Source organism: Microbacterium rhizophilum, from assembly GCF_039605615.1.
Lineage (GTDB): Bacteria > Actinomycetota > Actinomycetes > Actinomycetales > Microbacteriaceae > Microbacterium > Microbacterium rhizophilus.
This window is the reverse complement of sequence record NZ_JBCNUN010000004.1, coordinates 27,634-83,565: the sequence shown is the minus strand read 5'-3', so window position 1 is coordinate 83,565 and position 55,932 is coordinate 27,634. Positions and strand designations below refer to the sequence as shown.

Here is a 55,932-nt window from a genome sequence, read left to right as displayed (position 1 = left end):
CGCGGCGGGTCGTCGCGAGCGTCGAGAAGACCGTGACCTCCCGTGCGGGCGACGAGCCGAGGCCCGCACTGACGCTGCGCGAGAGCCAGGTGCTGCGCCTGATCGGCGAGGGCTTCACCAACCGGCAGATCGGCGAGCGGCTCGATCTCGCGGAGAAGACCGTGAAGAACTACGTCTCGGCGCTGCTCGCCAAGCTCGGGATGGAGCGCCGCACGCAGGCCGCCGTCTACGCCACGTCGCACGCCCGCCGCTGACGGAACGACGAAGGCCCCGGCTTCCGCCGGGGCCTTCGTGTCGCTGTGTGCGCGAGGGGGGAGTTGAACCCCCACGCCCTTTCGGGCACTGGCACCTGAAGCCAGCGCGTCTGCCTATTCCGCCACTCGCGCGAGACCGGATCGCTCCGGACTCAACTTTCCGAGGATATCACGGGCTCGGATCGCACGCGAACCGAGGCGGCCCGCCGCCGCGCCCCTTTCCGGCGCCGAGCCGCGGCCGGAAGGGCGCCGCCCAGTCTTGCTGGCTACGATGTGCCTACCGGTCGGCCGGACTGAGGAGACCCGTGGGACTACTGGACAGCTTCGAGCAGGGCCTCGAGCGCGCCGTCAACCGCGCGTTCGCGAAGACCTTCCGCAGCGGCATTCAGCCGGTCGAGATCGCCTCAGCGCTGCGTCGTGAGCTCGACACGAAGGCCGCCGTCGTGGCGCGCGACCGCATCCTGGTCCCCAACGAGCTGACCGTGCGGCTGAGCCCCGCCGACGAGGAGCGGATGCGCTCGCTCGGCGGCGCGCTCATCACCGAGCTCGACACGATGCTGCGCAGCCACGCGTCCGCGCAGGGCTACAGCCTCGCCGGCCCGCTGCGCATCGCGCTGCGCGCCGACGAGTCCATCACGACGGGCACGGTCGCGGTCGACTCGAACACGGCGGAGGGCCGCGTCGAGTGGCGTGCCGTCGTGGACGTGAACGGCCGCCGCCACCCGCTGGTCAAGGCGCGCACGGTGCTCGGGCGCGGCAGCGACGCCGACATCACGGTCGACGACCCCGGCACCAGCCGCGCGCACGTAGAGATCCTCTGGGACGGCGCGCGCGCGATGGTGCGCGACCTCGGCTCGACCAACGGCTCCAAGCTCGACGGCCGGCCCGTGAAGCAGTCCGGCCTGAACGACGGTCAGACCGTCACGATCGGCCGCACCGACATCGTGTTCCACGTCGTGCCGCTCGCGGCGCCCCAGACCCCGCCGTCGCGCGACGAGCGCACGACGTCGACCCGGATCCTGCCGCAGAACGGGGACTGGTCGTGACGGAGCTGAGCTCGCTGACGCTGCTGCTGCTGCAGGTCGGCTTCCTGCTGCTGATGTGGCTGTTCGTCTTCGCCGTGGTCTTCGCGCTGCGCTCCGACGTGTTCGGCGTGCGCGTGCGCCGGATGCCCGAGGCCGCCGGGCGCGCCTCCTCCAAGGCCGCGCCGGCCAAGGCGTCCCCGCAGCGTCCGGCCCCCGCGCCGAGCGCCGCGCCGGCCGGCCCCGCGACGACGACCACCGCCTCGCGCATCGTCATCACGTCGGGTCCCAAGGCCGGCCTGGAGCTGCCCCTCGGCACCGACCCGCTCACGATCGGCCGCTCGAGCGAGGCGGGCCTGGTGATCCGCGACGACTACACCTCGAGCCAGCACGCGCGTCTCGTGCTGTGGGGCGAGCAGTGGATGCTGCAGGATCTCGAGTCGACCAACGGCACGTTCCACGGCGGCGAGCGCGTCTCGCCGAACTCGCCCGTGCCGGTGCAGACGTCCACCCCCATCAAGGTCGGCGCCACGACCTTCGAGCTGCGGAAGTAAGCCCCCGCCGCCATGTTCGTGGGATCGAGTGCCGCCCTCTCTCATACGGGAAAGGTGCGATCGAACAACCAGGATTCGGGATACGCCGGATCCAACCTGTTCGTCGTGGCCGACGGCATGGGCGGCCACGCGGGAGGCGACGTCGCCTCGAGCGTCGCGGTCGGCGCGCTGCAGGAGCTCGACCACATCTTCGCCACGCCCGAGGAGGCCGAGGTCGCGTTGCGCGAGACCATCGGCGCCACGGCGGGCGACCTGATCCACCTCGTGGCCCGCCGTCCCGAGCTCGCGGGCCTCGGCACGACCGTCAGCGCCGTCGCGATGGTCGACGAGTACGCGGTCATCGCGCACATCGGCGACTCGCGCATCTACCTGTGGCGCGACGAGGCGCTCACGCAGATCACGACGGACCACACCTTCGTGCAGCGCCTGGTCGACTCCGGCCGAATCACGCCCGAGGAGGCCCGGTACCACCCGCGGCGCTCGGTGCTGATGCGCGTGCTGGGCGACATGGATCCGGACCCCGAGGTCGACACCTTCATCATGCCGACGCGTCCAGGGGACCGCTGGCTGCTGTGCTCGGACGGACTGAGCGGCGTGGTCGACGAGGCGCACATCCAGAAGGCGCTGCGCCTCGGGCTGCCGCCCGGCCGCACGGCCGACATGCTGCTGAAGTACGCGCTCGACGGCGGCGCGCCCGACAACGTCACCATCGTGATGGTGGACGTGGGCGGTCAGCACCCGCTCGTCAGCGGCACCGCGACCATCGTCGGATCCGCCTCGAACCCGCAGGGCGTCGCGGTCCCCGCGATCATCGCGCGTCCCCTGCTCCCCGCGAGCTGGCTGCACCCGAACCGCCAGGCCGCGAACGAGCCCACGCACTTCGAGCCCGAGCCCGAGTACCTCGAGGAGCTCATCGAGGAGGACCGGCGCCGCGCCCGGCGCCGTCGCGTGGGCGTGGTCGTGGTGCTCGTGCTGATCGCCGCGGCGATCGCCGGCGGATTCGCGGTCTTCTACAGCTGGACGCAGACGCGCTACTACGTCGGCGCCGATGACGACTCGGTCGTGATCTACCGCGGCATCCAGCAGTCGATCGGCCCGATCCCGTTCTCCTCACCGTCCGAGGACACGGAGATCCTGCTCGCCGACCTGTCGCCGTACCAGCGCGCCCGCGTCGAGTTCACGATCAGCGCGCGGTCGCGCGCTGACGCGGAGGCGATCGTCGACCGGCTGCGCGACTCGGTGGTCGTCGAGCCGCCCGAGCCCGCGCCCAGCGGGTCGCCCCAGCCCTCGCCGACCCCGACGGGGACGCCGACCCCGGGAGGCGACGGATGACCGGGATCACCGCCGACACCACCGTGCTGAAGGCGCTCCGCAAGGTGCGCCAGCCGCAGCCGCAGCGCAACCGCGAGCTGTTCCTGCTGCTGTTCGCGATCGCGCTGAGCCTCGGCGCCACTGCCCTGTCGCAGCTCGGCGAGCTCGGGCGCATCGAGTCGGGTGTGCTGGTCGCCGAGGGCCTGCTCGCGCTGCTGGTGCTCGCGCTGCACGTCGTGCTGCGCCTGCGCGCGCCGCAGGCCGATCCGTTCGTGGTGCCGATCGCGACGCTGCTGACCGGGCTCGGCATCGCGATGATCTACCGACTCGGGATCTCCGGGGTACAGGGCGTCGACGAGGGCGCGGCGACCAAGCAGCTGATCTTCGCCGCGGTCTCGATCCTCGCGGCCGGCGCCCTGGTGTGGGCCCTCGGCAACTACCGCGTGCTGTTCCGCTACACCTTCGTGTTCGGGCTGACCGGTCTGATCCTGCTGATCCTCCCGTTCATCCCGTTCATCAACGGCGGCGGCAACGCGACCGTCTGGGTCTCGATCGCGGGCGTGAACTTCCAGCCGGGCGAGATCGCCAAGATCTGCCTCGCGATCTTCTTCGCGGGCTACCTGGTGCGCACGCGCGAGAGCCTGACGTCGACCGGCCGGCGCGTGCTGGGCTTCACGTTCCCCCGCGCCCGCGAGTTCGGCCCGCTGCTCGTGATCTGGCTCGTGTCGATGGTCATCATCGTCGCGCAGCGCGACCTCGGCACGGGTCTTCTCATCTTCGGCATGTTCGTCGCGACGCTGTACGTCGCGACCGGCAAGACCGGATGGGTGCTGATCGGCGTCATCCTCGCCGTGGGCGGCGCGGTCGCCGCGTCCTACGTCCTGCCCTATGTGCGCGGGCGCTTCGACGCGTGGCTCGGCGCGTTCGATCCGGCGCTCTACGAGGCGGACGGCGGCAGCTTCCAGCTCGTGAACGGCATCTTCGGTCTCGCACACGGCGGCCTGCTCGGCACGGGACTCGGCCTCGGCCGGCCGTACCTCACCCCCGTGTCGCAGAGCGACTACATCATCCCGAGCCTCGGCGAGGAGCTGGGCCTCGTGGGCCTGTTCGCGATCCTCTGCCTGTACCTCGTGTTCGTCGCGCGCGGCCTGCGGATCGGCGTGGCGGGACAGGACGACTTCGGCAAGCTGCTCGCGGTGGCCCTGTCGTTCACGCTCGCGCTGCAGGTGTTCATCATGGTCGGCGGCGTGACGCGGCTCATCCCGCTGACGGGCCTGACCACGCCCTTCCTCGCGGCGGGCGGGTCGTCACTGCTCGCCAACTGGCTGATCGTGGGCATCGTCCTGCGCATCAGCGACGCCGTGCGCCAGCAGCCCAGGGCGGTGATCGGTTGATGACCAAGGAGCTCCGCAGGCTCAGCATCATCGTGCTGGTGATGTTCCTCGCGCTGTTCGGCTCGACCAGCGCGATCCAGGTGTTCCAGGCGAACGCGCTGGCCGACGAGCCGAGCAACCGCCGCACGCTGTTCGACAGCTTCGAGACGCAGCGCGGCGCGCTCATCGCCGGCGGTCGCGAGATCGCGACCTCGGTGCCGAGCGGCGACGTCTACGTGTGGCAGCGGCAGTACGCCGACTCGGCCATGTGGTCGCACCTCACGGGCTTCCTGAACCCGACGCTCGACTCGGCCACCGGCCTCGAGCAGGTGATGAGCCAGGAGCTGTCGGGAACGGCCGGATCGGCGTTCTTCTCCCGCATCGACCAGATCGTCACGGGCCAGCCGCCCCGCGGATCCAGCGTGCTGCTCACGCTCGACCCCGACGTGCAGCGCACCGCCTACGAGGCGCTCGGCGGCCTCACGGGCGCCGTGGTCGCGATCGAGCCGGACACCGGCAGGATCCTCGCGATGGTCTCGACGCCCGGCTTCGATGCCAACTCGCTCGCCGCGCACGATCCGGACGCCACGAACGCCGCCTACGCGGACCTCGAGGGCGACCCGCTGCGACCGCTGGAGAATCGCGCGCTCGCAGGCGACGTCAATCCCCCCGGATCGACCTTCAAGCTGGTCGTCGCGGCCGCCGCCTTCGAGTCCGGCGACTTCGACGCCGACTCCGAGCTGCCCAACCCCGAGACGTACACGCTCCCGCAGTCGACCAACACCGTGCACAACGCCAGCGGCACGACGTGCGGTCCGGGCAAGACGACCACGATCGCGACGGCGATCCGGCTCAGCTGCAACGTGCCCATGGCCGAGCTGGCCGCGAAGCTGGGCGCGGACGCGATCCGCGAGACCGCCGAGCGCTTCGGTTTCAACCACGAGTTCACGACGCCCCTGCGCGCCGCGACGTCGACCTATCCGGCGGGCATCTCGGACGACGCCCAGACCGCCCTGAGCGGCTTCGGCCAGGGCCAGGTGCAGGCGACGCCGCTGCAGATCGCGATGGTCGCGGCCGGCATCGCGAACGGCGGCGAGGTCATGAACCCGTACGCGGTCGACGAGGTCGTCGGCGCCGACCTGTCGGTGCAGCAGTCGTTCTCGCCGTCGCCCTTCGGGGACGCCATGGACCGGGAGACGGCCGATCTGATCACGGCCGCCATGGTCTCGAGTGTCCAGGACGGCGCGGCGACGGGTGCAAGAATAGACGGCGTCGACGTGGCCGGGAAGACGGGAACCGCGGAGATGGGCGGGGACAACCCGTACACCCTCTGGTTCACGGGATTCGCGCCGGCCGACGACCCCGAGGTCGCGGTGGCCGTGCTGGTCGAAGACGGCGGCGGACAGGGTCAGTCGGGCAGCGGGAACACGATCGCGGCGCCGATCGCGAAGAAGGTCATGGAGGCGGTGCTGAGCAGATGAGGCCAACACAGGGCGTGTCCTTCGGCGGACGGTACGAGCTGAACTCGCGGATCGCGATCGGCGGCATGGGCGAGGTCTGGGAGGCCACCGACCACGTGATCGGCCGCACGGTCGCCATCAAGATCCTCAAGGACGAGTACATGGGCGACCCGGGCTTCCTCGAGCGCTTCCGCGCCGAGGCCCGCCACGCCGCCCTCGTCAACCACGAGGGCATCGCGAGCGTCTTCGACTACGGCGAGGAGAACGGATCCGCGTTCCTCGTGATGGAGCTCGTGCCCGGCGAGGCGCTGTCCACCGTGCTCGAGCGCGAGACGAAGCTGCCGCCCGAGCGCACGCTCGACTTCGTGGCGCAGACCGCCTCGGCGCTGCAGGCCGCGCACGCGGCCGGCCTCGTGCACCGCGACATCAAGCCCGGCAACCTGCTCATCACACCCGACGGCCGCGTCAAGATCACCGACTTCGGCATCGCCCGGATCGCCGACCAGGTGCCGCTCACGGCGACCGGCCAGGTCATGGGCACCGTGCAGTACCTGTCGCCCGAGCAGGCGTCGGGCCACCCCGCCTCGCCCGCGACCGACATCTACTCGCTCGGCATCGTCGCTTACGAGTCGATGGCCGGACGCCGCCCCTTCACGGGCGAGTCGCAGGTCGCGATCGCGATGGCGCAGATCAACGAGCAGCCCCCGCCGCTGCCCGACGACATCCCGGAGCCGGTCCGCAACCTCGTGCTCGCGATGATCGCGAAGAAGCCCGAGGACCGTCCGGCCTCCGCCGCCGTGGTCGCGCGCGCCTCGAACGCGCTGCGCCGCGGAGACGTCGCAGCGGCGGCCGCGGCCGTGCCGGCCATCGCCGCGGGCGCCGCGCTGTCCCGCGGCGGCGACGACGCCTTCACGCAGCTGCTCTCGCCCGGCGACGACAGCGCCACGCGCATGATGCCGCGCACCACGCCGGTGCCGGTGGGCGGCGACGAGCCGCCCGCGCCCGAGCGTCGGAAGAAGAAGCGCAGCCCGTGGACGTGGCCGCTGGTGGCGCTCATCCTGCTGCTGCTCGTCGTGCTCGGCGGCGCGGTCTACGCGCTGTTCGGCGATGATCTGTTCGGCGCGACCGAGCAGACGCCTTCTCCGAAGCCGACCGTGTCGGAGCCGTCCGAGGCGCCGACGCCGTCGGACACCCCGACGCCCACGCCCGAGCTCGTGGACATCAGCGCGCTGCCGCTCGAGGGCGCCACATGCGCCGACGGCGAGGGCATCCTCGCCGAGGCCGGCCAGTTCGGCTGGTCGTGCGAGGAGGACACCCCCGCGCCGTCGACCGACCTGGAGCACACGATCTACGACTGGTCGCCGCGCGGCTTCCAGGCCCCCGGTGCGAACATCACCGCACGCGCCTACGGGCCGATGGCGGCGGTCGGCAAGCCCTCCGCCGCGCCGACGTTCGAGCAGAACGGCGCCACGGCGACCGAGGTGGTCGTGGGCGAGGAGGCCACCGTCCGCTGGGGCGTCTTCAACTGCCCGAGCGGCACCGGCACGGTCACGGGCTACACCGTGACGCTGGAGGGCCCCGCGCGATTCGCCCAGGGCCTGCAGGAGCGCGACTTCCCCGCGGATCGCCTCTCCTCCGGCATCAACGTCCAGCAGCCGGGCGACATCACTGCGACGTACCTCGCGCACTGCTCCGGTCCCGAGGGCGGATCCGCTCGGGACTCGGATCGATCCGACGTCGGGCAGGCCCGCGCGGTGCCGGCGCCGGACCCGGGCACGGATGAGAACGACACCAGCACCGAGGCGCCGAACGACGGCGCGGGAGCGAACGGCTGAGGCCGCCGGGAGCACAGCGGCTCCCGGGAAGCGAACCATGTCAGATCCGGGGGGATCCATGACCGACGAGCAGCGCTCCACGCGGGAGCGTCTGGGTGGCGAGCACGCCGACGACTCCCGGGTCCTCGGCGGCCGCTACCGCGTCGGCGAGCTGATCGGCCGCGGCGGCATGGCGAGCGTCTACCGCGGCTACGACCAGACCCTCGGCCGCGATGTCGCGATCAAGATCCTCAAGCGCGATCTGGCGAGCGACAGCGCGTTCCGCACGCGTTTCCGCCTGGAGGCCCAGGCGGCCTCGCGCATGGCGAACCAGGCCATCGTGCGCGTGTTCGACGCCGGCGAGGACGTCGCCGCCGATGCCAATGGCGAGCGGCCGATCCCGTTCATCGTGATGGAGCTCGTCCACGGCACGCTGCTCAAGGACATCGTCGCCCAGGGTCCCGTGCCGGCGGACGACGCCGCCCGCTACGTCGACGGCATCCTCGAGGCGCTCGAGTACTCGCACCGGGCGGGCGTCGTGCACCGCGACATCAAGCCGGGCAACGTCATGATCACCGACGCCGGCCAGGTGAAGGTGATGGACTTCGGCATCGCCCGCGCGGTGTCGGACAGCTCCTCCACGGTCGCCGAGACCACGACCATCCTCGGCACGGCCGCGTACTTCTCCCCGGAGCAGGCCAAGGGCGATCCGGTCGACGCCCGTGCCGACGTGTACTCCACGGGGATCGTGCTGTACGAGCTGCTGACGGGTCGGCCGCCGTTCCGCGGCGACTCGCCCGTCGCGGTGGCGTACCAGCACGTGAGCGAGACACCGACGACGCCGTCGCAGGTCAATCCCGACTCGCCCAAGGCCTTCGATCCGGTCGTGCTGCGCGCGCTCGCGAAGGATCCGTTCCAGCGCTTCCCGGATGCCGCGACGTTCCGCGAGGCATTGGATGCCGCATCCGACGGCCGGGCGCCGTCCAAGCGCGAGCTCGGCGCGCTGACGAACGAGCTCTACGGGCCGAACCCGCGGCAGGCGGCGGAGACCGCCCGTTCGCTGCGGCAGCTGTCGACCGACAACACCATGACCCGCACGCAGTCGGGTCCGCCCGTCGCGTGGATCTGGGCGGGCGTCGCCCTGCTGGCGGTGCTCGTCGCGTCCGTGCTGTTCTGGGTGGTCACCACCCGCCCCCTGACGGAGGTGCCGGCCAACGCGCGGATCATCCCGGACGTCACGGGCACGACGCTCGAGCGCGCCACCGAGGATCTCGCCGCGGAGGATCTCACCGCGATCCCCGAGACCGAGCCGAGCGACACCGTCAACGAGGGCGTCGTGATCCGCACGGATCCGACCGCCGGCGAATCCGTGACGCCCGGGACCGAGATCACGGTCGTGGTCTCCGAGGGCGTGAAGATGGCCGCCATGCCCGCGCTCGACGGTCTCACCGAGCAGGAGGCGCGCGACGCGATCACCGACGCCGGGCTGACCGTCGGATCGATCAGCCCGGAGAACGATCCGGGCCTGAAGGAGGGCATGGTCATCTCCGCCTCGGCGAGCGGTCGCGAGGTGCTCGAGGGAGACGAGCTCACCGAGGGAGCGACGGTGGATCTCGTCGTGGCCTCCGGACGCGTCACCATCCGGAACTACGCCGGGTTCGCGCTCGACGCGGCGAAGAGCGAACTCGAGGATCTGGGGCTGACGGTCAACACCTTCCCCCTCGACACGTGCCCCGCGTCTGCCGGTGACGAGGTGCAGACCCAGTCCGCCCCGCCCGGCGACGTGCCGGTGGGATCGACGGTGCAGCTGCGGTACTGCGCCGCGGAGGGCGACTCCGGCGAGGGCGACTCCGGCGGGGAGTGACGCTCCCGCCGGGAGCTATCCGACCGTGACCTCGTCGGGGACGAAGGTCATCGCGATCCACGGGTACAGGTGGAAGAACAGCCCGTAGAGCACGGCGCCCAGCAGCACGAGCAGGATCAGCACCCGGATCCACCAGGGACCGGGGAGCAGGCGCCACAGCGCGGCGTACATCAGATGAGCTCCTCGGTCAGCGCGGGCGGCGTCTCGCCGGTCGAGCGCGGCAGATACGACTCGAACACGCCGTATCCCACGAGGCGCTCGGTCATGGCGTACTTCGGCGAGCAGCTCGTGAGGGTGATGTAGCGCTCGCCCCTCGGCACGTCCGGCGCCTGCGGCACGTCCGCGAGCACCTCGTAGGCCGACGGATGCACGTACTCGAGCGTGCGGAACCGGTACGTGTACCAGCCGTCCTTCGTCTCGACCACGATCGGATCGCCGACCCGCAGCGTCTGCAGGCTCGCGAACGGCGCGCCGAAGGTCGTGCGGTGCGCCGCGAGGCCGAAGTTTCCGACCTCGCCCGGCATCTCGGTGTCGAGGTAGTGCCCGATGCCGATGTGGTCGAGCGTGCCGGAGCGCGTCACGCCGCCCGCGATGTTCACGGCGTAGTCGTCGCCCCACCGCGGCACCCGCATGACGGCGAACTTCTCGGTGTCGGCGGCCTGCGGCATCTCGGGCGGCTCGTACCAGGGCGTGCCCGCCTCGGGGTCCACCGTCGGCGTGGGGGCTGGCCCGGCCGGCTCGACCTGCGCCCACTCGCGCGACTGCTCGGCCGCCTGCGCGTTGTGCTGGGACGAGTAGATGACGTCGCCGATCCAGATCTGCCACAGGACGTACATCAGGATCACGATGCCGAGCGTGACGAGGATCTCGCCGAGGACGCTCGCGAACGTCGCGTTGCCGCGCGGGCGCCGGGCGCGCCGGGTCTGCGCGGTGGACGTCACGGGATCAGCTTAACCGGCCCGGTAGGATGTCTCCCATGGCACGATCCGAGAAGCCCGCCCGCCGATCCGGCGACGACGAGCTCGTCGAGCGCCCCGGCGCCGACGCCTCCCCGAACCCCGTCTGGTTCAAGCCCGTGATGATCGGCTTCATGCTGCTGGGCCTGGTCTGGATCCTGGTGTTCTACCTGTCGGGCATGCAGTTCCCGATCCCCGGCATCGAGGGCTGGAACCTCGTGATCGGATTCGGCATCGCCTTCATCGGCTTCCTGATGACCACGCGCTGGCGGTAGCCTCCGCTCTTCCAACGCGGAAGCGCCCGACGACTCCGGTCGCCGGGCGCTTCCGCGTTCCGGGGTGCCGCTACAGGAATTACACCGGTGTGATTCATCCCCAGCGGGGGATAACCCTGTGGATAACTCCGTCAGAGGTAGAGGGCGCCGGCGAGGACGAGCAGGCCGATGAGCGCCACGACGACCGCGCCCAGCAGCACGAGCTGCCGCCGCGTCTGGTCGGCACGCCGCGTCGTCGCGAACACGAAGCCCACCGCCGTGCCCGCGACCAGACCGCCGACGTGGGCCTGCCACGAGATGCCGCCGAACAGGAATCCGGCGACCAGGTTGATGCCGAGGATGATCAGGATCCCCGTGACGTTGCCGCCCAGGTGGCGGCCGATCACCACGAGCGCCCCGAGAAGGCCGAACAGCGCTGCCGAGGCGCCGACGACCGGCGTCCCGAACGCGAGCAGCGCCGCGGCGGCCGCGCCCCCGAGGCCCGAGATCAGATACAGCGCGAGGTATCGCCACCGCCCGAGCATCGGCTCGAGCAGCCGGCCGATCATCCACACCGACAGCAGGTTGAGGCCGACGTGGATGAAGGTGCTGTGCACGACGAGCCACGTCACCACGCGCCACGGCTCGAACACGCCGAGCTGCGGGTAGAGCCGCGGCGCCCAGAACGCGAGCCACGGCTGGATCTGGATGCCCATCAGCCGCAGCAGCTGGTCGAGCAGGAACATGGCGGCGGTGACGCCGACGATCCAGTTGGTGACGGGGGCGGCGCCCGCCCGCGCCGCGACGGCGCCGCCGCGACCCCACCGGCGCTGGGCGCGCTTCTGCGCGGGCGTCCGCGAGCGCTGCTGATCGCGCAGGCACTCGGGGCAGATGACCCCGACGGCGGCCTGCGTCTGGCACTCCGGGCAGATGGTGCGCTGGCATCGCTGGCACAGCGCGAAGCTCATCCGGTCCGGATGCCGGTAGCAGAAGTTCGCGGGATCGCGCGAGAAGTCGGTGGTGGTCACGGCGGCGGAGGCGGCGTGATCGGGACGCGTCGGGCGGTCGTCAGACCGCCGCGATCTCGACCGACTGCAGGACGACCGGCTCGACCGGGCGATCCTGCGCCCCCGTCGGGACCTGGGCGATCGCGTCCACCACGGCCTTCGAGGCGTCGTCGACGACCTCGCCGAAGATGGTGTGCTTGCCCATCAGCCACGGCGTCGGGTCGGTCGTGATGAAGAACTGCGAGCCGTTCGTGCCGCTCATGCGGCCGGTGATGGCGTTGGGGCGCTTGCCGGCGTTCGCCATCGCGAGCTTGTAGGGGGCGTTGAAGTCGAGCTCGGGGCTGATCTCGTCGTCGAACGTGTAGCCGGGACCCCCGATGCCCTGACCGAGCGGGTCGCCGCCCTGGATCATGAAGCCCGGGATGATCCGGTGGAAGATCACGTCCTTGTAGAGCGCGCCTTCGCCGGGCTTGCCCGTGGCGGGGTCGGTCCAGGATCCGGATCCGTCGGCGAGGCCGATGAAGTTCTGGACGGTCTTCGGCGCGTGGTCGCCGAAGAGGTTGACGAGGATGTCGCCGTGGTTGGTGTGCAACGTGGCGACGGCAGTGTGCTGAGGCATTTCCCCATTCTCTCAGAGGAGCGGCGCACGCGCCCGCTCGACGGTGCCTACCTCAGCCTGATGGAATACGGCAACCCTCTGCCGCTGAACGGGCGATCTGGCAGGATGGGGGAACACCACATCCCCAGCGACAGGGAGGGCAACCAACATGAGCCTCAGCAAGAAGCGCAAGAAGGAACTCCGCAAGCTGCAGGAGTCCGCCGCCCACCTGTGGGAGGCCCAGCAGGTCGTGCTCGCCGGAGCGGGGGACGTCGCGCGCCAGGCCGGCCGCCAGGTCGGCCACCTCAACCGCGAGCAGATCGCGCCGGTCATCGATCGGAAGTACCACGAGTACCTCGAGCCGGTCGTCGACCGCGTCGCGCCGCACGTGGACTCCAGCCGCAAGGCCTCGAAGGCGTTCATCGACAAGCGCGTCGTGCCGGTCGTCGGCGGTGCCGTCGGCAAGGCCCTCTCCGCGTGGGACGTCGCGAACGAGACGCGCCTGAAGCTCTCCGGTCATGCGCCGGTCGTGCAGCCCAAGAAGCGCAGTGCCGGGCCGATCATCGCCCTGGTGCTGGGCATCGCCGCCGCGGCCGCCGTGCTCTATGCGGCGTGGCAGACGCTCCGCGCGGACGACGAGCTGTGGGTCGCGGACGACCCGCTCGCCTCTCCCGACGCGTGAGCTCAGACGACATCGACGTGGCGGCATCCTCTGCGGAGGACGCCGCCACGCGTCGCGTGCGGGACGCGGCCGCCGAGCGCGGCCTCGCGATCGAGGTGCAGGCGTCGCCGCGCGCATCCTCCCTCGAGGAGGCTGCCGCGCTGCGGGGCATCACGCCCGCCGACATCGTCAAGACCCTCGTGGTCAAGGGACGCGGCGACGACGCCTACCTGTTCGCCCTGATCCCCGGCGACCGCTCGATCTCGTGGCCGAAGCTGCGGGCGCTGCTCGGGGCCAACAGGCTGCGCCTTCCCGAGCCCGAGCTCGCGCTGCAGGCGACCGGCTACGAGCGCGGCACCATCACGCCGCTCGGCAGCTCGACCGACTGGCCCGTGTACGCGGACGAGCGCATCGTGGGTCGCCGCGTCTCGATGGGCGCCGGCGCGCACGGCTGGACGCTGTACGTCGACGCGGATGCCCTCATCGAGGCCTATGCCGCGACGGTCGCCGACCTCAGCGATCCGGTGGAGACGATCAGGCGCTGAGGATCGTCGCGAGGCGACGGATCGCGAATTCGTAGCCCTGCACACCCGCACCGACGATCACGCAGCTGGCGACGTCCGACAGGTACGAGTGGTGGCGGAACGGCTCGCGCGCGTGCACGTTCGAGATGTGCACCTCGGCGAACGGCAGCGCGACGCCTGTGAGCGCGTCGCGCAGGGCGACGGACGTGTGCGTGAACGCACCGGGATTGATCACGATGCCGTCGCAGTCGGCCTTCGCCTCATGGATCGCGTCGATCAGGGCGCCCTCGTGGTTGCTCTGGAACCCGCGCAGATCGAGGCCGACCTCGGTCGCGATCGCCGTGGCGCGCGCGAAGACGTCCTCGAGCGTGTCGGATCCGTAGATCTCGGGCTCGCGGGTGCCGAGCAGGTTGAGGTTCGGCCCGTTCACGAGCAGCAGTCGCTGGGTCACGTCGCTCCTTCAGTTCTGGATGCCGGCCATGCGCAGCGCGATGTCGACCAGGCTGGTGCGCTCGATGCCGCGCACCTTCGTCAGCGGGATCCACTCCGCCATGTCGCTGGACCCGTCCACCTCGTGAGTCAGAGTGCCGCCCGTGACGGTGGCGCGGTAGACGATGCGGAGGGCGTGGAGGGGGACGGATGCGCCCTGCGCCAGGCGCTTCCTGGCGGGCACGACGTGGGAGTCGACGCCGAGCAGACCGTCGAGGCGCACCTGGTAGCCGCTCTCCTCCCACACCTCGCGTCGGGCGGCGTCCGCCGGGTCCTCTCCCGGCTCGAGGCCGCCGCCGGGCAGCGACCACGCCGGCACGCGGCCCTCGATCCAGCGCGTCAGCAGCACCCGGTCCTCGTCGTCGACGATGACGCAGTAGGCGGCGACGCGCATGTCCATGGGGTCAGCCTAGCGAGGCCCCGGACGCGCACCCGCGCGGTGACCGGCGATCGCTACAGCGCCGCGAGGGCCGGGAGCACCTCATCGGCGACCCGCGCGGCGCCGCCCACGGCGTCCTGCGGGCGGTTGCCCAGCACGACCTGCGTGATGCCGAGGCCCGCCAGGCGCTCCATCTGCGGCAGGAAGCCCGCGTCGAAGGGGTCCGCCGACGAGGCGATCACGGTCTTCTCGATCGCGTCGTAGTCGGTGCCGAGTCGGTCGCAGTGACCGCGGAGCACGTCCAGCAGGTGCGAGACCTCGTCGGGATCCGCAGACGTGAGGTTCACGATCTGCGCGTACTGGGCCGCGATGCGCAGCGTCTTGCGCTCGCCCTTCCCGCCGATCATGATCGGCGGGTGCGGCCGCTGCACGGCCTGCGGGCTGTTCAGCGTCTCGGCCAGCGCGTAGTGCGCGCCCTCGTGGGGCCCGTCGTCCTCGCTCCACATCTGGAGGACGATCTGCAGGGCCTCCTCGAGCCGCTCGAAGCGCTCCGCGATCGGCGGATACGGCACGCCCAGCGCGTGATGCTCGCGGTCGTACCAGGCGGCGCCGATCCCGAGCATCGCGCGCCCGCCGCTCAGGACGTCGAGCGTCGTGACGGTCTTCGCGAGGAGACCCGGATGGCGGTACGTGACACCCGTCACGAGGGTTCCGAGACGCATGGTCGAGGTCTGCGCGGCGAGGAAGCCGAGAGTCGTGTACGCCTCGAGCATCGGCTCGGACGCGGGCGCCACGCGCTCCATCTGGAACCAGTGGTCCATGACGGTGAACTGGGCGAATCCGCCCTGCTCGGCGGTGCGCGCGGTCTCGGCGAGCACGGCGGGCGTGCTCTGCGGGGATCCGGGAAGCGAGTAATTCCAGAAGTGAAGGCCTGCCTGCATGCGGTCAGGCTATGCCCGCTGCGCGGGTCCGGGGCCGGTTGCGCCGGAAACGCTCGGACATGGAAGATGGCCGCCCCTCACGGGAGCGGCCATCCTCGGTGCATCATCGGATCACTTGAACGCGTCCTTGATGTTCTCGCCGGCCTTCTTCAGCTTGGCGCCGGTCTGGTCGGCCTGGCCCTCGGCTTCGAGGCGCTCGTCGTCGGTCGCCTTGCCGGCGCCCTCCTTGGCCTTTCCGGAGAGGTCCTGGGCGGTGTTCTCGATCTTGTCGTCAAGTCCCATGTCTTGGCTCCTTCCGTGACGGATGGTCCCGGGTTCTACCCGGATCCCCCACGTTAGGCGGGCGGGTCCGATCGGGCACGGGGGTCGCGCGCGGAGCGATCTTGCGCTAGATGCGCCTCGTCGGGCGCGCGAGGCTTTCGCTTCGCGTAACCGCCGCGACTCGAACGCCTGACATCCTGGCGAGACCGCCGTGGGGCGGGCCACGGAGGAGGACGCGTGCCGAGCACGAAGCGCACATGGCCGAGGCTCTTCGGCGCCCTCGCGATCGGCACGCCGGTCGCCCTGCTGTTCGTCTGGCCTCAGGCGGTGCACGCCGAGACGGTTCCGGTGATCGCGCACGCGCTCTCGTTCCGGGCGCCCCTGGCCATCGGGTTCGGACTCGGCGCGCTCGTCCTGCTGGCGGTGGCCCTGCGGCGCCGGCGCCGGGGCGTGGCGGCCGGGCTGGCAGTGGTGCTGGGCGCGGCGTCTCTTGCGAACGGCGCGGTGCTGCTCGCGCGCGGTGGCGACGCGTCCATCCCCGAGGGCGACCTGGTGGTCGTCGCCTGGAACACCTGGGGAGGCGCGTCTCCCGAGTCGATCGTCCGGCTCGTGCTCGAGACCGACGCCGACATCGTGAGCCTGCCGGAGACCGGCGAGGAGACCGCGGGCGAGGTGGCGCGGCTCCTCGCGATCGAGGGGAAGGCCATGCGCGTCGACACGACCGTCGGCACGGACGACGTGCCGCACCTCCCGACCTCGCTGCTCGTCGCCTCGGAGCTCGGCGACTATCGGATCGACGCCGAGGCGGGCTCGTCCCCGAAGATGTCCAGCGGCCTGTGGCTCCCCGTCGACGGGACGGGCCCCGCGATCGCCGCCGCCCACCTCATCCCGCCGCTGCCGGACTCGATCGACGAGTGGCGCGCCGGCATGCAGTGGGTCGCCGACCGCTGCGAGGACTCCACGGTGATCGTCGCCGGCGACCTGAACGCGACGCTCGACCACCTGTCGTCCTATACCGGCGGCTGCCGGGACGCCGCGCGGGAGGGGAACGCGGCGGCGACCGGGAGCTGGCCGGCGTTCGCGCCGGCGTGGCTGGGCTCTCCGATCGACCATGTCCTCGTCGGAGCGGACTGGGACGTGCGCGGGGCCGCCGTGCTCACGTCCTTCGACGACGCGGGCAGCGATCACCGTCCCATCGTCGCCGTGCTCGACGCGCGGTGATCGGCACGGATCTCGCCCTGGCCGCCGCGGAGTCGGGCGCGTGAGAGCATGCACACGATGGACGCCGACACGCGCGCCGAGCTGCGCCTCCTGCGGGCTCGCGCCTTCGGCCCCGCCGCCGACATCGACCGGGATCCCGCCGCGCTGCGCCGCCTTCGGGAGCTGGAGGGGTTGTCGACCCTGCGCCCGGCGCCACCGCTCCCCGACGACGACGCGCCGCCTTCCGATCCCGCGCCCGAGGCGCCGCTCCCGCAGGAGCCCCTCGCCGCGATCGCGCCCACGCCCGCCGACCCACCGCCGCCGGCGAGCCCTCCCCCGCTGTCGCGACGCCTCCGCGTGACGTGGGCGGCGACGGTCGTCGCCGCCGCCGCGCTGGCGGGAGGCGCCGCGTATGGGCTCACCGTGATCTCACCCGTCGCGGTCTCGAGCGGGGCGCCGCAGATCGCGACCCTCGATCCGTCGTCCGCCCTCGAGGTCCCTTCCGGCTGGTTCGGCGCCGGGCCCAGCTCGGCCGTGTACGAGTTCCACGGCCTGATCCTGTTCGAGACGACCGGCGGGTTCGGCACCTCCGGCGGCACCGACTGCTTCGCGGCCGTCGCGGCGGAGGACCTGCCCGAGCCGGATGCCGACACCACGAGCTGGTCGGTCAGCGGGAACATGTACGCCGGATGCCGCGTGGGTGCGTTCCCGGCGATCGTGAGCATGATCGCCGACAGCGGCGCGCCCGAGGAGCTGCGCGCCCGGTACCCCGGCGACGCGCTGCAGTTCGTGAGGGACGGCGACCGCATCGGCGTCTTCCTCGACGCCGACTGAGCGGCGCGGTGATGTGAAGTGGAGTGGAGCCTAGGAGATTCGAACTCCTGACATCCTGCTTGCAAAGCAGGCGCTCTACCAACTGAGCTAAGGCCCCGGACGGGAAGATCCTCCGAGAGTTTACATGGCCGCCGCGCGGCCCCTCACGTGCCGTTGTCAGGATGCGCGACGCGATGCCAGGATGCGGGCATGAGCATGCGACGTCTCGCCGCGACGGGCCTCGCGGCCGCCGCCCTCCTGATCCTCACCGCGTGCGCGTCCGGCGCCGGCGGCGCATCGCCGGCCGGCAGCTGGGGCGAGGAGCCGGGGCCGAACGTCACGATCTCGGACGACGGCACGGTCGTCGGCAGCGACGGCTGCAACCGGCTCACGGGCAAGGGCACGATCGACGGCGACCGGATCGAGTTCGGCGACCTCGCGCAGACGCGGATGGCGTGCGCGGAGGGCACGGACGTCGTCGAGCCGTGGGCGACGTCCGCGGCGGTCGACGGGAACGCGCTCATCCTGTTCGACGAGGCGGGCCAGGAGATCCGCCGGCTCCCCCGCATCGAGCGCGAGGGCTGATCCGGATACGCGAAGAGCCTCCGCGTCTGCGAAGGCTCTCGATGGTGGGGGTACCAGGACTTGAACCTGGGACCTCTTCATTATCAGTGAAGCGCTCTAACCGCCTGAGCTATACCCCCAAGAGGGAAGGACTCGCGTCCTCAACCTCAGAGACTTTACCCGATCCGCACGGCGTTCGCGAATCGGGCCGGTCCCGCGTGTGTCAGTTCGAGGTGAAGCCCACGAGCAGTCCGCCGGTCACCTTCACCGCGAGGTTGTAGATGCCGGCGATGACGGCGCCGAGCACCGTCACGACCACCAGGTTCAGGATCGCCACGATGGTCGCGAAGGCCATCACCTGGGGCAGGCCGATGAACTGCGAGATCGACAGGCTGCCGTCCGTGAAGCTCTGGAAGAACTCGTCCATCTGGGCGATCAGGCCGGTCGTCTGCACGACCATGTAGATCAGGAAGAACGACACGATCGTCACGATCGCGAGCGCCACGGCCGCGAGGAACGACAGCTTCACGGCCGACCAGAAGTCGACGTACACCAGGCGCAGGCGCACCTGCTTGGCATTGGTCTTGTGGGTGGACTTCTTGGCCAGCTTGTCGGCTACCGTGCTCATGCGTTCTCTCCGGTCGTCTCGGGCGCGGACTCGGACGCGTCCTCGACCGCGGCCTCGCCCTCGGTCTCCTCCAGAGCCGCAACGGCGCGCTCGCTGTTGCGGGCGATGGCCAGGATGCGGTCGTCCTTGTCCGGGCGCGCGAACAGCACGCCCATGGTGTCGCGGCCCTTGGCGGGGACCTCGGCAACGGCCGAGCGTACCACCTTGCCCTTGGCGAGAACCACGAGCACCTCGTCGTCCGCCGACACGATCAGACCGCCCGCCAGGCCGCCCCGCTCGTCCGACAGCTTGGCCACCTTGATGCCCAGGCCGCCGCGTCCCTGCACGCGGTACTCGGTCACGGCCGTCCGCTTGGCGAAGCCGCCCTCGGTCACGACGAACACGTAGCCCTCGTCGGTGACGACGTTCGCCGTGAGCAGGCTGTCGCCCTCGCGGAACGACATTCCCTTGACACCGGAGGTGGAACGGCCGAGCGGCCGCAGCGCCTCATCCGTGGCGGAGAAGCGCAGCGACTGGCCGCCGCGGCTGATCATCAGGATGTCCTCGGACGAGTTCACCAGCAGCGCGCTGATCAGCTCGTCGTCCTCGCGCAGCTTGATCGCGATGATGCCACCCTGGCGGTTGGAGTCGTACTCCGCGAGCCGGGTCTTCTTCACCAGGCCCGAGCGCGTGACGAGCACGAGGTTCTCGGCCGCGTCGTAGTTGCGCAGCTCGATGATCTGCGCGATCTGCTCGTCCGGCTGCAGCGCGAGCATGTTCGCCACGTGCATGCCCTTGGCGTCGCGGCCGGCCTCCGGCAGCTCGTACGTCTTGGTGCGGTAGACGCGGCCCTTGGTCGTGAAGAACAGCAGCCAGTGGTGCGTCGTCGTCACGAAGAAGTGCTCGACCACGTCGTCGGCGCGCAGCTGCGCGCCGCGCACGCCCTTGCCGCCGCGGCGCTGCGAGCGGTAGTTGTCGCTGCGCGTGCGCTTCACATAGCCCTCGCGCGTGACCGTGACGACCATGTCCTCCTCGGCGATGAGGTCCTCCATGGACACATCGCCGTCGAAGCCGTGCAGGATGTGCGTGCGCCGCTCGTCGCCGAAGCGCGCGACGATCTCGGTGAGCTCCTCGCGGATGATCGACCGCTGGCGCATCTCGTCGGCGATGATCGCCTTGAAGTCCTCGATCTTCGCCTCGAGCTCGGTGGCCTCGTCGATGATCTTCTGACGCTCGAGGGCGGCCAGGCGACGCAGCTGCATCGACAGGATCGCGTCGGCCTGGATCTCGTCGATCTTCAGGAGGTCCTTCAGACCCTCGCGCGCCTCGTCGACCGTGGGCGAGCGGCGGATCAGCGCGATGACCTCGTCGAGCGCGTCGAGCGCCGCGAGGTAGCCGCGCAGGATGTGCATGCGCTTCTCGGCCTCGCGCAGGCGGAACTGCGTGCGCCGGACGATCACCTCGAGCTGGTGGGCGATCCAGTAGCCGATGAAGCCGTCGAGCGAGAGCGTGCGCGGCACGCCGTCGACGATCGCGAGCATGTTCGCGCCGAAGTTGGTCTGCAGCTCGGTGTGCTTGTACAGGTTGTTCAGCACGACCTTCGCGACCGCGTCGCGCTTGAGCACGACCACGAGTCGCTGACCGGTGCGGCCCGACGTCTCGTCACGGATGTCGGCGATGCCGTTCACCTTGCCCTCGCGGGCGAGCTCGCCGATCTTCACCGCGAGGTTGTCGGGATTCACCTGGTACGGCAGCTCGGTGATCACGAGGCAGGTGCGACCCTGGATCTCCTCGATCTCGACGACCGCGCGCATCGTGATGGATCCGCGACCCGTGCGGTACGCCTCGTGCACGCCCTTCGTGCCGAGGATCTGGGCGCCGGTCGGGAAGTCCGGGGCCGGGATGCGCTGCATCAGGCCCTCGAGCAGCTCCTCGCGGGGCAGCTCGGGGTTCGCGAGGGCGAACAGCGCGCCGTCGGCCACCTCGCGGAGGTTGTGCGGCGGGATGTTCGTGGCCATGCCGACCGCGATGCCGACAGAGCCGTTGACCAGCAGGTTCGGGAAGCGGGCCGGCAGGACGCTCGGCTCCTGCGTCTCGCCGTCGTAGTTGTCGGTGAAGTCGACGGTGTCCTGCTCGATGTCGCGCACCATCTCGAGCGCGAGCGCGGCCATCTTCGTCTCGGTGTACCGCGGCGCCGCGGCGCCCTGGTTGCCGGGCGAGCCGAAGTTGCCCTGGCCCTGCGCGAGCGGGTAGCGCAGCGACCACGGCTGCACGAGCCGGACGAGGGCGTCGTAGATCGCCGAGTCGCCGTGCGGGTGGTACTGACCCATGACCTCGCCCACGACGCGGGCGCACTTCGAGAACTTCTTGTCGGGACGGTATCCCCCGTCGTACATCGCGTACACGACGCGGCGGTGCACGGGCTTCAGGCCGTCACGAACGTCGGGCAGCGCGCGCCCGACGATCACGCTCATGGCGTAGTCGAGGTAGCTGCGCTGCATCTCCGACTGCAGGTCGACCTGGTCGATGCGGCCGTGGTTGTGCAGCGCCGTGATGTCGGGGCGCTGCTCGTCGTTCTCGTCAGTCATGTGTCTTCCGATTCAAGTGGCGTGAGGGATCCGGATCCGACGGGTGTCAGATGTCCAGGAACCTCACGTCCTTCGCGTTGCGCTGGATGAACGAGCGGCGCGACTCGACGTCCTCGCCCATGAGCACCGAGAAGATCTCGTCGGCGGCGGCCGCGTCGTCGATCGTGACCTGGCGCAGCGTCCGGGTCTCGGGGTTCATCGTGGTGTCCCACAGCTCGTGGTCGTTCATCTCGCCGAGACCCTTGTAGCGCTGGATGCCCGCTTCCTTCGGGATGCGCTTGCCGGCGGCCGCGCCCTCCTTCAGCAGCGCGTCGCGCTCGCGGTCGCTGTAGACGTACTCGTGCGGAGCGTTCGACCACTTCAGGCGGTACAGCGGGGGCATCGCGAGGTAGACGAAGCCCGCCTCGACGAGGCCGCGCATGTAGCGGAACAGCAGCGTCAGCAGCAGAGTGGTGATGTGCTGGCCGTCGACGTCGGCATCCGTCATCAGCACGATCTTGTGGTATCGCGCCTTGTCGATGTCGAACTCCGGCCCGATGCCCGTGCCGAAGGCCTGGATCATCGCCTGGACTTCCTTGTTGCCCAGCGCCTTGTCGATGCGCGCCCGCTCGACGTTCAGGATCTTGCCGCGCAGGGCCAGGATCGCCTGCGTGTGCGGGTCCCGACCGCCGACGGCAGAGCCGCCGGCCGAGTCGCCCTCCACCAGGAAGATCTCGCTGATGGAGGGGTCCTTGGACGTGCAGTCCTTGAGCTTGTCGGGCATCGCGGCCGACTCGAACACGCTCTTGCGCCGCGCGGTCTCGCGGGCCTTGCGTGCCGCCATGCGGGCGGTCGCGGCGTCGATCGCCTTGCGGATGACGTTCTTGGCCTGCGCGGGGTTGCGCTCGAACCAGTCGACGAGCTGGTCGCCGACGACCTTCTGCACGAACGCCTTCGCCTCGGTGTTGCCGAGCTTGGTCTTGGTCTGGCCCTCGAACTGCGGCTCGGCGAGCTTCACGGAGATGACGGCGGTGAGGCCCTCGCGGACATCGTCGCCCGTGAGGTTGTCGTCCTTCTCCTTGATGAGGTTGTTCGCGCGCGCGTACTTGTTGACGAGCGTCGTCAGTGCCGCGCGGAAGCCCTCCTCGTGCGTGCCGCCCTCGTGCGTGTTGATCATGTTCGCGTAGGTGAACACGTTCTCGCTGTACGACGTCGTCCACTGCATCGCGATCTCGACCGACATCCGGCCGTCCGCCTGCTCCTGCTCGAACTGGATGATGTCCTCGTTCACGCGCTCTGCCTTGCGCACCCTGTTGAGGTACTCGACGTAGTCGACCAGACCGCGCTCGTAGTGGAAGACGTTGTGGCGCTTGACGAGCTCCGTCGAGCCGTCCTCCTTCTCGACCTCCTCGGCCGAATCGGCGCGCTCGTCGTACAGCTCGATGCGCAGGCCCTTGTTCAGGAACGCCGTCTGCTGGAAGCGCGTGCGCAGCGTCTCGTAGTCGAAGTCGGTGGTCTCGGTGAAGATCGCGTCGTCCGGCCAGAACGTGATCGTGGTGCCGGTCTCGTCGGTCTCCTCGCCCTTCTCGAGCTTCGCGAGCGGCGTGCCGCCGTTCGCGAAGCTCTGGCGCCAGACGTGGCCCTTCTGCTTGACCTCGACGTCGAAGCGGGTCGACAGCGCGTTCACGACCGACGAGCCGACGCCGTGCAGACCGCCCGAGACGGCGTAGGCGCCGCCGCCGAACTTGCCGCCGGCGTGCAGGATCGTGAGCACCACTTCGACCGTCGACTTGGTCGGGTCGGACGAGTGCGGGTCGACCGGGATGCCGCGGCCGTTGTCGACGACGCGGAGGCCGCCGTCCGCGAGCAGCGTCACGACGATGCGGTCGGCGTGCCCGGCGAGGTGCTCGTCGACCGAGTTGTCGACGATCTCGTACACGAGGTGGTGCAGTCCGCGCGGACCGGTGGATCCGATGTACATGCCGGGGCGCTTGCGCACCGCCTCGAGTCCCTCGAGGACCTGGATGGCGTCTGCGCCGTAGTCTCCTGCGACCTTCTTCGAGGATGCCGCAGGGACCTGCGGGTCGGTCGGCGCGTTCTGCTCGTCCGGGTTGTCGATCGTCATGCGAGGGGGCGCTCCACATCTGTATTCGGGTGCCCCGCCATCCTATCAAGCGCGACCGACGCCGCTGGCCGTGACAGGCCCGCAGGCGCGCGAAAATCGCCCCGGACACCCCCGGAGGTCGCCTAGCCGTAGGTATCGCGCGGGCCACGCCCTGGAATCGATCTGCGGCCCCATTTCCAGGTGGGGACGTCCGGCCCCACGAACCGCACCGACGACACGCCCGCCTCGGGGTAGCGCGTCACGATCTGCGTGAGGATCTGCGCGCGCATGTAGGACAGGTTCTTGGCCCACGCCGTGGAGTCGCACTGGATGGTCAGCATGCCGTCCGTCAGGGACACGGGGCTGGAGTGCTGCGCGGTCTCGGCGCCGGACACGTCCTCCCACTGACGCACGAGGTCCTCGCGCGCCAGCTGGGGCGCCCACCCGTGCGCGCGCGTCAGCTTGTCGAGCGCGTCGCCGAGGGATCCGGGATCGCGGCCCTTCGTGAACGGCTGGTTCTCGTCGTCGTCGGTGCGGCGCTTCTTCTTGTTGCGCCACTGCGCGCGCCGGCTCGGCTCGAGGCCGCGCAACCGCAGGTACGTCGAGATGGTCTCGGGGATCTCGTCGTCGCTCATCCGACCTCATTCCCTGGTTCAGACGGGTCATCTCGACTCGGCTGCGCCTCGCTCGGCGACCGGGTGTCGATTGCTGAGCGACCGAGGGGAGCCGAAGCGATGGGCGCCGAACCCTCCAGCGGGTTCTCGCTCAGCGGACCGAGCACACGGCCGGCCTCGATGCGGACCGCGTTGACGCGCAGCGCCTCGGGCACGTCTCCCGCGACGGCGGCGGTCACGACCACCTGCTCGTAGCCCGCCACCACGCCCGCGAGCCGCGCGCGGCGGTCGGCGTCGAGCTCGGCGAACACGTCGTCGAGGATCAGGACCGGGTCGCCGCCCGGCGACTCCGTCCGCAGCAGCTCGGCCGACGCCAGCCGCAGGGCGAGCGCGACCGACCACGACTCGCCGTGCGAGGCGTAGCCCTTCACCGGCAGATCCCGCACGCGCAGGATCAGGTCGTCGCGGTGCGGGCCGACGAGCGTGAGGCCGCGGTCGAGCTCGGCCGCGCGCTTCTCCTGCAGCGCGGCGCGGAACAGGTCGGCGGTGCTGCCGCCGGCGACCTGGGGGTCGTCGGGTGCGGCATCCTCGCTGGCCTCCGGGTCCCCCCCGCGGATCGACAGCGCCCAGTCGAGCTCGGGCCGGTGGTCCTCCCCGGCGATCGCCGCGTACGCGGCGGCCACCGGCGCCGCGAGATCCTGCGCGAGCCGGTTCCGGGCGTCGATGATCTCCGATCCGAGCGCCACGAGCTTGTCGTCCCACACGTCCAGGGTCGGCAGCTGCGCCGACTTCAGGCCACGGGCCCGCGCCGACTTCAGCAGCGCCGTGCGCTGACGCAGCGTGCGGTCGTAGTCCGCGAGCACCGCGGACATCCGCGGCGCGCGCTGGATCAGCAGCTGGTCCGCGAAGCGGCGACGCGCGGACGGATCGCCGCGCACGATCTGCAGATCCTCCGGAGCGAACAGCACCACCTGCGCGTAGCGCGGCAGCTCATTGGTGCGGACGGGCGACCCGCCGATCCGCGCCTTGTTGGATCCGTGCTTGTTGAGCTGCAGCTCGAGGGTCACGCGCCGCTCGCCGTGCGCGAGCCGGGCGCGCACGAACGCGGCGTCGAAGCCCTCGCGCACCAGCGGCGCGTCGGCCGAGACGCGGTGCGATCCCAGCGTCGCGAGGTAGGCGATCGCCTCGGCCAGGTTCGTCTTGCCCTGACCGTTGCGCCCGACGAGCACGTTCGCCCCGGGCCGGAGCGTGAGCTCGGCTTCCGCGTAGTTGCGGAAGTCCTTCAAGCTCAGGTGCTCCACGATCATGATTCTTCTTCCCGCTTCGCGGGGTAGTGCTCGGGCGAGCGATCGATCGCTCGCCCGACGCTTCGCGCCGGGACTCGTGATCGAAGGCTGTCGCTGGCGCTCCATCCCGCGGATGTCGCGTTTTCGAGGTGGTCGGCAGTCGCTCCGCTCCACGCTCGCTTCGCTCGCACGGGCTTCACTTCCTCACTTGATTGGTCGTCCACGACAACTCAATCAGTACACGTCCGGTCTGACATGTGCCCCTGTGCGACCGAAGGGAGCGTGCCCCGAAGGGGCCGACCAGCGTGCCCCGACGGAGCCTGCGACGTCCATCGAACGCGAGCGCCGGCACGAAGTGTCGGCCGAGCGATCGATCAGCGCGCGGCGCGAGCGAAGCGAGCTACCGAAGAAGCAGATTCGGCTGCAGCAGGTACTTGAACGAGTCCTTGCCGGCCTGGTCGACCGAGGTCTGGCTCGTGATCAGCACCGGGCTGAGCTTGTTGGCGTTGTCGCTCGAGGTGAACGTGATGCGCACGAACTCGCTCTTCACCGCCGCGAGCGACTCGAGCAGGTACTGCGGGTTGAGGCCGAGCGTGACGTCCTCGCCCTGCAGGTGCGCGTCGACCGACTCGGACGCCCGCGCCTGCTCGCCGCCCGACGCGTCCATCGTGACGGACGACGTGGTGAACGTGAAGCGCAGCGGGGCCGAGCGGTCGAGAACGAGCGCCACGCGGCGCACCGCCTCCGTCAGGTCGGCGGTGCTGACGACCGCGTAGTGGTCGGTCTGCTCGGGGAACAGGCGGCGGACCGGCGGGAAGTTGCCCTTGATCAGCAGCGACGTCACGGTCTTGTTGCCCGCGGTGAACGCGATGATCTCGCGGTCGCCCGATCCGGAGAACGCGATCGAGATGTTGCCGCCGTGCGAGAAGGTCTTGCCGACCTCCTGCAGGGTGCGCGCGGGCACCAGCGCGTGCGCCTCCTGCTGGCCGCCGTCCCAGTCGATGTCGCGCAGCGCGACGCGGTAGCGGTCGGTCGCGACGAGGCTCAGCTGCTGGCCGGTGACCTCGAGCTGCACGCCCGTGAGCACCGGGGTGACGTCGTCGCGGGAGGCCGCGAACGCGACCTGCGAGATCGCGGTGGCGAAGTCATCCGCCGGCACGAGGCCCGACTCGCCGGTCACCTCGGGGATCGCGGGGTATTCCTCGACGGGCATCGACGCGAGGGCGAAGCGCGCCGACCCGCAGGTGAGGGCGATGTTGCCGTCGTCCTCGGTGGTCATCTGGATGGGGGCGTTCGGGAGTCGGCTCGCGATGTCCGACAGCAGGCGGCCGTGGACCAGGATCGTGCCGGGTTCGTCGATCGTCGCCTCGATCGTGGTGCGCGCGGAGGCCTCGTAGTCGAAGGCCGACAGCGCGAGGGCGCCGTCCTCGGTCGCCTCGATGAGGACGCCGGCCAGGATCGGCTGCGGGTTGCGCTGCGGCAGGAGCTTGACGACGAACGACACGGCCTCGCTGAAGACGTCGCGATTGACGTGGAACTTCACTTAGGGCTCCCTCGGGTGACTGCAGCCACGGATCCGCGTCCGTGGGCCTCCCATGCTAGTGCCCACCCAGGATTCCTGTGATTCCACGGCGATCGCCGGTCACGGTCATCGGAGTCCCGGTGAAGAGAAGTGATCTGTAGTCGTAGTAGCACCTGTGGAAAATGTGGATAACTCTGTGGATCCCCGTCGCGCGTAGGGAACTACAGAGTTGTGAGATGTGGATCCGCTGCGGACGGATCGGGGACGAAGACGGGGTCGCGACATCCGGGGTGACATGCGCATCCACACCGCGTTCGCGTGTCGTTCACAACCGCCAGCGCGTGTCTCAACAGTTATCCACAAGTTCTCCACAGGTGGGGAAAGTCTTATAGAGCCCGGGCCCGAGGGCTGTCAAGCGCGGATCGAGGCATACGTCACGAGGGCGGAGCGGACCCGCTCCGGAATGCCGGAAACCCGGTGGCTCAGGACGGCTCGATGACGCGCACCGGGGTGCCGTGCGCCCACGCGCGGACGTCCTCGCACGCGTCGGAATAGAAGGTCGCGTACTGCTCGCGGGTGACGTATCCGATGTGGGGCGTGAGCAGCGTGCGGGGCGCGGACAGCAGCGGATGGCCGCGCGGAAGCGGCTCCTCGTCGTGCACGTCGAGCGCGGCGCCGCCGAGCGCCCCGGACGACAGGGCGGCGATCAGCGCCCCGGTGTCCACCAGGCCGGCGCGGGCGGTGTTGACCAGCAGGCCGTCGGGGCCCAGGGCCTCGAGCTCGGCGCGGCCCACGATGCCCTGCGTGCGAGCCGAGAGCCGCAGGTGCAGCGTCGCGATGTCGGCGCGGGAGAACAGCTCGTGCCTGGACACGAGGCTCGCCCCGCACTCGGCGGCCCGGTCGGCGGTGAGGTGCTCGCTCCACGCGACGACCTCCATCCCGAACGCGCGCGCGTAGCGGGCCATCCGGCCGCCGATCTTCCCGAGGCCCACGATGCCGAGCGTGCGCCCGGACAGCTCCCGGCCGACGCCGGTCTGCCAGGGTCCGCCCCGCAGCGCCGCCTGCTGTCCCGGGATGTCGCGGACCGCGCTCATCAGCAGCGCCCACGACAGCTCCGGGGCCGCGTGCGCCGACGCGCGGGTGCCGCACACGGTGATGCCGAGCTCCCGCGCCGCGGCGACGTCGATCGACGCGTTCGCCGCCCCGGTCGTCACCAGCAGCTCGAGCCGCGGCAGGCGCGTCAGCACGCGACGCGGGAACGGGGTCCGCTCCCGCATGGCGACGACCGCCGTCGCGTCCGCGAGATCGGCGACGAGCGCATCCTCGTCCGGATGATGCTCGCGCACCGCGCGGACCTGCCAGCCGTCGAGCTCGTGCCAGGGCGCGAGGTCCCGCGCGACACCCTGGTAGTCGTCGAGGAGGACCAGGGTGCGCGTCATGGGAGGAGCCGTCAGCGGCGGCCGAGCTGTGTCGTGATCTCGGTGACCTGGTTGTAGATCGAGCGGCGCTCCTTCATGAGCTCGCTGATCTTCTTGTAGGCGTACATCACCGTCGTGTGGTCGCGGCCGCCGAACAGCTGCCCGATCTTGGGCAGCGACAGGCTGGTGCGCTCACGGCACAGGTACATCGCGATCTGGCGAGCCTGCGCGACGGCCTGCGAGCGGCTGGAACCGTAGAGGTCGTCGACCGTCAGCTTGAAGTAGGCCGCGGTCGCCGTGATGATGTCGTTCTCCGACACCACGTTGTCCTCGGTCTGGTCGACGATGTCGCGCAGCACGTTCTGGGCGAGCTGGATGTCGACATCCGACCGGTTCAGGCTGGCGAACGCCGACACGCGGATGAGTGCGCCCTCGAGCTCGCGGATGTTCGTGGAGACGACGGTGGCGATGTACTCCACGACGTCGTCGGGGATGTACAGGCGCTCGGACTGCGCTTTCTTGCGCAGGATCGCGATGCGCGTCTCGAGGTCGGGTGCCTGCACGTCGGTGATCAGGCCCCACTCGAAGCGGCTGCGCATCCGGTCCTCGAAGCCCGTCAGGTGCTTGGGGGCGACGTCCGAGGTGATCACGACCTGCTTGTCGTGGTCGTGCAGCGTGTTGAAGGTGTGGAAGAAGGCCTCCTGCGTCTCGGCCTTCCCCTGCAGGAACTGGATGTCGTCGATCAGCAGGATGTCCACGTCGCGGTAGCGCGCGTTGAACGCGGCGCCGCGGTTGTTGGCGATCGAGTTGATGAAGTCGTTCGTGAACTCCTCGCTCGACACGTACCGCACGCGCACGCCGGCGAACAGGCTCTGCGCGTAGTCGCCGATCGCGTGCAGCAGGTGCGTCTTGCCGAGACCCGAGTCGCCGTAGATGAACAGCGGGTTGTACGCCTTGGCCGGCGCCTCGGCGACCGCGACCGCGGCGGCGTGGGCGAAGCGGTTCGACTGGCCGATGACGAAGTTGTCGAAGGTGTACTTCGGGTTCAGGCGCGTGTCGCTGCGGCTCGGGGTCTGCGGCTCCGGCGGCGTCTCGACCGGACGCTGCTGCGGGGGCGGGGTCTCGAGCGGGGGCAGGCTCGCGGGCAGCTGCACCTCGGACAGGTCGGGGCTGACGGTCACGCGGAACGACTGCGCGTCGTCCCCGATCCGGGCGAGCGCATCCATGATCGGCTCGCGCAGGCGCTTGGTGATCTGCGCCGCCGTGAGGTCGTTCGGGACGGCCAGATACAGGGTGCCGCCCATCACGCCCTCGGCGACGACGAGACTGAGGAACCCCTTCATCGGAGGCGTGACGCGATCGTCCCGCCCGAGCTCGCTCAGGACGGCGCGCCAGACGGGGACCTCCGGGATCCGCTGTCCGGACGGGTCGTCGTGCGTGGACATGGGCCCCCTCGTGAGTGCTGGACGATCCACAGGGCATCCTCTCGGGTGAGGGCTCTGCGCCGCGATCATGCGGCTCATCCTGTGGATAACTGGTGCCACGCTAGTCACCGCGGGGCGCGACGGCAAACCCTGCGCCGCCCCGTGGCGGGAGGGATGCGTGTCCCTGCGCGCGAGCGCCGGGTGCTGTGGAGATACTGTCAGGTTGCCGCGCTGGTTTGCGAGAATCACAGGCGCGGACGTAACCTAGGTCGGTTGACTTATGCCTTCGCGGCATTCCCGTACCATCCACGTCTCCGGCAGCATCCATCCCGGTGACATCTTCTCCGGAGTGATTCCATGAGCAAGCGCACTTTCCAGCCCAACAACCGTCGTCGCGCCAAGAAGCACGGCTTCCGCGCCCGCATGCGCACGCGTGCCGGCCGCGCGATCCTCGCCGCGCGTCGCGGCAAGGGCCGCACCGAGCTGTCGGCGTAACACCTTCTCCCGGCCACCCGCTGGACCGTGCTCGCGCGGCCGAGGCGCCTCACCCGCGGCGACGACTACAGGCTCGTCGTCCGTCGGGGCGCTCGGTGCGCGGGGGCGAACACGGTGACCCACGTGATCCTGACAGCCGAGCCGCGCGCCGCGCGGTTCGGCTTCATCGTGTCCAAGGCCGTCGGCAATGCGGTCACGCGCAACACGGTGCGTCGACGCCTCAAGGCGGTGTGCGCCGAGGCGCTGCCGGATGTCCGCGAGGGAGCCGACGTGGTGATCCGCGCTCTGCCGTCCGCCGCGACCGCGTCGTTCTCCGACCTGCGCGCCGAGGTCACGCGCTGCCTGGCCCGACGCGCCGCCGCGGACACCGGATCGGGCGACTCGCGATGAGCGTGCTGCCGGCGTCGGCCCGCGGGAACGCGCGCTTCCACGTCTCGGGCACGATGTCGGCCGTGCCGCTGCTGCCGCGCAACGCCGGCCTCGCTCTCCTCCACGGCTACCGCGCCGTGATCTCCCCGCTCTACGGCGACGTCTGCCGCTACTACCCGTCGTGCTCGGCCTACGCCGTCACCGCGGTCCAGCAGCACGGACTCGTCAAGGGATCGGTGCTCGCCGCCGCGCGCATCGCCCGCTGCCACCCCTGGGCGGCCGGCGGGCAGGATGACGTGCACCCGCACCGGGCCTTCCGCTACGACCTCACTCCCCACGGCTTCGTCGTGCCCGCTCGAAAGGACTGATCCCTCGTGGATTTCTTCGGAACGATCCTCTGGCCCCTGAAGTGGGCCGTCGAGGCCATCCTCGTCGCCTGGCACTGGCTGTTCACCAGCGTCGGCCTGCCGGCCACGGGCGGCATCACCTGGATGCTGTCGATCCTGGGTGTCGTGCTCGTCGTCCGCGGCGCGCTGGTGCCGCTGTTCGTGCGGCAGATCAAGAGCCAGCGGGCGATGATGGAGCTCGCTCCGGAGATCCGGAAGATCCAGGATCGCTACAAGGGCAAGCGCGATCAGCTCTCTCGTGAGGCCATGAGCCGCGAGACCATGGACCTGTACAAGAAGCACGGCTCCAGCCCGCTCAGCGGCTGCTGGCCCCTGCTCGTGCAGATGCCGATCTTCTTCTCGATGTACTACACGCTGAGCGACGTGAAGCACCACGCGGACGCGGGCGTGGGCGGCGTCGGCCTGCTGGGCGCCGATCTCACGAAGCAGTTCAATGCGGCCAAGCTGTTCGAGATCGCGCCGTTCCACCAGACGCTCGGCGAGGCGTGGGCCGCCGGCCAGACCGCGACGATCATCATCCTGATCGTGCTCGTGATCCTGATGATCGCGTCGCAGTTCTACACGCAGCTGCAGATCATCTCGAAGAACCTCTCCCCCGAGGCCAAGACCGGCCAGGCCTACCAGATGCAGCGCATCATGCTCTACATCCTGCCCCTGGGCTTCATCTTCTCGGGCGTCTTCTTCCCCCTCGGCGTCGTCCTGTACTGGTTCTTCTCGAACCTGTGGACGATGGGCCAGCAGTTCCTCGTCATCCGCGAGATGCCGACCCCCGGATCCGAGGCCGCGAAGGCGCGCGAGGAGCGCCTTGCACGCCGCGGCAAGGCCCTCGACGCCAAGGGGCGGGTCGTGCCGATGGCCGTGTACGAGGCGGAGCAGCAGCGCCTGCTCGAGGAGAACGAGAAGCGAAAGGCCGCACAGCCCAAGCGTCAGCAGCCGATGAGCAAGCAGCGGGCCAAGAAGCAGGGCCCGCAGCGACCCGATGACGACGGATCCGTCGGATCCCCGGCCAAGTAATACCTTCTGATCAGGCTTTATTCGTCTCCGATCCCGAGGACACGCACATGACCACGACTCCCGTCACGGGCGACGCCCCCAGCGACGCCGAGCTCGAAGCGGAGGGCGACATCGCCGCCGACTACGTCGAGGGCCTGCTCGACATCGCCGACATCGACGGCGACCTCACGCTCGATGTGAAGCAGGGCCGCGCGTACGTCTCGGTGGAGTCCGACGACGAGTCGCTGTCGACGCTCGCGCACCCGGACACGGTGCAGGCGCTGCAGGAGCTCACGCGTCTCGCGGTGCAGGCCAAGACGGGGCGCTTCTCGCGGCTGATCCTGGATGTCGGCGGCTCGCGCGACGCGCGTCAGCGCCAGCTCGAGAAGCTGGTCGACGCCGCCGTGGCCCGCCTCGACGAGGGGGCCTCGCAGGCGTCGCTGCCGGCCATGTCGAGCTATGAACGCAAGCTCGTGCACGACATCGTCGCCGACCGCGGTCTGGTGTCGGAGTCGTACGGCGACGGCGCGGACCGCCACACCGTCATCCGCCGGGCGTGATCGTGGAGGGCCTGGAGCCGGAGCCCGCGGCCGCGGCCGCGCTGTTCGGCGACGGCGTCGATCGGGCCCGCGCGTTCGCCGCGGCCCTGGCCGAGCACGGCGAGGAGCGCGGGCTGATCGGCCCGCAGGAGCTGCCGCGCCTGTGGACGCGCCACATCCTGAACAGCGCGATCGCCGCTCCCCTCTTCCCCGCCGACGGCACCGTCGGCGATGTGGGATCGGGAGCCGGTCTGCCGGGCCTGGTGCTCGCGATCGCCCGCCCGGATGTGCGGTGGGTGCTGATCGAGCCGATGGAGCGCCGCGTCGCCTGGCTGGAGGAGCAGGTCGCCGCCTTGGGCCTCACGAACGTCGAGGTGCTGCGCGCGCGGGCCAAGGACGCGGGTCGGTATGAGGGCGTGCTGGATGCCGTGACCGCGCGCGCCGTGAGCGCGCTGCGCAAGCTGATCCCGTGGGTCGCGCCCCTCGCGCGCGACGGCGGCGAGCTGATCCTGCTCAAGGGCATGGGCGCGCCCGGCGAGATCGAGGCGGCGCAGAAGGCGATCCGCAAGTACAAGCTGTCGGAGGTGCGCGTCGAGGTCCTGGGCGAGGGTGTGCTCACCGAGGAGACCCGCGTGGTGAGGGCTGTCGTCCGCGGCTGAGGTCTCGCGACGCGGATGTTTCACGTGAAACGTCGCTCGGATCTGTGGGCGGTGGCTCGCTCCACTCCTCCACTCCCCCACTGTCGCGGCGTGGGCGCCACGGGGTACGTGCACCTGCTCCGCTGCGACGACGGCTCGCTCTCTCGCGGCAGCGAGTGGCAGCCGATCGAGCGGGCGAGTGCGGCAGCACCTGAACCGCCTCGGTTCGGTGCAGACGAACTCCCCTCTGTGCGCTCGGTGGCTCTCACCAGCGAAGCAGGACCTGGTCGGGGGGTGGGTGTTTCACGTGAAACGCCCGCCATGATGTTCCATTGCTGGATCGAGCGAGCCGCGCTGGTGCCCGAGTCGAGTGAGCGGACCGCAGGGAACTGACTGTGCCGCCCGGCCCGAATTGGGGTGTCTTCCTCGCTAGTCGAGGGAAGAGAAGCGCTGCGCCAGCGCTCGAGTGGAAACCCCGGCCCCGGGCGCCGTCGCGTTTCACGTGAAACATTCGGCACCGGTAGTTTGGAGAGGTGCAGAAGCGGCGGCGTGTCGGGCTGGTGGTGAACCCCACCGCCGGTGGTGGCAGCGCCAAGGATGTGGGCACCACCCTCGCGCGTCGGCTCGTCGAGGAAGGATTCGACGTGATCGGACTTTCGGCCCTCAGTGCAGAGGTCGCTCTCGACAACGTGCGTCGGCAGGTCGGCGAGGTGATCGCGCTCGTCGTCGTCGGCGGTGACGGGATGGTGCACCTCGGGATCCAGGCCGTCGCCGAGACGCAGATCCCTCTCGGAGTGATCCCGGTCGGCACGGGTAATGACTTCGCGGCGGCGGCCCGCATTCCCTCGCATCCGGATCGCGCGGTGGATGAGCTGGTGCGACGGCTCGCCGATGGTGCGGAACCCCGCGTGGTCGACCTCCTTCACGTCGAGGGCGAAGGCGTTGAGAACGCCCCCGCCCGGTGGGTCGCCGGTGCGGTGTCGGCTGGGCTGGACGCGGCGGTGAACGCGCGCGCGAACGGGATGCGCTTCCCGCGCGGATCTTCGCGCTACGTGATCGCCGCGATCCGGGAGATCCTGGGGTATCGCTCGTGGGGATATCGGCTCGCGGTCCAGGGCGTCTCGCTCACTCCGCCGCAGCGCAGCCAGCTCGAGAGCTTTCCGGGGATGCTCGTCGGCTCGCCGGACGCCCGCAACGAGCACGAGGTGACCTGGGAGGACCGCGGAGCGCTCGTCACCGCCGCGAACGGCTCCACGCTGGGCGGCGGCATCCGCATCGCTCCCAATGCTCGCATCGACGACGGATCGTTCGAGCTCGTGATCGCGCGGGATGTGGGGCGGATGACCGCGGGTCGGCTGTTCCCGCTCATGATCGCGGGCGCGCACCTTCGCTCGGCGCACCTGCGAGCCATCTCGGGTCGCGCCGTCACGATCGAGTCACTCGATCCGCCGGAGCGCGGTCCCGCCGTTTACGGTGACGGCGAGCGAATCGGCCTTCTGCCGGTGCGGGTCGAGGTGAGGCGAAGGGCCCTTCGCCTGCTCGCGTGACGATGTTTCACGTGAAACGTGGTGGGACGTCGGCGATCGCTGCGCCCGTCTCCTCACCCAGCGAGGGATGCGGCGAGCGGGTCCCGGGCGACACGCGGAGGGTGTCGGTGCGGGCGGTTAGAGTGGGAGAGGCCAGTTGCTCGCGAAGGGAAGAGTGTTTCACGTGAAACAGTCCGAGAAGGCGGCGTCGTTCGCACTCCCCGACGACACCCCTCTCGCACGAGAGCTGGCCGATCTGTCGGCGCGGCGTCGCGCGCTGGAGGCGGTGCAGGTGGAGTTCCCCGGGCGCACCCGGATCATGACGATCTCCAACCAGAAGGGTGGCGTCGGCAAGACCACCACCACGGTCAACATCGCCGCCGCACTCGCCTCCCTCGGTGGCCGGGTGCTCGTGATCGACCTCGACCCGCAGGGCAACGCATCGACGGCCCTGGGCATCCCCCACAGTGCCGACACCCCGAGCATCTACGACGTTCTCATCGACGGCTTCCCGCTGTCCGATGTCGTGCAGCAGAGCCCGGAGTCCGAGACGCTGTTCTGCGCCCCCAGCAACATCCACCTCGCCGGCGCGGAGATCGAGCTCGTCACGCAGGTCGCGCGCGAGCAGCGGCTCAAGACCGCGATCGACGAGCACGTGCGCGCGCAGGAGACGCCGCTCGACTTCATCCTGATCGACTGCCCGCCATCTCTCGGCCTGCTCACGATCAATGCCTTCACGGCGGCGGAGGAGGTCTTCCTGCCGATCCAGTGCGAGTACTACGCGCTCGAGGGACTCAGCCAGCTGCTGGGCAACGTCAAGATGATCCAGAAGCACCTCAATCCGCGGCTGCATTTGTCGACCATCCTGCTGACCATGTACGACGGGCGCACCAAGCTTGCGCAGCAGGTCGCCGATGAGGTGCGCAATCACTTCGAAACCGAGGTGCTGCACACGATGATCCCCAGGTCAGTCCGGATTTCCGAGGCTCCGAGCTTCGGACAGACGGTCATCGCCTACGACGGCAACTCGGCCGGCGCGATCGCCTATCGGGAGGCCGCGGTCGAGATCGTGCGGCGCAGTCACAACGAGGCCGCCGCGAACGTCGCGGCGGGAGAGGAAGCCTGATGGCGAAGCGAACGGGACTGGGACGGGGCATCGGCGCGCTGATCCCCACGGCGGAGTCGAGCGAGGCGCGCCCGGTCGACGTGTTCTTCCCCGGGGCCCCCACCAAGAAGGCGGCGGAGGCGGCCGATACCGCGACGCGAGCCGCGACGGCCCAGGCGGCGGAGGAGCTCGTCGCGGTGCCCGGCGCACGCCTCGTGCACATCGACCCGCACAGCATCGTTCCCAACCCCCGCCAGCCGCGCACGCACTTCGACCCCGAGGACCTCGCCGAGCTGGTCCACAGCGTCCGCGAGTTCGGCGTGCTGCAGCCCGTCGTCGTGCGAGACAAGGGCGACGGCACCTATGAGCTCATCATGGGCGAGCGCCGCACGCGCGCCTCGCGCGAGGCCGGCCTCACGGAGATCCCGGCCATCGTGCGGGACACCGAGGACGAGCACCTGCTGCGCGACGCCCTGCTCGAGAACCTGCACCGCTCCGAGCTGAACCCGCTCGAGGAGGCGTCGGCGTATCAGCAGCTGCTCGAGGACTTCGGGATCACGCAGGACGAGCTCGCCAAGCGGATCGGCCGCTCGCGCCCGCAGATCAGCAACACCATCCGCCTGCTGCGCCTTCCGGTGCCGGTGCAGCAGCGGGTCGCCGCCGGTGTCCTGAGCGCCGGACACGCGCGCGCGATCCTGTCGCTCGAGGACGCGGATGCCATGCAGCGCCTGTCGGACAAGATCGTCAACGAGGACCTGTCGGTGCGCGCCGCCGAGTCCGCGGCCAAGACCGTCGCGGCCGAGTCCGGCCCCCGCTCCCCCAAGCCGCAGCCCGGCGCGCGGCGGGCGTTCCTCAACGACGTCGCCGACCGGCTCGGCGACCGCCTGAACACCAAGGTGAAGATCGACCTGACCTCCCGCAAGGGCCAGATCAAGATCGACTTCGCGACGATCCAGGACCTCAACCGGATCCTCACCGAGCTCGGCGAAGAGGGCTACGGCAACTGAGCCTGCGAGGTCTTCGTCTATGCACGGACCCCATCCCCGTCAAGGGGGTGGGGTCCTTCGTGTGTCGTCCCTAGCGTGTGAGGCACACAGACCATCACGCCAAGGAGGCCCTCGTGACAGACGACACTCTCAGCCAGGACGATCCGCGTGAACCCTCGGGTGAGTTCCCCGAGCAGCAGCAGCCCACGCAGCCCGGCCTGACGGACGAGATGGATCCGACCCCCGACCACGGCGAGACCAGCTGGGTCGGCCGCGGCCGGCTCGAGGGACGCAGGGCCCTCATCACGGGCGGTGACTCCGGGATCGGACGCGCGGTCGCGATCGCGTACGCCAGGGAGGGCGCGGACGTCGCGATCGTGTATCTGCCAGAGGAGGAGCAGGACGCCCAGGTCACCGAGCGCCTCGTGCGCGAGGCCGGTCGGAAGTGCGTGCTGCTGCCAGCCGACCTCACCGAGGAGCGGGCCTGCATCGACGTGGTCGCCAGCGCCCGGCAGGAGCTGGGTGGCCTCGACATCCTCATTCCCAACGCGGCATACCAGCGCCAGCGCGACGGCGTGGACACGCTCTCGGCCTCGGAGATCGACCGCACGTTCCACACCAATCTGGTCTCGACGATGCTGCTCGCACGGGAGGCCGTGCCGCATATGTCGCCTGGGGCATCCATCATCGTGACCACCTCGATCCAGGCATCGAACCCCGCCCCGGGGCTGCTCGACTACGCCATGACGAAGGCGGCGCTCGTCGCGTTCACGCAGGCGCTCGCGCAGGAACTCGGGGAGAAGGGGATCCGCGTCAACGCGGTGGCGCCCGGTCCCATCTGGACGCCGCTGATCCCCGCCACCGGGTTCCCCGCCGACAAGGTGAAGGGGTTCGGGGCGGACACCCCGCTCGGCCGTGCGGGCCAGCCGGCCGAGCTCGCGGGGGCCTACGTGTATCTGGCCAGCAACGAGGCGTCGTACACGTCCGGCGCCGTCCTGCCGGTGACCGGCGGAAAGGGGTTCTGACATGCCGAACAGCAGCATCAAGGACGAGGAGCTCTACGAGAAGCTCCGCGACGAGGGGAACTCGAAGGAGAAGGCCGCCCGGATCTCGAACGCGGCGGCGCGCGACGGGCGCGACGAGGTGGGCGAGCGCGGCGGGCACGCCGAGAACTACGAGGACCGCACGGTCGACGAGCTCCGCAAGCGCGCGAAGGACGTCGGCATCGAGGGCTACTCGAAGCTCAAGAAGGGCGAGCTGATCGACAAGCTGCGCAACCACTGACGCCGCGCGCACGCGAAGGGGCCGGAGGGAGCGACACCCTCCGGCCCCTTCGACGTCCTCGACGGGTCAGTCGCGCCCGAGCTGCCGGGCGACCTCCGCGTCCACGGTGCGGATCGTCGCGGTGTCGACATCCGGGATCGCAGCCTCGTAGCGCGCCTGACGGCGACGGAGCCAGAACCCGCCGACCAGCAGCACCGCCAGCGCCACGTAGATGACGATCGAGACCGGGTTGCGCACCAGGATCGAGGGATCGCCCTGGCTGATCGCCATGGCCTTCCGCAGCTGCTCCTCGGCCATCGGGCCCAGGATGCCGCCGACCACCATGGGAGCGACGGGATATCCGTGGCGGCGCATGAAGAACCCCAGGACGCCGAGGAACATCAGCAGTGCGATGTCGAACACCTGGAAGTTGGCGGCGTACGCGCCGAGGCCGGCGAACACCAGGATGCCCGCGTACAGATACGGCCGCGGGATCTGCAGCACCTTCGCCCACAGCCCCACGAGCGGCAGGTTCAGGATGACCAGCACCACGTTGCCGATGTAGAGGCTCGCGATGAGCGCCCACACGAGCGCCGGCTGGTGCTCGAACAGCAGCGGTCCGGGCTGGATGCCGTACGTGGTGAACGCCGAGATGATCATCGCGGCCGTCGCGGTGGTCGGGATGCCGAGGGTCAGCAGCGGCACGAGCACGCCCGCGGCGGCGGCGTTGTTCGCCGCCTCCGGCCCCGCGACGCCCTCGATCGCGCCCTTGCCGAACTGCTGCCGGTAGGGCTCGCGCGTGAGCTTCTTCTCGGTCGCGTACGACAGGAATGTCGCGACGTCGGCGCCGCCGGCCGGGATCGATCCGATCGGGAAGCCGATCACGGTGCCGCGCAGCACGGCTTCCAGGAGCGCTTCCAGTCGCTCCGGGTCATCCACGTCCGCCAGCTGCCGGAGACCGGCCGGATCGGCGGCGTGCCGTGCCGCAGGCGGGAGCCGATGTGCAGCGCCTCGCCCACCGCGAACAGGCCCACCGCGACGATCACGACGTCGATGCCGTCGCCGAGGTTCGGGATGCCGAACGTGAAACGCGCCTGCCCCGTCAGGGTGTCGGTGCCGACGAGGCCGATGAACAGGCCGAGCGACAGCGACACCATGCCGCGCACCGGGCTGCCTCCGAGCAGCGCGCCGATCGTCAGGAACGCGACGATCATGAGCGCGAAGTAGTCGGCGGGGGCGAACGTCTTGGCGAAGTCGGCGATGGCGGGCGCGAAGAACGTCAGCGCGACGGTCGCGATCGTGCCGGCCACGAAGGATCCGATCGCCGCGGTCGCAAGGGCCGCGGCCGCGCGACCGGCGCGGGCCATCTTGTTGCCCTCCATCGCAGTGACGATCGAGGACGACTCGCCGGGGGTGTTCAGCAGGATGGAGGTGGTCGATCCGCCGTACATGCCGCCGTAGTAGATGCCGGCGAACATGATGATCGCCGAGGTCACGTCGAGCGTGTAGGTCAGCGGCAGCAGCAGCGCGACGGTCATGGCCGGGCCGATGCCGGGCAGCACGCCGACCGCGGTGCCGAGCAGCACGCCGATGAACGCGTACAGCAGGTAGGCGGGCTGGATCGCGGTCGCGAAGCCCTCCATCAGGAGATTCAGGCTGTCCATGTGAGGCTCCTCACCACTCGGTTCCGAAGAGGGGCAGGGACAGGCCGAGCACCTGGCCGAACACGAGGTACGTCAGCACCCCGAGGCCGGCGCCGATCAGCAGGGCCTTCCACCACGACCGGGCGCCGAGCGCGAGCGACGCGCCCGTGAACATGATCGTGACGGCGATCGGCCATCCGGCGTACGGGATCGTGACGAGCAGCGACGCGAACGAGAGCACGACCAGCAGCACGGTCCGCCAGGAGGTGCCCGCGCTCTCGTCGAGGTCCTCGCTGTCCTCGGGGGTGCCGACGTCGCCGCGCAGCACGGCGACCGCCGCGGCGACCGAGGCGACCAGCATCAGGCCGTTGATCGCGTAGGGCAGCACGCGCGCGCCGAGCACGTTGGACGAGCCGACCGGCTCGCGGATCGCCCCCGTCATGACGAGCGCCACGATCGAGAACACCAGGATGATCCCGATGAAGACGAGCTCGCCCAGGCGGCGTGCGCGGGGCGCCGCGGTCTCGACGACCGCGGCGCCCTTCGTGATCGGAGGCTGGCTCATCACTCGATGAGCCCGATCGTGCGCAGCGTCTCCTGCGTCGTGGTGATGTCCTCCTCGAGGAACGAGGTGAACTCCTCGCCCGTGGCGAACGCGTCGGTCCAGCCGTTGGTCTCGAGCGTCGTGGTCCACTCCTCGCTGTCGTGCAGCGACGTGACCAGGTCGACGAGCGCCTCCTTCTCGCCGTCCTCGATGCCGCCGGGGGCGATCAGGCCGCGCCAGTTGGTGAGCGTGACGTCGACGCCCTCGTCCTGCAGCGTGGGCACGTCGGGCAGCAGGGCCGCCGGCTGGGCCGACGAGACGGCCAGCGCCTTGAGCTCCCCGGCCTTGATCTGCTCGGCGAACTCACCGACGCCGGAGATGCCCGCCGCGACCTGGCCGCTGAGCAGCAGTGTGACGGCCTCGCCGCCGCCGGAGTTGGCGATGTAGTTGAGCGAGCCCGCGACGTCCTCGACGCCGGCGTTCTCGAGCAGAAGGCCCGCCAGGATGTTGTCGATGCCGCCGGCGGAGCCGCCCGTGATCGGCAGCTCGGCGCCCTTGTCGGCCCAGTCGGACAGGAAGTCGTCGAGCGTGTCGTACTCGCTGTCGCCGGGCACCACGAGCACGAGCGGCTCCTCGGTGAGGCGTGCGATCGGCGTCGTGTCCTCGATCCGGTTCTCGGATGCGTTGGTCTCGACCGCGCCGACCATCACGCTGCCGGTGACCATGAGCGTGTTCGGGTTCGTCTCGGTCGCGAGCGATGCGAGCCCGATCGTGCCGCCGGCGCCGCCGATGTTCGACACGGGCGCGGAGGTCACGAGTCCGGACGCCGTGAGGGCCTCGCCCGCGGCGCGGGCGGTCTGGTCCCAGCCGCCGCCCGGGTCGGCCGGGGCGATGACGGCGACGCTGTCGATCGCGGCCGCCTCGCCCCCGGCGCCGCCGTCGGCCTGGCCGCTGCAGGCGGTGAGTGCGATCACCGCCGCGCCGGCGAATCCGGCGAGCAGGCGGTGGGCGGTGCGTGAACGCGTGTGCTGTGTCATGGGCTCCTCCTCGAGTCCAGTCGTGCCGCGCGGGCGACGCCGATGCCGCCGCGGGATCCCCCGGAGCTTAGGACGGCGCCGCCGGACGCCGCGGCTTGCGTTCAGAACGGGAGGTTTCGGTCGTTGTGGTCCCCGCCGGCGGCCGGATCGCCCGGGTCCGGTCGCCTACCATGGGCGCGTGGTGAAGGCGATGACGCTCCGCACGCAGCTCGTGCTGCTGCAGGTGATCATCGTGCTCGCGATCGTACCCACCGTGGGGCTCGCCGCGATGTGGACCCAGGAGCGGCAGCTCCGCGAGGCGTCGCAGGAGCGGATGATCGACGTCGCCCAGTCGGTCGCGCGGCTCCCCGCCGTGCTCGACGCGTACGACGATCCGGACCCGGCGTCCGTCATCCAGCCGATCGCCGAGCTGATCCGCCAGTCGTCGGGCGTGGCGTACGTCGTCGTCACGGACGACCAGGGGATCCGGTATTCGCACCCCAACCCCGAGCGGATCGGCGAGCACGTGTCGACGGATCCGAGCGTGGCGCTCTCGGGCGACATGTACGTCGGCACCGAGACGGGCACGCTCGGCGAGTCGTGGCGCGTCAAGGTGCCGGTGTTCGACGACCGCGACGTGATCGGGCAGGTGTCGGTCGGCATCCTGTGGTCGGACCTGCGCGCCGACTACGTGGCCGACATGACGGGCTTCGCGATCGCGCTGGGCGCCGCCACCGTGATCGGCGTCGTCGCCGCGACGGGCGTGGCCCGGATGGTGCGCCGCCGGATCTACGGGCTCGAGCCGGACGAGATCCGCGGGCTGCTGGAGACGCGCGAGGCGACGCTGCACGGCATCCGGGAGGGGCTCATCGCGTTCGACGAGGACGGCCGGGTCTCGCTGTGCAACGACGCCGCGGCGCGGCTGCTCGGGGTGGACTCGCCCGCGGCGGCGGTCGGGCGGGCGGCGTCCGACCTGCTGGAGCAGGATCTCGCGGCGCTGGTCGACGAGGCGGGTCCCGCCGGCGCGGAGACGCCGCAGCGCCTGGTGCTCTCGGGCGAGCGCGTGCTGGTCGCCCGCGCCGCGCCGGTGCGGGTGGACGGGCGCGACGTCGGGACGGTCGTCATCCTGATGGACCGCACCGAGCTGGATCACGCGCTGCAGCAGCTGGAGGGTGCGCAGAGCCTGGCGGAGGGGCTGCGCGCGCAGCAGCACGAGTTCGCGAACACGCTGCACACGCTGGGCGGCCTGATCGAGCTCGGCGAGACGGACGCCGCCATGCGGGTGATCGAGCGCTCGGGCGACGGCGGCGCCATCACCCGCGTCGACGCGCACGACGGCATCCAGGACATCGAGCTCGCGGCGCTGCTGCTGGCCAAGCGCGCCCGCGCGCGCGAGCTCGGCGTCGACATCGCCGTGACCGACGACACCTCCCTGCCGCCGGGTTGCGGCGACGAGTCGGATCTCGTCACGGTCGTCGGCAACCTGCTCGACAACGCGATCGACGCGGCGGGCCGCGGCGGCCGGGTCGTGCTGCGGATCCACGGCGACGCGGACGGCGTGGGCATCGTCGTCGACGACGACGGCCCCGGCATCGCCGAGGGACGCCGCGGCGAGGTCTTCGCCCTCGGCTACTCGACGAAGGGCGCCGACGGCCGGCGCGGCTACGGCCTCACGCTCGTCGCGCGGATCGTCGAGCGGCTCGGCGGGTCCGTGGAGGTCGGCCCCTCCCCCACAGGGGGCGCGCGGTTCACAGTCGCGCTGCCGGGCACGGCGGCGCGGGGCGTGCCCGAGGCCGCGCCCGGGGCGCGCGCGTGACCCGGTTGCGGGTGCTGATCGTGGAGGACGACTTCGCCGTCGCCCATGTCACGCGCGGATTCGTCGAGCGCCATCCGCGCTACGAGGTCGTCGGCGTCGCGTCCACGGGATCCGAGGCGCTGCGCGAGCTGCGCGAGCTCGACCCCGACGTCGTGCTGCTCGACGTCTACCTGCCCGACATGTCGGGCATCACGGTGCTCGGCCGCGCCCGCGCCGCCGGCTCGCGCGTCGAGGTGATCGCCGTGACCGCCGCGCGCGACCTCGACACCGTGCGCGTCGCGCGCGCCCACGGCGTGCACCACTACCTGGTCAAGCCGTTCCCCATGCACGCGCTGCACGAACGACTCGATGACGTGTGGCGCGCGCACGAGCGCGACGCCGCGCTCGCCGCTGCGGCGGAGCTGGATCAGACGGCCGTCGACGCGCTGATGCGCCGCGACGCGCTCGCCTCGGCCGGGCAGCGCAAGGGCGTCTCGCCGCTCACGCTGGAGCGCGTCGCCGAGGCCCTCGAGTCGGTCGCCGAGCCGGTGTCGGCCGCGGAGCTGGGCGAGGCCCTCGGCATGTCCCGCGTCAGCGCGCGCCGCTACCTCGAGCGGCTCGTCGAGGCCGGCCTCGCCGCGCGGGCACCCCGCTACGGCCACGCCGGACGTCCCGAGCTGCTGTACTCGCCACGGCGCTGACGGGCGACGCCGTGGCATCGGCCCGGTCGCCAGGGTGGGGTCCGGATTGTCCACACCCGGACCCCGCTCAGTCGCGCGCGCGTAGCCTTGACGGGTGAGCGACCAGATGGAACTCCCCCGCCGACGCGCGAGCGTCGAGGTGCTGCGCGCCGAAGCGGCCGAGGAGCTCGGGGCGCTCGTGCACGAACGGCTGCGCGGCGGCGAGGACCCCTGGGAGTTCATGGAGGACCTCCCGACGGTCGACGAGCTCGTGGTCTTCACGCTCCGCGCCGAGCACATCGAGGCCGACGGCGGACTGCGACCGACCGGCGCGCGCAACCAGCGCCTGCTGCGCCTGATCGCCCAGGAGTACCCCGAGCTCACCCGCGCCGTGTGGCGCCTCATCGGGCAGGAGAACACGCACCGCCGCTGGGATGCGGTGGTGCGCGTCATCGACAGCCGCTGAGCGTCAGGCGGCCGCGCGTCGCTGCTTGCCGGGCAGCAGGAATCCGAGCGCCACGGCCAGCACCGTGAATGCGATCGCCCACGAGAACGCCGCGGCTCTCGCCGCGTGTGCGCGAGACGCCGATGGCGCTCTCGCGATCCGATCCGCCCTGTTGACATCCCGCTCGCATCCGCTAACGTACAACCAAATGGTTGTACAAACTGAGCTCACCGACGACGAGGTGGACCGGATCTTCCGGGCCCTCGCCGATGCGACGCGCCGCGACATCCTCCGCCGCACCCTCGCGGGCGAGGCGACGGTGTCGCAGCTCGCCGCCGCCTACGACATGTCCTTCGCGGCGGTGCAGAAGCACGTCGCGGTGCTGGAAGGAGCGGGGCTTGTGACGAAGCACCCGCAGGGCCGCGAACGCATCGTCCGCGGCGACCCCGAGCGGATCCGGCGCGCCCAGGCGCTGCTGGATCGGTTCGAGCAGATCTGGCGGGGCCGCATCGCCCGGCTGGACGAGCTGCTCACCGAAGACTAACCGAAACGAGAAGACGAAAGGCAGATCATGCCCCTCACCTCCGTCGAGAAGGACCTCGACGCCCTCACGATGACCATCACGGCCGAGTTCCCGGTGCCCGCGCGGCGCCTGTGGGACGCCTACGTCGACCCCCGCCAGATCGAGCGGTTCTGGGGACCGCCGGAGTGGCCGGCCACCTTCACGCGCCACGACGTGTTCCCCGGCGGCACCTCGAGCTACTACATGACCGGCCCCGACGGCACGCGGTCCGGCGGCCTGTGGCTGTTCGACGCGGTCGACGGCGGCCGATCGTTCACGGTCCGCGACGGCTTCGCCCGCGAGGACGGCACGCTGAACACCGACATGCCCACCGTGCTGATGACCTTCTCCTTCGAGGAGGCGGACGCCGGATCGCGCCTCGTGACCGTCACGACGTTCCCGTCGCTCGAGGCGATGGAGCAGCTCGTCGAGATGGGCATGGAGGAGGGCGCCACGGCCGCCATGGGCCAGATCGACGCGGTGCTGGCCGACCTGCGCTCGTTCGCGGCCGAGCTGCCGACCGCGGCCCAGCTGATCGGCGAGACGCAGGTGCGCATCAGCCGCGTGATCCGCGGCACGGTCGAGCAGGTGTGGCGCGCGCACCACGAGCCCGAGCTCATGAAGCGCTGGCTGCTCGGCCCCGACGGCTGGATCATGACGGTCGCGGACGTCGCGCAGAACGTGGGCGACCGCTTCCGCCAGGAGTGGACGCGCGAGGACGGATCCGACGGGTTCGGCTTCGAGGGCGAGCTGCTCGAGTCCGACTCGCCCCATCGCGAGGTGACGACCGAGGCGATGATCGGGATGCCGGGCGAGCCCGCTCGCAACGAGCTCACCCTCACGCCCGTGGAGGGCGGCACGCTGCTGACGCTCATGATCACCTACCCGAGCGCCGAGGTGCGCGAGACCGTGCTCGCCACGGGCATGACCGACGGCATGGAGATCAGCTACGCGCGGCTCGAGGACCTCGTGCTCGTCAGCTGATCCGCATGATGTGACGGGCTTGCGGGACGCAGCGCGGCCGGTGAGGCCGCCGAGCGCACGTCAGTCCCACCCTCCCGTCAGATCGTGCAGCAAGAGCCCGCGAACGACGGAACCCCTGGCCGAGGCCAGGGGTTCCGTCGTGAGGCATGAGGGTTACTTGAGGAACTCCGCGAGGTCCTGCTCGAGCGCGAACTTCGGCTTGGCGCCGATGATCGTGGTGGCGACCTCACCGCCCTTGAAGACCTTCATCGCCGGGATCGAGGTGATCTGGTACTTCATGGCCAGATCCGGGTTCTCGTCGACGTTGAGCTTCAGGATCGTGATCTTGTCCGGGTTCTCGGCCTGGATCTCGTCGAGCACGGGCGACACCATGCGACACGGGCCGCACCAGGCAGCCCAGAAGTCGACGAGCACGGGGCCGTCGGCCTGCAGCACGTCCTGCTCGAAGGTGGCCGAAGTGGTGGCCTTGGCGGTCATGTCTGTCTCCTTCAGTGAAGTCGTTCACCGTCCGCAACGCGGACGGGGCGGAAGTTGTTCCCTACGCGTGCGCCTCGACCAGCTGGTCCTCGGCGGGCTCGGGCTGGCCGGCGTCGCCGCGCGCGGCGAGGTAGTGCTCGGCGTCGAGGGCCGCGACCGTGCCGCTCGCGGCGGCCGTGACGGCCTGGCGGTAGGACGGGTCGATCACGTCGCCCGCGGCGAACACGCCGGGCACGGACGTGCGCGACGAGCGGCCGTCGACGGCGATCGTGCCCTCGGCGGTCAGGTCGAGCTTGTCGTGCACCAGGTGCGTGCGCGGGTCGTTGCCGATCGCGATGAACAGGCCCTCGAGCGCGAGGTCGCGCTTCTCGCCCGTCACGGTGTCGTTCAGCGTGACGCCGGTGACGGCACCGTCGCCCAGGACGTGGACGACCTCGGCGTTCCAGACGAACTCGATCTTCTCGTTCGCGAGCGCGCGATCCTGCATGATCTTGGACGCCTTGAGGGTGTCGCGGCGGTGGATCACGTAGACCTTCGAGGCGAACTTCGTCAGGAACGTGGCCTCCTCCATCGCGGAGTCGCCGCCGCCGACGACCGCGATCGTCTTGTCGCGGAAGAAGAAGCCGTCGCACGTGGCGCACCACGAGACGCCGTAGCCCGAGAGGCGGTCCTCGCCCTCGATGCCGAGCTTGCGGTACGCCGAGCCGGTCGCGAAGATCACGGCCTCGGCCTCCTCGACCTTGCCGCTGCCGAGCACGACCCTCTTGATATCGCCCGAGACGTCGAGCTCGGTGACGTCGTCGTAGGCGATCTCGGCGCCGAACCTCTCGGCCTGCTCCTGCATCTTCGCCATCAGATCCGGGCCCATGATGGCCTCGGGGAAGCCGGGGAAGTTCTCGACCTCGGTGGTGTTCATGAGCTCACCGCCGACCTCGACGGAGCTCGCCACGACCAGCGGCTTCAGGTTCGCGCGCGCGGCATAGATGGCGGCGGTGAATCCTGCCGGTCCCGATCCGATGATGATGAGCTGTCGCACGTGCGCCTCCTAGGGGTTCCGAGTGCCAGAACACATGGTACGTCCGGGGTATTCCATAGATCAACGTCTATGAGATCTTCCGGAGGCGGGATCAGCCGCGCAGGGCGTCGCGCGCGCCCCGCCCGAACAGCAGGCCGAGGCCGACCATGGTGATCGCGAGCGCGAGGTGCAGCCAGTTGTCGGCGGCGTTGAGCGGCACGATGTTCGCGTCGTGGTCGTGCGGCACGAACAGTCCGTACAGCCAGAGCAGGGCGTACACCGCCCCGCCCAGGATCAGGTACGCGCGTGATCGGCCGAACGTGCCGGCCGCCGCCAGGCCCACCGCTCCGAGCACGAGATGGACCACGTTGTGCAGGATCGAGACCTGGAAGACGCCGAACAGCATCGCCTCCGACGAGTGTCCCGCCAGCTCCAGCGACTCGACACCCGACGTCAGGCCGGGGATGAACCCGCCGATCCCGATCAGGACGAAGACGATGCTGTACACCAGCGCCGTCACCTGCAGGGGCGTCTCGGCGTACGTGCTGCTGGTGCGGGGTGCCGTGCTCATGGGGTGCGCCTCTCTCCGCCCTGGTCGCTCCTCGACGGAACAACAGCAAACCAGGACCGCCCCGCGTCACACAGTGGGTTGACGCGGGGCGGTCGAGGTGTGCGGCGCGGGGGACTATCCGGCGAACAGCGGCATCACCGACGTGATCGTCTGCCAGAGGCCGTACGCGAGCGGTATGCCCACGACGAGCCAGGACACCACCAGGCGACCGGTCTGCGATCCGGATCCGTCGCGCGATCCGTCGAGGGACTCGCTCACTTCGCCACCTCCTCCGTGACGGGGGCCGCGGCATCCGACGCGGGCTCGTGGAACCTCGAGGCGACCGGCCGGACCAGCAGGTTCGCCACGAACCCGACCGCGAGCACGCCCACCATGGTGAGCAGCGCCGCGCGGTAGTCGCCCGCCACCAGCTCGCCGGGCTTGCCCTGCGCGTCGAGGAAGCCGTTGATGATCAGCGGTCCCGCGATGCCCGCCGCCGACCACGCGGTCAGCAGCCGGCCGTGGATGGCGCCGACCTGGAACGTGCCGAACAGGTCGCGAAGGTACGCCGGGATCGTCGCGAAGCCGCCGCCGTAGAACGACAGGATCACCGCGGCCAGCGCCACGAACAGCAGCGTGCTCGTCGCGCCGACGGTCGCGAGCAGGGCGTAGAGCACCACGCCCACGCCGAGGTAGATCATGTAGATCGGCTTGCGGCCGAGGTAGTCGCTGGTCGACGACCAGACGAAGCGCCCCGCCATGTTGAACAGCGACAGCAGCGCGACGAACCCCGCGGCCGTCGTCGCCGTCACGAGCGAGGCCTCGCCCGTGCGGAAGAAGTCCTGGATCATCGGGCTCGCCTGCTCGAGGATGCCGATACCCGCCGTGACGTTGCAGAACAGCACGATCCACAGCAGCCAGAACTGCGGCGTCCTGATGGCGCTGCGCGCCGACACGCTCGCGGTCGTGACGAGCGGCTTGCTCTTCACCGACGCGGGATCCCAGCCGGCCGGCTTCCAGTCCGGCGCGGGCGTGCGCACATTGAACACGCCGAGCATCATGACGAGGAAGTACGCGATGCCGAGCGTCACGAACAGCAGCGCCACCGCGGATCCGGAGGCCACCGACGTCGAGTCGGACGGGTCGTAGGCCGGGTCGTACAGCGCCATCAGCTGCCGCGAGATCGGCGAGGCGACGAGCGCGCCGCCGCCGAATCCCATGATGGCCATGCCGGTCGCGAGGCCCGGGCGATCCGGGAACCACTTGATCAGCGTCGACACGGGCGAGATGTACCCGATGCCCAGGCCGATGCCGCCGATGAAGCCGTAGCCGACGTAGACGAGCCAGAGCTGCGACGTCGCGATGCCGAGCGCGCCGACGAGGAAGCCGGATGCCCAGAAGCAGGCGGACGTGAACATCGCCTTGCGCGGACCGACCTTCTCGACCCACGTGCCGAGCACGGCGGCCGAGACCCCGAGCATGACGATGGCGATCGAGAAGATGATCCCGATCGCCGTGAGCGAGGTCCCGAAGTGCGCGACCAGGGCGTTCTTGTAGACGCTGGTCGCGTAGGCCTGGCCGATGCAGAGGTGGATGGCGAGGGCCGCCGGCGGGATGAGCCAGCGGCTGTAACCGGGCGGTGCGATCGTGTGCTGCCTGTCGAGGAACGACACAGTACTCCCTTGTACTCGAGCGGCATGACGCTCTTCCGCGCCTGGCCGCGATGTCCCGAAAGATATCGATGGCGGGGAGAGCCCACAATGGCGACGGCGTCGTGCTCCCGGTGAGCGGGATCGCGACGCGTGTGCCGGACGAGCGGTCAGCGGCCGGCGAGGCGGCGGACGAGGCCCACCGCGGTGCGCAGCTCGGGAGCGCGGAACAGCGCCAGGATCGCGATGTAGACGGCGAGCGCGACCGCGCCGATCACGCAGACGCCCAGGGCACCCTGGATCATCCCGGTCGTCATCCAGCCGGCATGGGACCCGGCGAGGACGTATACGCCCCAGCCCGCGGCGGCGGCGGGGAGTGCGGCGAGAGTGAAGCGCGCGATCGCCCACAGGTTGGCCCCCATCCCGAGCGACCCGAGGCGGCGGTGCAGCAGCCAGCTCGCGAGGATCACCTGGGCGAGGCTGGAGAACGACTGGGCGGTCGCGACCGCGGCGGCCAGCAGTTCCTGGGGCACGAACAGCGGCATCAGCAGCGCGAGCCCGATGGCGATCGCCGCCTGGAACAGGGTGAAGAGGAACGGCGTGCGCGTGTCTCCGTACGCGTAGAACGTGCGCTGGATCACGAACTGCACCGCGAGCGGCACGAGGCCGAGGAGGAAGCCGATCAGCACGGGAGCGAGCGCCACGGCCTGGTCCGCGCTGTTGGTGATGATGCGCGCCGCGGGCACGGCCGCGACCATCACGGCCACGGCCGCGATGACGACCAGGAGTCCGAGCGTGCGCATCGCGCGGCCGATGTCCGCGCGCACGTCCTCGTCGCGGCCCGCGCCGGCATGCTCGCTCAGCTGCGTGAAGTACGGAGTGCCGATCGACATCACGATGATCGAATACGGGAGCATGAACACGAGCCACGCGTTGTACCAGGCCGCCGTCGCGGCGTTCTCGCCGGATGCGCCCGACAGCACGATCTGCTGGACGCTCGAGACGCCGAGCCCGACCAGGAGCATGGCGACCGTCCACCCGGCGAGGTTCCGGATCTCCCCCATGCCCATGCCCCGCCAACGGAAGTCGGCGCGGATCCGCAGGCCCGTGCGGCGCCAGAAGAACAGCAGGAGCAGGGTCTGCGTCACGATGCCGAGTGTGGTGAGGCCACCCAGAACGGCGATCATCGTCGGATCCCAGTGGGCGAGCTGATTGCGCTGCCCGCCGAACAGGTTGATGAACAGGATGAAGCCCGCGATGGAGACGACGTTGTTCGCGATGGGCGCCCACGCGTACGGACCGAAGACGCGGCGCGCGTTGAGCGTCTCGCCGAGCAGCGCGAACATCCCGTAGAAGAAGATCTGCGGCAGGCACCAGAGCGCGAATGCGGTCGCGAGGGCGTGCTGGGCGGGCGTGAACTTCGCGGCGAACGCGGTGACCAGCAGGGGTGCGCACAGCATGGCCGCGGCCGTCACGCCGAGCAGGATCACGGCGGCGAGCGTGAAGAACTTGGAGATGTACGCCTGGCCGCCGTCCTCGTGCCGGCTCCATTTCACGACCTGCGGCACGATGACGGCCGTCAGGACGCCGGCCGAGAGCACCTGGAAGATGTAGTTCGGCAGCTGGTTCGCGATCGCGAACGCGTCGGCCGCGCGTCCGATCGAACCGATCGCGAGCACGAGCACCGTCGCACGCAGGAGGCCGGTGACGCGGGACACGAGCGTGCCCGCGGCGATCAGCGCGCTCGCGCGGCCGAGACTATGCATCCGGGTTCCTCTCCGCGGTATCCGTCGGCTCCGCATCAGCCGGCTCGGCGGTCGTGGCGGTCTCGGCGTGGTGGCGGCGGCGCCGACGGATCGTGCGGACGATGCCGGTGCCGATCAGGCCCACGACGAGCACGACGAGCACGGCGAGGCCGATGCGCTCCCAGTCGGCGCGCACGGTGACCTCGACGGTCTGCCGTGGGCCGATGAGCTGGCCGGTGGGGCTGATGAGCGTCAGCTCGATGTCGACGTTGCCGCTGCCCACGCGCGCCTCCACCGGCACCTGCACGGCCAGGCTGCTGCTCGGCTGCACGGTCACCGTGGTGGTCTCGGTGACGTGCAGCCGCGGATCCGCGGGGCGGGCGCGCAGCGTGACGCTCGCCGGGTGGGGCAGGTCGTTGCGCACCCACACGGGGAGATCCGCGCCGGCGCTGAGCAGGTTGACGGGCGTCGGATCCTGGATGCCGACCGCGTCCGCGCGCTCGCGCGTGCGGTCGCGGAAGCCGCCCAGCGCATCCTGCCAGCCGTCGGGGCGCGTCGCCCACGTGACGCCGAGCAGCTGCAGCGCCTCGGCGCGGACGAGCCCGGTGAGCGTCTCGGGGCGCTCGAGGACGGTCGCGGTGACGCCCACGCGCTGCTCGGCGTCGCCGATCTCCGAGACGAACGCGGTGCGGCGCTCGTCCGCGGCGGTGTCGCTCGGCGTGATCGGCGCCCGCTCGGCCTCGAGCAGATCCCGCAGCGGCTGCGGCTCGACCGCGGTGCTGAGCGTCACGACGTCGATCGCCGCATCGAGCTGCGCCTCGAGGTCGAGCGGCGGCTGATCCGCCTCCTCGCCGTCGGGCGTCGGCTCGGTGCCCACGCCACGGTCGAGCGCGACGAGCAGCGGCGCGTCGCCGGCCTCGCGCCCGGCGAACCACAGCTCGGCCGTCGCGGCCGCGGCGGCGGCGGTGCGCTCGCCCTCGTCGCGGGCCCGGGCGACCTCGTCGAGCGCATCGGAGGCGCCGGCGTCGTACACGAGCACGGATCCGCCCTCCGTCGTCACGCCCGCGGCGGGCACGGCGGCTCCGCCGGCGCCCTCGGCCGTCGCGCTCGACGGCGTGAGCGTGACCGCGTCCTCGTCGGCGGCGTGCAGCCCGTCGATCACGTCGGCGCCCGCCTGCCCCGGCACCGGCCAGTAGAGCGAGCCCTCGGCGTCGCCGATGTCGAGCAGGTCCTCGAGGCGGGGACCCTCCGCCTCGGCGCCCTCGTCGCCGGGCGCGCTCGCCGGGGACTGCGTCGGCGTGGGCGACGGCCCCTGTTCGGACTCGGGAGCCAGGTACCCCTCGAGCGACAGCGGCTGGAGCGGGGCCGAGAGCCCACCGCGCAACTGCGCGGCGACGTCCGCGTCGCCGAACTGCAGCGGGAAGCGATCGTTCGCCAGCATCATCAGGCGCTCGAGCCACTCGACCGCGGTCAGCGGCGCGTTCTCGCCGAGCGCGCGGATGGCGGCGGGGATCGCCGGGTCCACGGCGAGGATCGCCTCGGATCCGGCGACCGCGTCCAGCTGCGCCGTGAGGTCGCCGTCCGTCGCGGTCAGATCGGCGAGCCGGTCCGCGTCGAGGAGGCCCCCGTCGGCGACCGGGGAGGTGATCGGGAGCACCAGGCCCACGGGCTCGGCCGCATCGGAGACGACCACGACGCTGTCCGCGGCCGCGTCTCCGTATCGGGCGCGCAGCGGATAGACGCCCGGTTCCAGGGCCGCGAGCACGCTGTGGTCGCCCGGGACCGTGATGGCGACGGTGTCGGTCTCGCCCGCCGCGATGTCGTCCGCGGAACCGACGCCGACCGGCGTCATCTCGACGCCGCCGTCGACGCCGCGCAGCCACGAGCGCAGGTCGTCCCGGTCGTCGAGCGGGTCGCGGCCGAGCTCGAGCCGCGCACTGGAGCCCTCCAGCGCCTGGTCTGACGGGTTGGCGATCGTCACGGTGGCGGTGAGGGGCGATCCCGGACGCAGCACGCCGCGCGAGGTCGCGGCGACCGTCAGCTCGGGCGGCTCCTCCTCGGCGACCGCCGCGCGCGCGGGCGTCGCCCACGACAGGCACAGGAGCGCGGCGAAGGCCGCAGCGGCGAGAGGGGCGAGGAGGCGGCGCCTGCTGCGCGCGGCCCGGCCCCGGGGGAGGTCCGTCGTCATGGTGAGCTCTGATCGCGGCTGCGCCGGACACGGCCCAGAAGCAGATCCTCTCGATTCTACGGAGACGCCTGGGGATCCTCCGGACGCGACGGGCCGCGCGAGCGCCCGGATGCGCCGTGCCGCCGCCGTGTCAGGCGCTCTCCCGCACGACGAGACGGGTCGGGACGAGCGTGCGATCGGGGGTGTCCGGATCGCCTTGGATCGCCGCCAGCAGCAGGCTGACCGCGCGCCGGCCGAGCAGATCGAAGTCCTGCGCCACGGTGGTGAGCGGCGGCTGGAACTCGGCCGCGTCCGCCACGTCGTCGAACCCGACGACCGCGACGTCGCCCCTGCCCGCCTCGCGCAGGGCGCGCAGCAGGCCGAGGGCCATCTGATCATTCGCCGCGAACACCGCCGTCACGGCGGGATCGGCCGCGAGCTCCCGCCCGCGGGCGAAACCCGACGTCGACGTCCAGTCGCCACGCACCGGATCCGGCCGCCGCGCGCCCGGCTGGGCCTCGCGCCATCCCCGCTCGCGCTCGTCGGCCGCGTAGGAGCCGGCGGGCCCCGCGAGGTGGTGCACGGAGGTGTGCCCGGCGGCCCGCAGGTGCGCGACCGCCGCGGCCGCTCCCCCGGCGTGGTCCGAGGCGATCGCGGTCAGGCCGGCCGCGGGCGGCGCGTCGACCGCGACGAGCGGGAAGACCGGCGCCGCTCCCGCGCGCACCGTGGGCGTCGCCTCGTTCAGCGCGATCGCGCCGTCGACGCCGTGGTCGTCGAGCGACCGGTAGGCCGCGGCGAGCGCCTCGGGCGTGTCGTCCGCCAGCGTCAGCACGAGAACGGCGTGGTCCTGCGCGGCGCCGGCAGCGACCACCGCCTCCAGCATGCGGGCGTTGCCGACCGACGCCAGCGTGCGCACCAGCACGCCGAGCGTGCGCGTGCGTCCCGTGCGCAGCGCGCGGGCCGCGCGATTGGGACGGTAGCCGAGCTCGGCCATCGCGGCCTCGACGCGCACGCGGGTGTCCGGATCGACCCGCGCGGAGCCGTTCGCGACGCGCGAGACCGTCTGGCCCGACACCCCGGCCAGACGCGCGACCTCCGCGGCCGATACGCTGCGCGCCATCCCGGCTCCCCTGCTCGAACTCCGACGTCATCTTGCGGACCCGCCGCCCGCACGTCCTATCATGCATGTTGACGTCAACACACGTCACTCCCGCGAAGGAAACCGGATGACGAACCCCACGAACCCCGTGCCCCCGGCCGTGCCGCTCGGCGGCGGCGTGGTGCGCCGCGCCGCCCTGCTCGCGGATGGCCGCGACCTGATCTACTACGACGACCCCGCCACGACTCTGCCTCCCGAGCGCCGCGTCGACGAGCGCGAGCTCGCCCCGCGGCCGGACACCGCGACCATGCGCCGCGATGTGCTGACGGGCGACTGGGTCTCGGTGGCCGCCTCGCGGCAGAGTCGCGTGGTCATGCCGCCCGCGGAGCTGGACCCGCTCGCGCCGCAGACGCCGTCCAATCCGTCGGAGCTGCCGAGCGCATACGACGTCGCGGTGTTCGAGAACCGCTCGCCCTCGTTCGGCCCCGCGCTCGACGAGGCGATGGGCGCCGCCCCCGCCGCCTCCGACCCGGCGCGCGGCCTCGCGGACCTCGACGCGCCGGGCCTCGGTCGCACCCGCACGTCGGTCGGGCGGTGCGAGGTGGTGTGCTTCAGCCCCGAGCGGACCGGATCGTTCGGCACCCAGACCGTCACGCGCGCCCGCACCGTGATCGAGGCGTGGGCGGATCGGACCGCGGCGCTGTCGGCGCTGCCCGGCGTGCGGCAGGTGTTCGTGTTCGAGAACCGCGGCGCCGAGATCGGCGTGACCCTCCAGCATCCGCACGGACAGATATACGCGTATCCGTATGTCACACCGCGCACCCGGCTGCTGCTGAGCGCGATCGAGCGCGAGGGGGCGGATCTGTTCGACCGGATCATGGCGTTCGAGGCCGCGGGCCCGCGCGTGCTGCTCGAGGGCGAGCACTGGATCGCGTACGTGCCGTTCGCGGCACGCTGGCCCATCGAGGTGCACCTCGCGCCGCGTCGCCACGCGCCGGACTTCGCCGCGCTGACCGCCGCAGAGCGCGACGAGCTCGCGCCGCTGTACCTGCGGCTGCTGCGCGGGCTGGACGCGCTGTACGGGACGCCGACTCCGTACATCGCCGCGTGGCACCAGGCCCCGGTCGAGGTCGGGCGCGATGCGGCGCGGCTGCACCTGCAGCTGACCTCGCCGCGCCGCGGGGCCGACAAGCTCAAGTTCCTCGCGGGCTCGGAGGCGGCGATGGGCGCCTGGATCGGCGACATCCCGCCCGAGCAGGCCGCCGAACGCCTCCGCGAGGCGCTCTCGACGATCACGGAGGTGAGCGCGTGAGCGCGCGGCAGCAGGCCGAGGAGCTGTTCCGCGCGCTGACGGGCCGCGCCCCCGAGGGCGTGTGGTCGTCCGCCGGTCGCGCGAACC

The 55,932-nt window shown here is 70.9% G+C and carries 57 protein-coding genes, 3 tRNA genes and 2 pseudogenes (1 of these 62 only partly in view); 31 read left to right on the top strand and 31 right to left on the bottom strand.

Features of this window, described 5'->3' with window-relative positions; genetic code table 11:
• Positions 1-254 carry the 3' portion of a response regulator gene (locus AAD528_RS08875; protein WP_345751711.1) on the top strand. The gene continues 388 nt to the left of window position 1, outside the view, so only the last 254 of its 642 coding nucleotides appear in the window; its start codon lies beyond the left edge, outside the window; it ends in the stop codon at positions 252-254.
• Between the two features lie 48 nt (positions 255-302).
• Here AAD528_RS08875 and AAD528_RS08870 read toward each other — a convergent pair.
• A tRNA-Leu gene (locus AAD528_RS08870) sits at positions 303-386 on the bottom strand.
• Between the two features lie 173 nt (positions 387-559).
• Between AAD528_RS08870 and AAD528_RS08865 the strand changes: the two genes are divergently transcribed.
• Genes AAD528_RS08865 through pknB form a run of 7 tightly spaced genes read left to right on the top strand, consistent with a single transcriptional unit; the run spans position 560 to position 9,652 of the window.
• Positions 560-1,300 carry an FHA domain-containing protein gene (locus tag AAD528_RS08865; protein WP_345751710.1) on the top strand — a complete coding sequence of 247 codons (741 nt, stop codon included), beginning with the start codon at positions 560-562 and terminating at the stop codon, positions 1,298-1,300.
• A 5-nt stretch (positions 1,301-1,305) separates the two neighbouring features.
• Positions 1,306-1,830, top strand: a complete 525-nt coding sequence (locus AAD528_RS08860) for an FHA domain-containing protein FhaB/FipA (RefSeq protein ID WP_345751904.1) — start codon at positions 1,306-1,308, stop codon at positions 1,828-1,830.
• 12 nt (positions 1,831-1,842) lie between these two features.
• A complete protein-coding gene (locus tag AAD528_RS08855) occupies positions 1,843-3,162 on the top strand; it encodes a PP2C family protein-serine/threonine phosphatase (protein ID WP_345751709.1) in 1,320 nt (439 codons plus the stop codon).
• Complete coding sequence (locus tag AAD528_RS08850) at positions 3,159-4,535, top strand: FtsW/RodA/SpoVE family cell cycle protein (protein WP_345751708.1); 1,377 nt, start codon at positions 3,159-3,161, stop codon at positions 4,533-4,535. The genes AAD528_RS08855 and AAD528_RS08850 overlap by 4 nt, the downstream gene beginning before the upstream one ends.
• Positions 4,535-5,995, top strand: coding sequence for a peptidoglycan D,D-transpeptidase FtsI family protein (locus AAD528_RS08845; RefSeq protein WP_345751707.1), 1,461 nt, complete (start codon positions 4,535-4,537; stop codon positions 5,993-5,995). The genes AAD528_RS08850 and AAD528_RS08845 overlap by 1 nt, the downstream gene beginning before the upstream one ends.
• The gene (locus tag AAD528_RS08840) at positions 5,992-7,809 is read left to right on the top strand and encodes a serine/threonine-protein kinase (protein WP_345751706.1); all 1,818 of its coding nucleotides are present in this window, start codon (positions 5,992-5,994) and stop codon (positions 7,807-7,809) included. The genes AAD528_RS08845 and AAD528_RS08840 overlap by 4 nt, the downstream gene beginning before the upstream one ends.
• A 58-nt stretch (positions 7,810-7,867) precedes the next feature.
• Positions 7,868-9,652, top strand: coding sequence for a Stk1 family PASTA domain-containing Ser/Thr kinase (gene pknB / locus AAD528_RS08835; RefSeq protein ID WP_345751705.1), 1,785 nt, complete (start codon positions 7,868-7,870; stop codon positions 9,650-9,652).
• A gap of 15 nt (positions 9,653-9,667) precedes the next feature.
• On the opposite strand, the gene AAD528_RS08830 is transcribed toward pknB, so the two are convergent.
• Positions 9,668-9,823 (bottom strand): hypothetical protein, encoded by a 156-nt coding sequence (locus tag AAD528_RS08830; RefSeq protein ID WP_345751704.1) that lies wholly within the window; start codon positions 9,821-9,823, stop codon positions 9,668-9,670.
• Positions 9,823-10,593: a class E sortase gene (locus AAD528_RS08825; RefSeq protein ID WP_345751703.1), complete on the bottom strand. Its 771-nt coding sequence runs from the start codon at positions 10,591-10,593 to the stop codon at positions 9,823-9,825. Before AAD528_RS08825 ends, AAD528_RS08830 begins: the two co-directional genes overlap by 1 nt.
• 35 nt (positions 10,594-10,628) lie before the next feature.
• Between AAD528_RS08825 and AAD528_RS08820 the strand changes: the two genes are divergently transcribed.
• Complete coding sequence (locus AAD528_RS08820) at positions 10,629-10,883, top strand: cell division protein CrgA (RefSeq protein WP_345751702.1); 255 nt, start codon at positions 10,629-10,631, stop codon at positions 10,881-10,883.
• 131 nt (positions 10,884-11,014) lie between these two features.
• Here the strand turns inward: AAD528_RS08820 and AAD528_RS08815 are convergent, their stop codons facing one another.
• Complete coding sequence (locus AAD528_RS08815) at positions 11,015-11,890, bottom strand: rhomboid family intramembrane serine protease (protein WP_345751701.1); 876 nt, start codon at positions 11,888-11,890, stop codon at positions 11,015-11,017.
• A gap of 40 nt (positions 11,891-11,930) precedes the next feature.
• A complete protein-coding gene (locus tag AAD528_RS08810) occupies positions 11,931-12,488 on the bottom strand; it encodes a peptidylprolyl isomerase (protein ID WP_345751700.1) in 558 nt (185 codons plus the stop codon).
• Positions 12,489-12,636: 148 nt separating this feature from the next.
• Between AAD528_RS08810 and AAD528_RS08805 the strand changes: the two genes are divergently transcribed.
• On the top strand, positions 12,637-13,149 hold the full coding sequence (locus AAD528_RS08805) for a DNA helicase (protein WP_345751699.1): 513 nt from the start codon (positions 12,637-12,639) through the stop codon (positions 13,147-13,149).
• Positions 13,146-13,673: an aminoacyl-tRNA deacylase gene (locus tag AAD528_RS08800; protein ID WP_345751698.1), complete on the top strand. Its 528-nt coding sequence runs from the start codon at positions 13,146-13,148 to the stop codon at positions 13,671-13,673. Before AAD528_RS08805 ends, AAD528_RS08800 begins: the two co-directional genes overlap by 4 nt.
• On the opposite strand, the gene aroQ is transcribed toward AAD528_RS08800, so the two are convergent.
• The 4 genes from aroQ to AAD528_RS08780 all read right to left on the bottom strand — a co-directional run bounded on the left by aroQ (position 13,663) and on the right by AAD528_RS08780 (position 15,743).
• Positions 13,663-14,103 carry a type II 3-dehydroquinate dehydratase gene (aroQ, locus tag AAD528_RS08795; RefSeq protein ID WP_345751697.1) on the bottom strand — a complete coding sequence of 147 codons (441 nt, stop codon included), beginning with the start codon at positions 14,101-14,103 and terminating at the stop codon, positions 13,663-13,665. The two genes, AAD528_RS08800 and aroQ, sit on opposite strands and share 11 nt — an antisense overlap.
• A gap of 9 nt (positions 14,104-14,112) precedes the next feature.
• Entirely contained in the window at positions 14,113-14,541 is a 429-nt protein-coding gene (locus AAD528_RS08790) for an NUDIX hydrolase (RefSeq protein ID WP_345751696.1), read from the bottom strand.
• Between the two features lie 53 nt (positions 14,542-14,594).
• Entirely contained in the window at positions 14,595-15,461 is an 867-nt protein-coding gene (locus AAD528_RS08785; RefSeq protein WP_345751695.1) for an LLM class F420-dependent oxidoreductase, read from the bottom strand.
• A 111-nt stretch (positions 15,462-15,572) separates the two neighbouring features.
• On the bottom strand, positions 15,573-15,743 hold the full coding sequence (locus AAD528_RS08780) for a CsbD family protein (RefSeq protein WP_345751694.1): 171 nt from the start codon (positions 15,741-15,743) through the stop codon (positions 15,573-15,575).
• 216 nt (positions 15,744-15,959) lie between these two features.
• Between AAD528_RS08780 and AAD528_RS08775 the strand changes: the two genes are divergently transcribed.
• Positions 15,960-16,943, top strand: coding sequence for an endonuclease/exonuclease/phosphatase family protein (locus tag AAD528_RS08775; protein ID WP_345751693.1), 984 nt, complete (start codon positions 15,960-15,962; stop codon positions 16,941-16,943).
• Between the two features lie 57 nt (positions 16,944-17,000).
• Positions 17,001-17,756, top strand: a complete 756-nt coding sequence (locus tag AAD528_RS08770; RefSeq protein ID WP_345751692.1) for a hypothetical protein — start codon at positions 17,001-17,003, stop codon at positions 17,754-17,756.
• Between the two features lie 24 nt (positions 17,757-17,780).
• On the opposite strand, the gene AAD528_RS08765 is transcribed toward AAD528_RS08770, so the two are convergent.
• Positions 17,781-17,853: transfer RNA gene (locus tag AAD528_RS08765), tRNA-Ala, on the bottom strand.
• A 92-nt stretch (positions 17,854-17,945) separates the two neighbouring features.
• On the opposite strand from AAD528_RS08765, the gene AAD528_RS08760 reads away from it, so the two are divergent.
• The gene (locus AAD528_RS08760) at positions 17,946-18,320 is read left to right on the top strand and encodes an META domain-containing protein (RefSeq protein ID WP_345751691.1); all 375 of its coding nucleotides are present in this window, start codon (positions 17,946-17,948) and stop codon (positions 18,318-18,320) included.
• A 42-nt stretch (positions 18,321-18,362) separates the two neighbouring features.
• Here AAD528_RS08760 and AAD528_RS08755 read toward each other — a convergent pair.
• The 10 genes and pseudogenes from AAD528_RS08755 to AAD528_RS15510 all read right to left on the bottom strand — a co-directional run.
• Positions 18,363-18,439, bottom strand: a tRNA-Ile gene (locus AAD528_RS08755).
• 83 nt (positions 18,440-18,522) lie between these two features.
• Positions 18,523-18,927, bottom strand: coding sequence for a DUF3566 domain-containing protein (locus AAD528_RS08750; protein ID WP_345751690.1), 405 nt, complete (start codon positions 18,925-18,927; stop codon positions 18,523-18,525).
• On the bottom strand, positions 18,924-21,494 hold the full coding sequence (gyrA, locus tag AAD528_RS08745) for a DNA gyrase subunit A (RefSeq protein WP_345751689.1): 2,571 nt from the start codon (positions 21,492-21,494) through the stop codon (positions 18,924-18,926). Before gyrA ends, AAD528_RS08750 begins: the two co-directional genes overlap by 4 nt.
• Positions 21,495-21,540: 46 nt before the next feature.
• Positions 21,541-23,598 carry a DNA topoisomerase (ATP-hydrolyzing) subunit B gene (gyrB, locus tag AAD528_RS08740; protein WP_345751688.1) on the bottom strand — a complete coding sequence of 686 codons (2,058 nt, stop codon included), beginning with the start codon at positions 23,596-23,598 and terminating at the stop codon, positions 21,541-21,543.
• Positions 23,599-23,720: 122 nt separating this feature from the next.
• Positions 23,721-24,212: a DciA family protein gene (locus AAD528_RS08735; RefSeq protein WP_345751687.1), complete on the bottom strand. Its 492-nt coding sequence runs from the start codon at positions 24,210-24,212 to the stop codon at positions 23,721-23,723.
• Positions 24,209-25,498, bottom strand: coding sequence for a DNA replication/repair protein RecF (recF, locus tag AAD528_RS08730; RefSeq protein WP_345751686.1), 1,290 nt, complete (start codon positions 25,496-25,498; stop codon positions 24,209-24,211). Before recF ends, AAD528_RS08735 begins: the two co-directional genes overlap by 4 nt.
• A gap of 379 nt (positions 25,499-25,877) precedes the next feature.
• Positions 25,878-27,020, bottom strand: coding sequence for a DNA polymerase III subunit beta (dnaN, locus tag AAD528_RS08725; protein ID WP_345751685.1), 1,143 nt, complete (start codon positions 27,018-27,020; stop codon positions 25,878-25,880).
• Positions 27,021-27,481: 461 nt separating this feature from the next.
• Complete coding sequence (locus AAD528_RS08720; protein ID WP_345751684.1) at positions 27,482-28,438, bottom strand: D-2-hydroxyacid dehydrogenase family protein; 957 nt, start codon at positions 28,436-28,438, stop codon at positions 27,482-27,484.
• An 11-nt stretch (positions 28,439-28,449) separates the two neighbouring features.
• Positions 28,450-29,703 (bottom strand): chromosomal replication initiator protein DnaA, encoded by a 1,254-nt coding sequence (gene dnaA / locus AAD528_RS08715; RefSeq protein ID WP_375339601.1) that lies wholly within the window; start codon positions 29,701-29,703, stop codon positions 28,450-28,452.
• Positions 29,676-29,862 (bottom strand): annotated as a pseudogene (locus tag AAD528_RS15510) (chromosomal replication initiator protein DnaA); the annotation flags it as partial. The pseudogene AAD528_RS15510 and the gene dnaA, both read right to left, overlap by 28 nt.
• A gap of 336 nt (positions 29,863-30,198) precedes the next feature.
• On the opposite strand from AAD528_RS15510, the gene rpmH reads away from it, so the two are divergent.
• The 11 genes from rpmH to AAD528_RS08660 all read left to right on the top strand — a co-directional run bounded on the left by rpmH (position 30,199) and on the right by AAD528_RS08660 (position 38,183).
• A complete protein-coding gene (gene rpmH, locus AAD528_RS08710; protein ID WP_043595303.1) occupies positions 30,199-30,336 on the top strand; it encodes a 50S ribosomal protein L34 in 138 nt (45 codons plus the stop codon).
• A 27-nt stretch (positions 30,337-30,363) separates the two neighbouring features.
• The gene (gene rnpA / locus AAD528_RS08705; protein ID WP_345751682.1) at positions 30,364-30,726 is read left to right on the top strand and encodes a ribonuclease P protein component; all 363 of its coding nucleotides are present in this window, start codon (positions 30,364-30,366) and stop codon (positions 30,724-30,726) included.
• On the top strand, positions 30,723-31,073 hold the full coding sequence (gene yidD / locus AAD528_RS08700; protein ID WP_345751681.1) for a membrane protein insertion efficiency factor YidD: 351 nt from the start codon (positions 30,723-30,725) through the stop codon (positions 31,071-31,073). The genes rnpA and yidD overlap by 4 nt, the downstream gene beginning before the upstream one ends.
• Positions 31,074-31,079: 6 nt before the next feature.
• Positions 31,080-32,126: a membrane protein insertase YidC gene (gene yidC / locus AAD528_RS08695; protein ID WP_345751680.1), complete on the top strand. Its 1,047-nt coding sequence runs from the start codon at positions 31,080-31,082 to the stop codon at positions 32,124-32,126.
• Positions 32,127-32,173: 47 nt separating this feature from the next.
• A complete protein-coding gene (locus AAD528_RS08690; protein ID WP_345751679.1) occupies positions 32,174-32,665 on the top strand; it encodes a Jag family protein in 492 nt (163 codons plus the stop codon).
• 2 nt (positions 32,666-32,667) lie between these two features.
• Positions 32,668-33,303: a 16S rRNA (guanine(527)-N(7))-methyltransferase RsmG gene (rsmG, locus tag AAD528_RS08685; protein ID WP_345751903.1), complete on the top strand. Its 636-nt coding sequence runs from the start codon at positions 32,668-32,670 to the stop codon at positions 33,301-33,303.
• Between the two features lie 512 nt (positions 33,304-33,815).
• Positions 33,816-34,829 (top strand): diacylglycerol/lipid kinase family protein, encoded by a 1,014-nt coding sequence (locus AAD528_RS08680; protein ID WP_345751678.1) that lies wholly within the window; start codon positions 33,816-33,818, stop codon positions 34,827-34,829.
• A 163-nt stretch (positions 34,830-34,992) separates the two neighbouring features.
• Complete coding sequence (locus AAD528_RS08675) at positions 34,993-35,934, top strand: ParA family protein (protein WP_345751677.1); 942 nt, start codon at positions 34,993-34,995, stop codon at positions 35,932-35,934.
• Positions 35,934-36,920, top strand: coding sequence for a ParB/RepB/Spo0J family partition protein (locus AAD528_RS08670; protein WP_345751676.1), 987 nt, complete (start codon positions 35,934-35,936; stop codon positions 36,918-36,920). The genes AAD528_RS08675 and AAD528_RS08670 overlap by 1 nt, the downstream gene beginning before the upstream one ends.
• Positions 36,921-37,033: 113 nt before the next feature.
• On the top strand, positions 37,034-37,924 hold the full coding sequence (locus AAD528_RS08665) for an SDR family oxidoreductase (protein WP_345751675.1): 891 nt from the start codon (positions 37,034-37,036) through the stop codon (positions 37,922-37,924).
• 1 nt (position 37,925) lies between these two features.
• The gene (locus AAD528_RS08660; RefSeq protein WP_345751674.1) at positions 37,926-38,183 is read left to right on the top strand and encodes a DUF7218 family protein; all 258 of its coding nucleotides are present in this window, start codon (positions 37,926-37,928) and stop codon (positions 38,181-38,183) included.
• 66 nt (positions 38,184-38,249) lie between these two features.
• Here AAD528_RS08660 and AAD528_RS08655 read toward each other — a convergent pair.
• The 3 genes and pseudogenes from AAD528_RS08655 to AAD528_RS08645 form a co-directional block, all read right to left on the bottom strand.
• Positions 38,250-39,724, bottom strand: a pseudogene (locus AAD528_RS08655) (tripartite tricarboxylate transporter permease).
• A 112-nt stretch (positions 39,725-39,836) separates the two neighbouring features.
• Entirely contained in the window at positions 39,837-40,370 is a 534-nt protein-coding gene (locus AAD528_RS08650; protein ID WP_345751673.1) for a tripartite tricarboxylate transporter TctB family protein, read from the bottom strand.
• The gene (locus AAD528_RS08645) at positions 40,370-41,386 is read right to left on the bottom strand and encodes a Bug family tripartite tricarboxylate transporter substrate binding protein (protein ID WP_345751672.1); all 1,017 of its coding nucleotides are present in this window, start codon (positions 41,384-41,386) and stop codon (positions 40,370-40,372) included. Before AAD528_RS08645 ends, AAD528_RS08650 begins: the two co-directional genes overlap by 1 nt.
• Positions 41,387-41,564: 178 nt before the next feature.
• Between AAD528_RS08645 and AAD528_RS08640 the strand changes: the two genes are divergently transcribed.
• The 5 genes from AAD528_RS08640 to AAD528_RS08620 all read left to right on the top strand — a co-directional run bounded on the left by AAD528_RS08640 (position 41,565) and on the right by AAD528_RS08620 (position 45,831).
• A complete protein-coding gene (locus AAD528_RS08640) occupies positions 41,565-43,181 on the top strand; it encodes an ATP-binding protein (protein WP_345751671.1) in 1,617 nt (538 codons plus the stop codon).
• Entirely contained in the window at positions 43,178-43,861 is a 684-nt protein-coding gene (locus tag AAD528_RS08635; protein WP_345751670.1) for a response regulator, read from the top strand. Before AAD528_RS08640 ends, AAD528_RS08635 begins: the two co-directional genes overlap by 4 nt.
• A 106-nt stretch (positions 43,862-43,967) precedes the next feature.
• A complete protein-coding gene (locus AAD528_RS08630; RefSeq protein ID WP_345751902.1) occupies positions 43,968-44,306 on the top strand; it encodes a tryptophan synthase subunit alpha in 339 nt (112 codons plus the stop codon).
• Positions 44,307-44,493: 187 nt separating this feature from the next.
• Entirely contained in the window at positions 44,494-44,829 is a 336-nt protein-coding gene (locus tag AAD528_RS08625) for an ArsR/SmtB family transcription factor (protein ID WP_345751669.1), read from the top strand.
• A 27-nt stretch (positions 44,830-44,856) separates the two neighbouring features.
• The gene (locus AAD528_RS08620; protein ID WP_345751668.1) at positions 44,857-45,831 is read left to right on the top strand and encodes an SRPBCC family protein; all 975 of its coding nucleotides are present in this window, start codon (positions 44,857-44,859) and stop codon (positions 45,829-45,831) included.
• A 153-nt stretch (positions 45,832-45,984) separates the two neighbouring features.
• On the opposite strand, the gene trxA is transcribed toward AAD528_RS08620, so the two are convergent.
• The 8 genes from trxA to AAD528_RS08580 form a co-directional block, all read right to left on the bottom strand.
• A complete protein-coding gene (gene trxA / locus AAD528_RS08615) occupies positions 45,985-46,308 on the bottom strand; it encodes a thioredoxin (RefSeq protein WP_203136661.1) in 324 nt (107 codons plus the stop codon).
• Positions 46,309-46,369: 61 nt separating this feature from the next.
• Positions 46,370-47,344 (bottom strand): thioredoxin-disulfide reductase, encoded by a 975-nt coding sequence (trxB, locus tag AAD528_RS08610; protein ID WP_345751667.1) that lies wholly within the window; start codon positions 47,342-47,344, stop codon positions 46,370-46,372.
• A gap of 91 nt (positions 47,345-47,435) precedes the next feature.
• Positions 47,436-47,894: a DUF4383 domain-containing protein gene (locus tag AAD528_RS08605; protein ID WP_345751666.1), complete on the bottom strand. Its 459-nt coding sequence runs from the start codon at positions 47,892-47,894 to the stop codon at positions 47,436-47,438.
• A gap of 114 nt (positions 47,895-48,008) precedes the next feature.
• Positions 48,009-48,152 carry an MFS transporter small subunit gene (locus tag AAD528_RS08600; protein ID WP_345751665.1) on the bottom strand — a complete coding sequence of 48 codons (144 nt, stop codon included), beginning with the start codon at positions 48,150-48,152 and terminating at the stop codon, positions 48,009-48,011.
• Positions 48,149-49,546, bottom strand: a complete 1,398-nt coding sequence (locus AAD528_RS08595) for an OFA family MFS transporter (RefSeq protein ID WP_345751664.1) — start codon at positions 49,544-49,546, stop codon at positions 48,149-48,151. Before AAD528_RS08595 ends, AAD528_RS08600 begins: the two co-directional genes overlap by 4 nt.
• 146 nt (positions 49,547-49,692) lie before the next feature.
• Positions 49,693-51,288, bottom strand: a complete 1,596-nt coding sequence (gene murJ, locus AAD528_RS08590) for a murein biosynthesis integral membrane protein MurJ (protein ID WP_345751663.1) — start codon at positions 51,286-51,288, stop codon at positions 49,693-49,695.
• Positions 51,281-53,455, bottom strand: a complete 2,175-nt coding sequence (locus AAD528_RS08585) for a DUF6049 family protein (protein WP_345751662.1) — start codon at positions 53,453-53,455, stop codon at positions 51,281-51,283. The genes murJ and AAD528_RS08585 overlap by 8 nt, the downstream gene beginning before the upstream one ends.
• A 130-nt stretch (positions 53,456-53,585) precedes the next feature.
• Positions 53,586-54,554 carry a LacI family DNA-binding transcriptional regulator gene (locus AAD528_RS08580; protein ID WP_345751661.1) on the bottom strand — a complete coding sequence of 323 codons (969 nt, stop codon included), beginning with the start codon at positions 54,552-54,554 and terminating at the stop codon, positions 53,586-53,588.
• A 106-nt stretch (positions 54,555-54,660) separates the two neighbouring features.
• Here AAD528_RS08580 and galT point away from each other — a divergent pair, with 106 nt between their 5' ends.
• The gene (galT, locus tag AAD528_RS08575; protein WP_345751660.1) at positions 54,661-55,845 is read left to right on the top strand and encodes a galactose-1-phosphate uridylyltransferase; all 1,185 of its coding nucleotides are present in this window, start codon (positions 54,661-54,663) and stop codon (positions 55,843-55,845) included.
• Positions 55,846-55,932 lie beyond the last annotated feature (87 nt).

Bases quoted from the DNA above. Each gene is read 5' to 3' on its own strand.
- rpmH (WP_043595303.1), top strand. From the start codon at position 30,199: ATGAGCAAGCGCACTTTCCAGCCCAACAACCGTCGTCGCGCCAAGAAG.
- AAD528_RS08785 (WP_345751695.1), bottom strand. From the start codon at position 15,461: ATGCAGGCAGGCCTTCACTTCTGGAATTACTCGCTTCCCGGATCCCCG.
- AAD528_RS08760 (WP_345751691.1), top strand. From the start codon at position 17,946: ATGAGCATGCGACGTCTCGCCGCGACGGGCCTCGCGGCCGCCGCCCTC.
- AAD528_RS08750 (WP_345751690.1), bottom strand. From the start codon at position 18,927: ATGAGCACGGTAGCCGACAAGCTGGCCAAGAAGTCCACCCACAAGACC.
- AAD528_RS08650 (WP_345751673.1), bottom strand. From the start codon at position 40,370: ATGAGCCAGCCTCCGATCACGAAGGGCGCCGCGGTCGTCGAGACCGCG.
- yidD (WP_345751681.1), top strand. From the start codon at position 30,723: ATGAGCGTGCTGCCGGCGTCGGCCCGCGGGAACGCGCGCTTCCACGTC.
- AAD528_RS08850 (WP_345751708.1), top strand. From the start codon at position 3,159: ATGACCGGGATCACCGCCGACACCACCGTGCTGAAGGCGCTCCGCAAG.
- AAD528_RS08790 (WP_345751696.1), bottom strand. From the start codon at position 14,541: ATGGACATGCGCGTCGCCGCCTACTGCGTCATCGTCGACGACGAGGAC.
- AAD528_RS08585 (WP_345751662.1), bottom strand. From the start codon at position 53,455: ATGACGACGGACCTCCCCCGGGGCCGGGCCGCGCGCAGCAGGCGCCGC.
- AAD528_RS08580 (WP_345751661.1), bottom strand. From the start codon at position 54,554: ATGGCGCGCAGCGTATCGGCCGCGGAGGTCGCGCGTCTGGCCGGGGTG.
- AAD528_RS08630 (WP_345751902.1), top strand. From the start codon at position 43,968: ATGGAACTCCCCCGCCGACGCGCGAGCGTCGAGGTGCTGCGCGCCGAA.
- trxA (WP_203136661.1), bottom strand. From the start codon at position 46,308: ATGACCGCCAAGGCCACCACTTCGGCCACCTTCGAGCAGGACGTGCTG.
- gyrA (WP_345751689.1), bottom strand. From the start codon at position 21,494: ATGACTGACGAGAACGACGAGCAGCGCCCCGACATCACGGCGCTGCAC.
- AAD528_RS08735 (WP_345751687.1), bottom strand. From the start codon at position 24,212: ATGAGCGACGACGAGATCCCCGAGACCATCTCGACGTACCTGCGGTTG.
- AAD528_RS08840 (WP_345751706.1), top strand. From the start codon at position 5,992: ATGAGGCCAACACAGGGCGTGTCCTTCGGCGGACGGTACGAGCTGAAC.
- AAD528_RS08620 (WP_345751668.1), top strand. From the start codon at position 44,857: ATGCCCCTCACCTCCGTCGAGAAGGACCTCGACGCCCTCACGATGACC.
- AAD528_RS08690 (WP_345751679.1), top strand. From the start codon at position 32,174: ATGACCACGACTCCCGTCACGGGCGACGCCCCCAGCGACGCCGAGCTC.
- AAD528_RS08855 (WP_345751709.1), top strand. From the start codon at position 1,843: ATGTTCGTGGGATCGAGTGCCGCCCTCTCTCATACGGGAAAGGTGCGA.
- AAD528_RS08780 (WP_345751694.1), bottom strand. From the start codon at position 15,743: ATGGGACTTGACGACAAGATCGAGAACACCGCCCAGGACCTCTCCGGA.
- AAD528_RS08820 (WP_345751702.1), top strand. From the start codon at position 10,629: ATGGCACGATCCGAGAAGCCCGCCCGCCGATCCGGCGACGACGAGCTC.
- murJ (WP_345751663.1), bottom strand. From the start codon at position 51,288: ATGCATAGTCTCGGCCGCGCGAGCGCGCTGATCGCCGCGGGCACGCTC.
- AAD528_RS08810 (WP_345751700.1), bottom strand. From the start codon at position 12,488: ATGCCTCAGCACACTGCCGTCGCCACGTTGCACACCAACCACGGCGAC.
- AAD528_RS08805 (WP_345751699.1), top strand. From the start codon at position 12,637: ATGAGCCTCAGCAAGAAGCGCAAGAAGGAACTCCGCAAGCTGCAGGAG.
- AAD528_RS08720 (WP_345751684.1), bottom strand. From the start codon at position 28,438: ATGACGCGCACCCTGGTCCTCCTCGACGACTACCAGGGTGTCGCGCGG.
- galT (WP_345751660.1), top strand. From the start codon at position 54,661: ATGACGAACCCCACGAACCCCGTGCCCCCGGCCGTGCCGCTCGGCGGC.
- AAD528_RS08830 (WP_345751704.1), bottom strand. From the start codon at position 9,823: ATGTACGCCGCGCTGTGGCGCCTGCTCCCCGGTCCCTGGTGGATCCGG.
- AAD528_RS08845 (WP_345751707.1), top strand. From the start codon at position 4,535: ATGACCAAGGAGCTCCGCAGGCTCAGCATCATCGTGCTGGTGATGTTC.
- AAD528_RS08660 (WP_345751674.1), top strand. From the start codon at position 37,926: ATGCCGAACAGCAGCATCAAGGACGAGGAGCTCTACGAGAAGCTCCGC.
- AAD528_RS08645 (WP_345751672.1), bottom strand. From the start codon at position 41,386: ATGACACAGCACACGCGTTCACGCACCGCCCACCGCCTGCTCGCCGGA.
- pknB (WP_345751705.1), top strand. From the start codon at position 7,868: ATGACCGACGAGCAGCGCTCCACGCGGGAGCGTCTGGGTGGCGAGCAC.
- AAD528_RS08625 (WP_345751669.1), top strand. From the start codon at position 44,494: ATGGTTGTACAAACTGAGCTCACCGACGACGAGGTGGACCGGATCTTC.
- AAD528_RS08670 (WP_345751676.1), top strand. From the start codon at position 35,934: ATGGCGAAGCGAACGGGACTGGGACGGGGCATCGGCGCGCTGATCCCC.
- gyrB (WP_345751688.1), bottom strand. From the start codon at position 23,598: ATGACGATCGACAACCCGGACGAGCAGAACGCGCCGACCGACCCGCAG.
- AAD528_RS08605 (WP_345751666.1), bottom strand. From the start codon at position 47,894: ATGAGCACGGCACCCCGCACCAGCAGCACGTACGCCGAGACGCCCCTG.
- AAD528_RS08770 (WP_345751692.1), top strand. From the start codon at position 17,001: ATGGACGCCGACACGCGCGCCGAGCTGCGCCTCCTGCGGGCTCGCGCC.
- recF (WP_345751686.1), bottom strand. From the start codon at position 25,498: ATGATCGTGGAGCACCTGAGCTTGAAGGACTTCCGCAACTACGCGGAA.